Genomic DNA, 54,575 nt, shown 5'->3' on the forward strand with positions numbered 1-54,575 from the left:
CCGTCGGCGAGCGTCTTGAGGCCGTGGACGACGGGCAGCACGGCGGCCAGGGACAGGGCGACGCTGGTGAGGTCGAGGCGGCCGGGGTGGTCGGCGCGCTGTTCGGGCAGCAGCAGCGGCCCGCACACCAGGAGCAGCACCATCACGGGCACCCCGAGCAGGAACACCGACCCCCACCAGAACCAGTGCAGGAGCACCCCGCCGACCATGGGGCCGATGGCGGTGCCGCCCATGAAGCAGGCGCTCCAGACGGCGATGGCGGCGGCCCGGTGGCGCGGGTCGGGGAACATGCCGCCGATGAGGCCGAGGGTGGAGGGCATGAGGGTGGCCCCGGCGACGCCCATGAGGGCGCGGGTGGCGATGAGGACCTCGATGGTGGGCGCGAACGCGGCGACGGCGGAGGCCGCGCCGAAGGCGGCGGCGCCGACGAGCAGGAGCCGGCGGCGGCCGATGCGGTCTCCCAGGGTGCCCATCGTGACGAGGAACCCGGCGACCATGAAGCCGTAGGCGTCCACCGCCCACAGCAGCTGCGGCCCGGTGGGGGCCAGGTCGGCGGCCAGGTGGGGCAGCGCCAGGTACAGGACGCTCATGTCGATCGAGAGCAGCAGGGTGGGCAGGGCCAGCACGGCCAGGCCGAACAGGGCCCGCCGGTCGGGGCGGGCCGCGGGCGCGGGCGCGGCGGGTTCGGGTTCGGTCACGGGGTCCTCCGGTCCGGACGGGATCGTTCACACGTACGGACCCGGGAGGGCCGCGGAACTCATCGCGCCGCACCGGCGGATCTCCGCCCGCACCCGCGGGGGCCGGTCAGGCCGGGCGGTCCGCCCGGGCCCGGGCCTGGTGGCGGGCGGCCTTGGCGCGGTTGCCGCACCCCGCCATGGAGCACCAGCGGCGGGTGCCGTTCTTGGAGGTGTCGAAGAAGTACAGGACGCAGTCGGGGTGGCCGCAGCGGCGGATGCGGTCGGGGGCCCGGAGCAGGTCGAGGTAGTCGGCCGCCGCGGCCCAGGCGGGCCCCCAGGAGGGGTCGTCGAGGTCGACGGCGGTGTCGGGGCCCTGGCGGCCCAGGAGCCGGCGCACGCTGCCGTGGGCCAGGGCCTCGTTGAGCCCGGCGGCCGCCGCGGGGGATCCGGGTTCGGCCACGAGTTCGGCGAGGGCGTCCCGGACGCGCAGGAGGGGCGGCAGGAAGGCCTCGTCGGCGGGGAAGCGGTCGGTGAGGCCGTTGTCGGCGAGCCACCGCTCCAGGCCGCCGGGGACCCGGAGGAGGTCGTGGTCGACCCCGCCCGCGATCCACCGGGTGTTGAGCAGGTCCATGGCGAGCGGTTCGCCCCGGAGCGGTCGGTCGAACACCGGTCCCGCACCCCCTTCCTCCGTCGGCGGGCCCGTGGCTGGAGCCCGCGGTGGCCGGATGCTACCAGCCACCTGCGATAACCACCTAAATGGATTTTACCGGTTGACTCCGGCTGCGACTAACCCCTAAATTTCCTTTCAACGGTTAGACCGGCGAACCAAGGAGAACCGACATGGCACCGACCGCCCTCACCACCGGGCATGTGGGCCTGAACGTCACCGACCTCGGCCGCTCCCGCGACTTCTACGTGCGGGTCTTCGGCTTCGAGGTCCTGGGAGAGGGCGACGAGAAGGGGCGCGAGTTCGCCTTCCTCGGACGGGAGGGGAGGCTGCTCCTCACCCTGTGGCGGCAGGCGGACGGGCCCTTCGACCGCGCCTCCTCCGGCCTGCACCACCTGTCCTTCCAGGTGGAGGACATCGAGGAGGTCCGGGCCGCCGAGGGCGTGCTGCTGGACCTGGCCGTGGAGTTCGCCTACGACGGCGTGGTCCCCCACGGCGAGGGCGCCGCCTCCGGCGGGATCTTCTTCCACGACCCGGACGGGATCCGCCTGGAGATCTACGCCCCCTCCGGGGCCGGGACCGCCCCCGCCCCCGCCGGCGCAGCGCCCACCTGCGGCTTCTTCTAGAGGACACCCGACGGCGGGCGCCCCGTGCGCCCGCCGCACCGGCCGCGCCACGACCACTCGGACCACAGGAGGGACCATGGGAACCCGCTACCACCCCGGCGAGCGCGCCGTCCAGGAACGGGCGGGGCTGGCCGACCAGGCCGCCTTCTCCGACGGGGCGATCCGCACGGAGATCCCCGACGTCGCCGCCGCGTTCCTCGCCGAGCGGACCTGGCTGGCGGTCGGAGCCGTCGACGGCGGCGGTGACCCGTGGTGCTCCCTGCTCGGCGGACCGCCCGGCTTCCTGCGCGTCACCGGCCCGCGCACCCTGGAGGTGGACGCCCTGCCCGGGGCGGGCGACCCCCTGGACGGGCCGCTCGGGCGCTCCCCCGCCCGCATCGGGCTCCTGGCCGTCGATCCCGCGACCCGGCGGCGGATGCGGATCAACGGGGCCGCCCACCCGCGCCCGGGAGGGCTACGCGTCACGACCGACCAGGTCTACTCCAACTGCCCCAAGTACATCCAGAAGCGCGTCCCGCGCCCGGTGCCGGCCGGCCGGCGGGGCACGCCCGCCGCCGGGGACCGCCTGACCCCGGAGCAGCGGGACCTGGTGGGCTCCGCCGACACCTTCTTCATCGCCACCGCGGCCTCCGGGGGCGACGCCGACGCCAACCACCGCGGCGGCTCGCCGGGGTTCGTGCGGGTCCACTCCCCCGGCCGGCTCTCCTGGCCCGACTACGCGGGCAACGCCATGTTCAACACCCTGGGCAACCTGTGGGGGCGGCCGCGGGCGGGTCTGCTGTTCCCGGACTGGGAGACGGGCGCGGTCCTCCAGCTCACCGGCACCGCGCGCATCCACTGGGACGGCACCGACCGCACCGTCGAGTTCGGGGTCGAGCGCACCGTGTCCACTCCCGGCGCGGGCCTGCTGTCCCCCGGCTCCCCCCTGTACTCCAAGTTCAACCCGCCGGTCACCCCGGCCGCCCCGAACGGAGACCCCCGATGAGGATCCACGTCGACCGCGCCGCCTGCGACGACAACGGCCGCTGTGTCTTCGCCGCCCCCGACGTCTTCTCCTTCGACGACGACGAGAACCTCGTGTACGACCCCGCCCCTCCCCTCGGGCGGTCCGCCGCCGTCCTGCGGGCGGCCGCGGACTGCCCGCTCCGGGCCATCACGGTCGAGGGGGCCGGGGAGTGAGCGGCGGCCCCGGCCCGGTCGTGGTCGTCGGGGCCGGCCTGGCCGGGCTGCGGGCCGCGACCGCCCTGCGCGACCTGGGGTACGCGGGCGGCCTGACCCTCGTCGGCGACGAGCCCCATCCCCCCTACGACCGTCCGCCGCTGTCCAAGGAAGTGCTGACCGGGCGGCTGCCGGCGGCCGCCGCCGAACTCCCGCTCCCCTCCGGCCTGGACGCGCGCCTGGTCCTGGGGCGTGCCGCCGTCCGGCTGGACCGGGCCGCCCGCACCGTCGTGCTGGACGACGGGACCCCGCTGCGGTACGGCGGGCTGGTGGTCGCCACCGGCGCCTCGGCCGCCCCGTGGCCCGGCCCGGGCGTCCCCCCGGAGCGGGGCGTGCACCTGCTGCGCGGGCGCCGCGACGCGGTCGCGCTGCGCGGGGCCCTGCTCGCGGGAGGGCCCGTGCTGGTGGCCGGCGGGGGCTTCCTGGGCTGCGAGGTCGCCTCGGCGGCCCGGTCGATGGGGCTCCCGGTCACTCTGGTGGACCCGGCCGGGTCCCCCCTCGAAGCGGCTGTCGGCCCGGCGGCCGGGTCCTTCATGGCCGCCGTGCAGGCCGACGCGGGGGTCGACCTGCGTATGGGCGCCACCGTGGCGGAACTCCCGGACCACCGGGGGTCCGCCCTGCTGTCGGACGGGACCCGGGTGGCGGCCCGCACCGTCGTGCTCGCCCTGGGCGCCCGCCCCAACACGGCGTGGCTGCGCGGCTCCGGGCTCGGCCTGGACCCGGTCAGCGGAGCGCTGCTGTGCGACGGCCGCAGGAGGGCGCTGGACCACCGCGGCTCGCCCGTTCCGGGGATCGTGGCCCTCGGGGACGCGGCGGCGGCACCACACCCCTTCCCCGGCCCGGGGGCGCCCGCGCACCTCGCGCTCGGGCACTGGAGCGAGGCGGTCGACCACGCCGCCACGGCCGCGGCGGCCCTGCTGGGCGGGGCACCGCCGCGGGAGCCGGGGGTCCCGTCCTTCTGGTCCGACCAGTTCGGGCTGCGCATCCGGTCGGTGGGGGTGCCCCGGGCCGCGGACACGGCCGAGGTCCTCGAACACGACCTCCCGAACCGGCGCCTGGAGGTCGTCTACCGCCGGGGAGGCCGGACGGTCGGCGCGCTGACCGTCGGCCGGACCTCCCGGCTGGCCGCCCACCGCCGGCGGATCGCCCGGGGTCTCGCGGGTCAAGAAGTGTCGACCGATTCCGGGATCGCCGTTGACAGACAGGCGTGACCTGCGTTGATAGCGTCGAGCGGTCGGCCGGCCACCGGACGTGTCCAACGGTGCGCCCGGCCCCGCCGAACCGCCGACAGGCAGGAGAACACCCGATGCGAGCCGTGGTCTTCGAGAACTACGAGCAGTTCCCGTCGCTGACCGACGTCCCGAGGCCGAAGCCGGGCCCGGGCGAGGTGCTGCTGCGGGTGGCGGGCGCGGGCGCCTGCCACTCCGACGTGAGCGTCTACCGGCACTTCAAGGAGGGCTCCCCCGGCGCGCAGAAGCCGCCGTTCGTGCTGGGGCACGAGAACTCGGGCTGGGTGGAGGAGCTCGGCGAGGGCGTGAGCGACCGTGTCAGGACCGGCGACGCCTACCTCGTGTACGGGCCGATCGGCTGCGGCCACTGCCGCAAGTGCGCGCGCGGCCAGGACACCTACTGCGAGAACGCCGCGACCATGCCCTATCTGGCCACAGGCCTGGGCCGCGACGGCGGCATGGCCGAGTTCCTGACGGTCCCCGAGCACCACCTGGTGCCGCTGGGCGACGCCGACCCGGTGGACGCCGCCCCGCTGTCGGACGCCGGGCTCACGCCCTACCACGCGATCAAGCAGGCGCTGCCGCACCTGGCGGGCGGCGGCCGGCACGCCCTGGTGATCGGCCTGGGCGGGCTGGGGCAGATCGGCGTGCAGATCCTCAAGGCGCTGACCGGGGCGACGGTGATCGCCACCGACGTCAAGCCCCAGGCCCTGGCCCGGGCGGAGGAGAACGGCGCGGTGACCGTCGCGGGCGGCGACCGGCAGGTGGAGCAGATCCGCGAGATCACCGGCGGCCGGGGCGTGGACGCGGCGTTCGACTTCGTCGGCATCACCCCGACGATCGCGACGGCGACGGCGACCGTCGCCCAGGGCGGGCGGGTGACGGTGGTCGGCATCGCGGGCGGCACCCACGAGTTCTCGTTCTTCACCAACCCCTACGAGTCCTACGTCACCAACACCTACTGGGGGACGGTGGAGGACCTGTGGGAGGTCGTGGACATGTACCGGGCCGGGCAGATCCGCCCGGAGGTGGAGCGGTTCGGCATGGAGGACGCCCTGGAGGCGTACCGGCGGCTGGAGGCCGGGGAGATCTCCGGCCGCGCCGTGGTGGTGCCCCACGCGGGGTGACCCGCGCGCCGAACGCCCGGACCCGTGGGGGTCCGGGCGTTTTCGTACGCGCACCGGTCTCGGTAGAGTGCGCCCGACCGATACCGGGCCGGGAAGGCGGAACAGGTGGATCTGGGAATCGCGGGCAGGACCGCGCTGGTGACGGCGGCGAGTTCGGGGCTGGGGCGGGCGATCGCCGTGGCCCTGGCGGCCGAGGGTGTGAACGTGGCGGTGACCGGGCGCGACAAGGAGCGGCTGACCAGGACCGTGGAGGACTGCGACGCCCACGGGACGTCGGCCCTGTCGGTGGAGTGGGACCTGGCCGACCACGGCCGCGCCGAGGAGGTGGCCGCGTACGTGGGCGACCGGCTGGGGCCGGTGGACATCCTGGTCAACAACACCGGCGGCCCGCCGCCCACCCCGGCGCTGGGCCAGGAGCCCGGCCTGTGGGAGGACATGTACGGGGCGATGGTGCTGCCGGTGATCCGGCTGACGGACGCCGTGATCGGCGGGATGCGCGAACGCGGCTGGGGCCGGGTCATCACGAGCACCTCGGCCGGGCCGATCGCGCCCATCCCGAACCTGGGGGTGTCCAACACGCTGCGGGCGTCGCTGCACTCCTGGTCCAAGACGGTGTCGGGCGAGGTGGCCGCGGACGGGGTGACGGTGAACGTCATCGTCCCGGGCCGGATCACCACCGCCCGCACGGACTCCCTGGACCGGGCGCGCGCCGAGCGGGAGGGGCGCACCGTGGAGGAGGTCGAGCGCGAGGCCGCGGCGACGATCCCCGTGGGCCGGTACGGCCGGGCCGAGGAGTACGGAGCTGTGGCGGCGTTCCTGGCGAGCGCGCAGGCGGCCTACGTGACAGGGTCGGTCATCCGGGTGGACGGCGGGGCGATCCCCACCGTCTGACCCGGGCGCGGCCGCCCCGGCCCCGCCGGGGCGGCCGCGCACCGGTCTTCCCGTCACCGCCTCCGGGACCGGTGCCTCGCGGGGTCCGCGGGTCCGGGCGGTTCAGGGACAGCGGGGAGGGCGGGGAGGGCGGGGCACGAAGGCGCTGGTGCGGGCCTCGTACTCGGCCCAGCCGGGGCGCCCGCGCATGTGCTCGTCCAGCAGGCGCTGCCCCGAGCCGCGGGTGAGGAGGTAGGTCATCACCAGCGGGGCGGGCAGGGCGAGCAGGGTCCAGGGACCGCCCGAGGCCGCGACGAGGAACAGCCCCCACCACACGCAGGCGTCGCCGAAGTAGTTGGGGTGGCGGGTCCACGCCCACAGGCCCCGGTCCATGACCCGGCCCCGGTTGGCCGGGTCGCGGCGGAAGGCGGCCAACTGGGCGTCGCCCGCCGTCTCGAAGGCGAACCCGAGCAGCCACAGGGCGGCGCCCGCCGCCGCCCACCAGCCGAGCGGTCCCGGCGCGTGCGCGGCGAACTGGAGCGGAAGCGAGACCAGCCAGACCAGCGCGCCCTGGAGCAGGTACACGACGCGCAGCGCGTACAGGTCACGGTCCCCGGGGGCGCGGGAGAGCAGGCGCTCGTAGCGCGGATCCTCGCCCGAGCCCCGGGAGCGCAGGCCGATGTGGACGGCCAGCCGGGTGCCCCACACCGCCGTCAGGGCGAGCAGCAGCGCGGGGCGCAGCGGGTCCCCGGTGGCGGTGGCCAGGCAGACCGCCGCCACGAGGACGAACGCCGGTCCCCAGGCGACGTCGACGACGCTGTGCCGGCCCAGCCGCCGCCCGGCGGCGAAGGCCGCGAGCATGAGCAGGAGCACCGCCGCCGCGGACAGGGCCGAGGTCAGGGCCAGGGCGGCGGGGTTCACGCCGTCCCCTCTCCGGGACCGGGCCGGCGCGCGGAGATCTGGTGGACGCCCATCCGCCCCTCCTCGAACGCCAGAGCGCCGCCCGCCAGGTACAGCCGCCAGGTCCGCGCGGCCTCCTCCCCGGCCAGCGCCACCAGGTCGTCGTAGCGCCGCTCCAGCTCCGCCGACCACGCGCGGGCGGTGCGCACGTAGTGCTCGCGCATCGAGCGCACCCCGGTCACCTCCAGGCCGGCGTCCTCGATGAGGCCCACCGTCTCGCCCAGGGGGCGCATGTACATGTCGGGGGCGATGTAGCGCTCGATGAACGGGCCGCCGCCGGGGTGGTCGCCCCCGCGGGACATCTGCTGGACCAGCAGCCGGCCCCCCGGCCGCAGCAGGGACCGCAGCCGCCGGGCGAACGGCGCGTACTCGTCCCGGCCCACATGCTCGCCCATCTCGATGGCCGCCACGGCGTCGAACCCGCCCCGGTCGATGTCGCGGTAGTGGCGCAGCCCCACCTCGACCCGGTCGTGGAGGCCCTCGTCGCGGACCCGCGCGGCGACGTGGTCGCGCTGGGCCGCCGACAGGGTCACCGCGGTCACGTGCGCGCCGAAGCGGCGGGCGGCGTACAGGGTGAGCGAGCCCCACCCGCAGCCGACGTCGAGCAGGCGCGCACCCTCCCGCAGCCCCAGCTCCCGGCAGACCAGGTCGAGCTTGGCACGCTGGGCGTCGGCGAGGGTGGCGTGGGGGTCGTCGTCGGGCCAGTAGGCGCAGGAGTAGGCCATGGTCTCGTCCAGCAGCAGGGAGTAGACGGCGTTGCCCGCGTCGTAGTGGTGCGAGATGGCGGCCGCGTCGCGCTCGCGGGAGTGTGTGCGCCCCCGGAGCCGGGCCTCGCCGCGCGGGCGCGGCGGCGGGGCGCCGACGGCTCCCACGGCCAGCAGCGCACGGGCCGCCCCCGCCCACTCGCCGGGTCCGGGCGGGGAGGCGCGGTGGCGGCGGACCGCGGCGCCGACCCGGCGCAGCGCGTCGGTGAGGTCGCCCTCCACGTCCAGGGCGCCGCTGACGTAGGCGCGGGCCAGGCCGAGCTCGCCGGGGCGGGTCACCGCGTACCGCAGGGCGTCGCGGTCGCGCAGGACGGCGACGGGCGCGTCGGCCGGACCGGCCTCGCTGCCGTCCCAGGCGCGCAGGCGCACCGGCGGGTGGCCGTCGAAGAACGCGGCGAGCACCGGGGCGAGGAAGTGGGCGACGCCGCGCGGCCGGCCGCGGCGGGCGGCGGGGGCGCTCATCCGGCACGCTCCATGACGATCTGCTCCACGTCGATGATCCCGGAGCGGAACCCGGCCTCGCAGTAGGCGAGGTAGAAGTCCCACATGCGCTGGAAGACGGGGTCGAAGCCGAGCCCGGCCACCCGGTCCGCGGCGGCGTCGAAGGAGCGCCTCCACACCAGGAGGGTGTCGGCGTAGTCCGCGCCGAACGCGTGCCGGTCGACCACCCGCAGGGACGTGCGGTCGCGCACCTGCCGCTCGATGGCGGCCACGGAGGGGATGAGCCCGCCGGGGAAGACGTACTTGTGCATCCAGGTGTAGGAGTGCCGGGAGGCCCGCATCAGCCGGTGGTCCATGGTGATGGACTGGATGCCGACCCGGCCTCCGGGGCGTACCAGCCGGTTCAGGGCGGAGAAGTAGGCCGACCAGTAGTGCTCGCCGACGGCCTCGATCATCTCCACGCTGATCACGGCGTCGTACTCGCCGTCCACGTCGCGGTAGTCGAGCAGCAGGACGTCGGCGGCGCCGTCCGCCCCGGCCTCGGCCAGCCGCCGCACGGCCAGGTCCCGCTGCTCGGCGGAGAGGGTGACGGTGGTGACGCGGGCACCGCGCCGGGCCGCCCGCAGCGCCAGGGACCCCCACCCGGTGCCGATCTCCAGCAGGGTGGTGCCGGGACCGGCTCCCACGGCGTCCAGGAGGCGGTCGATCTTGCGTTCCTGGGCGGCCGCCAGGGTGTCCGGGTCGCGCGGGCCGGGTCCGTCGAACAGCGCCGCGGAGTACGTCATGGTGCGGTCCAGGAACAGCGCGAAGAGGTCGTTGGACAGGTCGTAGTGGTGGCCGATGTTGCGGCGGGCCGCCTCCCGGGTGTTGCGCTCGCCCCGGCCCCGGCGCGGCAGGGTGATGTGGCGCAGGGGTCGCAGGGGGCGCGGGACCAGGTCCGTGTAGTGCTCGGCCAGCCGGGTGAGCAGGGCCACCGGGTCCGGGGAGTCCCACTCGCCCGCCATGTAGGACTCGCCCAACCCGATGAGCCCGCCCGCGCCCAGTCTGCGGTGGAACGCCTCGGGGTCGCGCAGGCACAGGACGGGGGTGCCGGTGCCCGGGTCCCGGACGGCGGCGGGGTCCTCGGTGATCCGCACCCCCGCGCGGCGCGCGGCGTGGCGGGCCAGGGCGCGTGCGGCGGCGGCGCGCAGGCGGGACCGGGGCACCCGGGCGACGTCGGGCCAGCGGCGTGCGTCGACGGCGGCGGGCGGCGCCGGGGGCGGGGTCGTGGTGGTCATGGTCGTGCACCTGTCTTCTCGTGTGCGGTGGTGTCGTGGTGGTCCGGCCTCGGGTGGACCGGGACTCCGCGCAGGTAGAGGCCGATGCCCCGGGTGCGGATGCGGGCCGCGCCCACGAGGGGGGCGAGCGGGCGGCGCAGGGCCAGGCGGAGCAGGGAGGCGGGGGTGGCCGGGACGCGGCGGCCCCGCACCGAGGCGGCGAAGGGGGGAGCCCCGCCGGTGTGGAGCGTGACGGTGAGGGAGAGCCGCTCCCCCGGCTCGGGCAGGGCCAGGCGGTAGGTCCCGTCGACCCCGTGGAACGGGGAGACGTACATGGCCTTGGCGGTCTCCGCCCGCCCGCGCGCGTCCACGTCGAGGAGGTAGCGGTGGCGGTCGCCGTAGGTGTTGTGCACCTCGGCGACGACGCGGGCGAGGGTGCCGTCGCGGCGGTGGCACCAGTAGACGGTCAGCGGGTCGAAGGCGTACCCGAGGACCCGGGCGTGGCCGAGGACGAGGACCGGCCCTCCGTCCAGGGGGGCGCCCGCCCCGGCCAGGTACTCCTCCAGGTCTGCTCGGGAGGCCCGGTGGCCGAAGCCCGCCAGGGGGCGCAGCGGCCACGGGAGCCGCGGCGGGTGGTCGAGGTCGGTCAGCCAGTAGTAGGTCCGGTGCGCGAAGGCGGAGCGGACCGGGGCCGCGCGGACGTGCCGGACGACGGCCTCGTAGAGGGCGGGCGCCGCGGGGGCGCTCACCAGGTCACCCCCAGGCTCTCGGCGGCGCGGACCCCGGAGGCGCAGCCGTCCTCGTGGAAGCCCCAGCCGTGGTGGGCGCCGGCGAAGGCGACGGTCCCGTCGTTCAGGTCGGGCAGGCGGTGCTGCGCGGCCAGTGCCGCGGGTGTGTACACCGGGTGCTCGTAGTCCATCTCCGCCAGGACCAGGCGGGGGTCGACGCGCCCGTCGTCGTTGAGGGTGACCAGGTGGCGGCGCCGGCCGGGCAGGTGCTGGAGCCGGTTCATGTCGTAGCTGACGCGGACGGCCCCGGCGTCGGGGTCGCAGGAGGGCAGCCGGTGGTTCCAGCTCGCCCGGACCACGGGGTCGCGGGGCAGCACGGAGGTGTCGGTGTGCAGCAGGGTCCGGTTGCGGGAGTAGCGGAACGCGCCCAGCACCGCGCGCTCGTCGGGGGTGGGCCGCTCCAGCAGGGACAGCGCCCGGTCGGCGTGGACCGCGACGACGGCCGCGTCGAACTCCAGGACGTCGCCGCCCGCCCGCAGGCGGACCCCGCCCGGGCGGCGCTCCAGCGAACGGACGGGTGCCCCGGTGCGGACCACGTCGAGGTTCTTGGCGATCCGCTCCACGTAGGAGCGCGAGCCGCCGGCGACCGTCCGCCACCGGGGGGAGCCCCAGACGCCGAGCATCCCGTGGTTCGCCAGGAAGGCGAACAGGTACCGGGCGGGGTAGTCCAGTGCGGTGCCGGGAGGGCAGGACCACACCGCCGACACCAGGGGCACCAGGAAGTGCGCCACGGTGTGGCGGCTCAGGGAGCCGTCGGCGGCGAACTCCCCCAGCGTGGGTCCCGGGCCGTGGTCCGGGGCGGCCAGCAGGGCACGGGCGGCGCGGTGGAATCGGGGGATCTCGACGAGCATCCGCAGGTGGGCGGCGCCGGCGCGGGATCCGGTGGGCAGCAGGGCGCGGGCTCCGCGCGAACCCGCGTACTCCAGGCCGCAGCCGTCGCAGGACACCGAGAGGCTCATCTCGGCGGGCCGGGTCTCCACGCCCAGCTCGTCGAAGAGCCGGACCAGGTGGGGGTAGGTGCGGCGGTTGTGGACGATGAAGCCGCTGTCCACGGAGAGCTCGCCGCCGTCCTCCCCGGTGAGCCGGTGGGTGTGGGCGTGGCCGCCCAGGCGGTCGTCGGCCTCCAGCAGGGTGACCTCGGCCCGCTCGCGCAGGATGTGCGCGGCGGTCAGCCCGGAGACCCCGGAGCCGATCACGGCGATACGGCGGCGGTGGGTGTGCCTGTCCTGGACCACACGTGTCCCTTCGGTGGGGGCTGGTACCGGGTATTCGGGCCCGGCCCGGCCGCGGATGGGCGGCGGCACCGGAAAATACTGTGACCTGCGCCACAGGGCCGCGAGAGCACCGGAACAGGAGCGGTTCTGGACAGCGAGGGGGTCGCGGCGGCACCGTGGACGAATGCGCGCACTACGAGCGATCGACCGCCTGGACCGCAGGATCCACCGCTTCGTGACCGGCCTGGGGCCGCCCGCACTGGACCCCTACACCCCGAAGTTCGTGCAGGCCACGGACAACATGGCCCCGTGGTTCCTGGTGTCGGCGACGCTGGCTGCCACCGGCGGCCCCCGGCTGCGGCGCACCGCCCTGCGCGCCATGGCCGCGGCCGCGGCCGCCAACGCGCTCTCCGCCGGGGTCAAGCACCTGACCGACCGCGGCCGCCCGGACCTGGCGCGGGTGCCGCGGGCCCGGATCCCCTACCGCGACTACCGCAGCTCCTCCTTCCCGTCCGGGCACACGGCGGCGGCCGTCGGCTACGCGGCGGGGATCGGCGCCGACGCCCCGCGCCCGCTGACGGCGCTGGTGGCGGCGCTGGCCGGGCTGGTGGCGGTGTCCAGGGTGCACAGCGGGGTCCACTACCCCGGCGACGTGCTGGGCGGTGCGGCCATCGGGCTGGCCGCGGGGCTGGCGGCGCGCGCGGTGGTGCCGCCCCGGCCGGAGCTGGTCCACGGCGCCGAGACGCTGCCCGCGGGCGTGCACAGCGAGCCGGCCCCGGCCGAGGACGCCCTGTCCACCGGGACGCTGCCCGGGACCGGCGTGACGGTGGTGGTCAACCCCCGCTCGGCCGACCTGCTCCCGACTGCGGTCACCGAGGGGCTGCCCGGGCCGGCGACCGGCGGGACGCCCTCGAAGATCGCGCGGGCGCTGCCGGGCGCCACGATCGTCGCCCTTTCCGAGGACGACGACATCGCCATGGTCATGGACAAGGCGGCGGAGGCGGGCTCGGTGCTGGCGGTGGCGGGCGGCGACGGCACCGTCAACGCGGGGGCGCGCGCCGCGATGGACCACGACCGGCCGCTGCTGGTGATCCCCGACGGCACGCTCAACAACTTCGCCCGGACGCTGGGTCTGACCTCGGTGGACATCGCGCTGCGCGCCTACTCCGGCGGCCACCTCGCCCGGGTGGACGTGGGCGAGGTCGACGGACGCCTGTTCCTCAACACCGCGTCGTTCGGCTCCTACCCGCGCATGGTGGAGCGGCGCGACCGGTGGGCGCCGCGGATCGGCAAGTGGCCCGCGTTCGCCCTGGCCCTGTGGCACGACCTCCGCGAGGTCTCGCCCGTTCCGGCGGTGGTGGACGGGCGCGAGACGAAGGTGTGGTGGGCGTTCGTGGGCAACGGCCGCTACCGCACGCACGGCCGGGTCCCGGCACTGCGCGAGAGCCTGGTGGACGGCCGCCTGGACGTGCGGGTGCTGGGCGCCCGCTCCCCGTTCCCCCGCCTGCGGGCGGCCGTGGACGTGCTGCTGGGCCGCCACTGGCAGGGCGAGGGCTACCGGGAGGGGACCGTCCGGGCGCTGGAGCTGGTCCTGCCCGAGGAGCCGCGGCTGCTGGCCGTGGACGGGGAGGTCGTCGAGGGCTCCCGGACCGTGCGGTTCACCAAGCGGCCGGCGGCGCTGCGGGTGTTCGTCCCGGCCTCGGGAGCCTGAGGGCCGTCAGCGGCGGCGGTCGCCGCCGCAGTCGCCGATGAGCAGCGCCAGCCCGGCGCCGACCAGCCAGGAGTCCTTGGCGATGGGCGTGCCCTCCTGGGTGGGCAGCAGGGTGCCCGGGCGGCGCAGGCCCGGGGTGCGCAGGTACAGCCCGACCAGTCCGGCGCCGAAGGCGGCGAGCCCCGCCCCCGCGAGCCTGCTCGGCACCAGCGGCACCAGCAGGGCGGTGCCCAGGGCGATCTCCCCGGCGGACAGGGCCTTGACGAACGTGGTGGGGTCGACGTCCTTGAGGAAGGGGTAGGTGCCGGCGGCCATGCCGTGCATGCCCCGTGCGGTCTCCTCGTCGGCGCCGCGCTTGGACAGGCCGGAGTTGAGGATGAACGCGCCGGTGGCCAGGCGCAGGGGGATGTCGCTGATTCTCGTCGGAAGTCGCATGTCGTCTCCGTGGAACGGGCGCTGATGACGCGGGGCGATCAGAATGCTACCCAGCGCAGCGCCCGGGGGCGGGGAGACCCGCCGCCCGCCTCCCGACCCGGGGTCAGAGGCCGGTGACGATCTCCTCCAGCGCCTGCCACGCCAGGTCGGTGTCGCGGTCGCGCGCGTGCGGGCGGGAGAAGGCGTCGGCGAACTCGGCGATGTCCTGCAGAGTCCAGCGCAGCCGGTACAGGTCCAGGCGGTCGGGGTCCACGGGGTGGCCGGAGGCGTCGCTGTAGCGCTCCAGGTCGGCGGCGTCCTCCGCGACCAGCCACAGGTCGCGTTCGGGGGCGGCGGCCCCCACGGTGTCCCAGTCCACCAGCAGCGGCCGGGGGCCGCGCCAGACCACGTTGCCGGGATGGGGCTCGCCGTGGGTGACGACCAGCGGGGCGTCGGCGAGCCGGGCGGCCCGGCGGTCGTACTCCTCCAACCGCGTGCGCACCCGCTTGGTGTGCTCGGCCAGCAGCCGGGCGGCGGGGCCGGAGTAGGGGCCGTGCGCCCCGATCAGGGAGGGGTCCTCCAGGACGGCGTCCAGGTGGGCCCGGTGCCCGATCTCCGCGGGTGCGGCGGGCACCCCGCGCAGCGGGGCGACGCGGTGCAGCCGGGCCAGGGCGTCCAGCAGCAGTCCGCGCAGGTACGGGGTCAGGGGGCGGCCGAACTCGCCGGAGGCGCCCTCCACGTACGGGAAGAGGCTGAGCACCCGGTCGCGGCCCACCGCCCGGACGGTCCGCCCCTCGGGGGTGCGCAGCGGTGCCACGACGAACCCCAGGCCGGAGTCGTCGTGCAGCCGGGCCGCGGTGTCCATGGCCGCGGCCAGCCGCTCCCGGGCCTGCACCGGGGTCGGCCCCAGGTAGGCCTTGCGGGACAGGTCGGCGACGGTCGCGAACCAGCGCCGCCCCGAGGTGTCGGTGACCCGCCAGTGGTGGTCGGCGAAGCCGACGGGCAGGTGGGTGAGCGCGACCGGGCGGATGCCCCACGCGCCCAGGGCTTGTGCGATCCGGTCCTCGTGGAGGTCTGGCAACTCCCGCATGCCGCGAAGCTACCAGTGCTCTCCCCGCGGCGCAGGGGTTTTCCCGGGGTTGCCCGGACTCCGCCCGCCCGCGTCAGGCCACCAGTCCGTACAGCCGGACCGTGTCGGCGCCCCGGACCACGGTGACCAGCGCGCCGGGGACGGCCACCGCCCGGTGGTCGCCCGCGTCCGGGCCCGGCGGCTCCGGCCGGGCCCCGCCGGGCGGGTCCAGGACCAGGAGCCGGGGATCGCCGTCGAAGGGGACCGACCACAGCGCCGGGGCGCCGCTCCCCTCTCCCGCGCCGGCCCGGCCCCCGCCGGAGGGCACCGCGACCGCGCCGGGCAGCCCCACGGCCGGGCCCGGACCGTGCTCGGACACCTCGTCGCCGGGCAGGGCGGCGGTCTCGACGATCTCCCCGGCCGGGTCGACCCTGTGGAACAGCACACGGTCGGCGGCCGTCTCCGCGACGACCGCGCCGGAGGTGTCGGCGCCCACCAGCACGGACCGGCCGTCGGTCCAGGACTCGCCGGTGATCCGCACCGCGTGCGACCCGTCGCGCGGGTCCAGGGCCGCCGGGGCGCTCCCGCCCGCGAGGGGGCCGGCCACCACCGCGGGGCGCGCCTCGGGGTCCGCGGCCGGGCCTCCGGTGCGCAGCGCGGGGAAGTCCCCCAGCCCGGGCAGCTCGCGGGTCCAGCGCTCCCCGCCGTTCCGCGGGTCCAGGGCGGTGACCACTCCGGTCAGGTGCGTTGCGGGGGTGTCGGCGGGCCCGGTCGGGGAGGCGACGGACGGCGAATCGCGGGGGGCGCAGGCGTAGGCGACCAGGAACACGTCGGGGGTGCGCAGGGTGTTGTCGGCGTCCCACTCCCGCCGGGGCCCGCAGACGCGGCCGGGCCGCTCCGGGACGGTGAACGACCACTCCTCCCGGAAGCCGGAGGTGTCGCGGGCGCTGATCCGCGGCGGTCCGTCCCCCTCCTGCCAGGAGTACACCAGGGTGCCGGGGCCGGCGGCCAGGACCCGCGCGTCCGCGCCGTCCGGCGGGGGCGGGGTGGTGAACGCCTCCACCGTGGCTCCGCGGGCGGTGTCCAGCTCCACCCAGGCCAGGGCGCCGGTGCGCCCGGGGTCGTCGGGGTCGCCGTGGGCGACGTGCACGCGGGTGCCGCCGCCGTGGACGGAGGCGCGGGCGTCGGCGCCGCGCAGCCGGTAGCGCCACAGCTCCCCGCCGGTGGCCCCGTCCAGGGCGACCACCCCGTCGTCCAGGACGACGACCGGGCCCAGGGTGCCGGGCAGCACGTCCACCACGGCTCCGTCCCCGGGCGGCGTCCAGGACCAGGCGACCTCCGCCGCCCGCGCGGGGACCGGCGGGGCGGTCCCGGGGACGGTGGCGGCGACGGTGTGGTCGACCATCAGGGACAGGGTCAGGGCGCGCACCCCGAACCCGGCGACCAGGGCCAGCACCAGCCCGGCCGCGGCCGGGGGCAGGGAGCGCCGCCGCGGGCGCGCCCGCATCCGGCGCCGCCCGGCCGCCACCATCAGCAGTCCCGTCCCCGCCGCGGAGAGCGCGGCCCACCAGGGGACCTCGGGGGCGAACGCCAGCGCCGCCCCGCCCAGGCACAGCCCGGCGCCGCACCAGCCCAGCGGGCCGCGCGGGGAGGTGTCCTCGGTGTCCCGGCCGACCGTCGGGTCCTCGACCACGCACGCCTCCCCTCGCACCGGCGCACGCGCGCCGACCATACGACGCGCGGGTGGTGCGTTCGGTTTTCCGGCGGACGCCGCGCCCGCCGACCGCAACGGATGATCCCCCCGAATCCGGACGGTATTCCCGTGGCCGCCCCGCCGCGGCCCCGCCGTCGGTAGCCTGGCGGACCGCGCACCGGCGACGAGGAGGATCGGCAATGGCAGGGAACACCGCGACCGGGCCCGCGGCGGCCGCGCTCACGGAGGTCGCCGAGGGGGTGCACGCCTGGGTCCAGCCCGACGGCACCTGGTGGGTCAACAACGCCGGGGCGGTCGTCGGCCGGGACGGGGTGCTGGTCGTGGACACCTGCGCCACGCACGAGCGCACGCGCCGGTTCCTGGCCGCCCTGGACGCGGCCACCGGGGGCGCGCCCGTGCGCTGGGCGGTCAACACCCACCAGCACGGCGACCACGCCTACGGCAACTCACTGCTGCCCGACACCGCCGCGCTCATCGGCCAGGCCGCCATGCGCGAGGCGCTGCTGCACGACCCGATCTTCGAGGACTGCCCGCCCGTCTGGGAGCCGCGCCCCGACTGGGGCCCGGTCGCCCGCCGGCTCCCCTCCATCACCCTGGACCGGGAGCTGACCGTGCACGTGGGCGGGCGCCGGGTGGAGCTGCGCCACCCCGGGTACACCGCGCACACCCCCGGCGACGTGGTGGCCTGGCTGCCCGAGGAGGAGGTGCTGTTCACCGGTGACCTGATCTTCCACGGGCTGACCCCGCTGGTGTTCATGGGCTCGGTGCAGGGGGCGCTGCGGTCGCTGGCGTGGCTGCGCTCCTTCGAGCCCGCGCACGTGGTGCCCGGCCACGGGCCGGTGTTCGGCGCCGCCGACCTTGACGCGGTGCTGGCCGCCCACGAGCGGTACTACCGGTTCGTGCTGGCCGCGGCCAGGGAGGGGGCCGCCGCCGGGCTGAGCCCGCTGGAGAACGCGCGCGCCGTGGACCTGGGCGAGTTCGCCGGCTGGGGCGACGCCGAGCGCATCGTGCTCAACCTGCACCGCGCCCGGGCGGACCTGGCCGGGGAGCCGATGGACCTGCGCGCCGCGCTGGACGACGCCGTCGCCTGGAACGGCGGCCCGCTGCCCACCACTCTGTAGGCCGCGGGGCCGGGACGTGCGGAATGTCGGGAGCGTGCGGTTCACTGGGCCGCACACCCCCGTCACCCACCCCCGGAGCCCCGCGTGGACACCCTCGAACTCGACACCCGGGCGGTGCGCCGCCTGGCCGTGCGCCGCCAGCACCTGTCCGGGCCCCGCCTCCGCCCCGGCCCCGACGGCCTGCGCGAGGTGCTGCGCGACCTGCGCTGCCTCCAGATCGACCCGATCGGCGTGGTCGCCCGCAGTCACGAGCTGGTGCTGTGGAGCAGGCTGGGCGGGTACCGGCACGCCGACCTGGACGCGCTGCTGTGGGAGGAGCGCTGGCTGTTCGAGTACTGGGCGCACGCGGCGTCGATGGTGCTCACCGAGGACCTGCCGCTGCACCGGCGGCTGATGCGCCGCCACCCGGGCGAGGGCTCCCGTCTGGAGGCGTGGGCCGAGGCCAACGGGGAGCTGCGCGAGCACGTCCTGGACCGGCTGCGCGAGGCCGGGCCGCTGCCCACCGACGGGTTCGAGGACCGGGCGGCGGTGCCCTGGGAGTCCACCGGGTGGACGGCCGGGCGCAACGTGGAGCGGATGCTGGAGCTGCTGTGGTTCCAGGGGCGGATCATGGTGGCCGGGCGGCGCGGGCGCACCCGGCTGTGGGACCTGGCGGAGCGGTGCCTGCCCGCGTGGGCGGACCGGTCGGAGCGGACCGACGCCGAGATCGAGGAGCGGTCGGCCGAGCACGCGCTGCGGGCCCTGGGCGCCGGGCGGGCCCGGGACGTGCGCCGGCACTTCGTGCGCGAGCGGTACGGGGACACGGACCGGACGTTGGAGCGGCTGGTCGCCCAGGGGCGGGCGGTGCGGGCACGGGTGAAGGGGAGCGCCGAGCCGTGGTTCGTGCACGCCGACGTGCTGCCGCTGGTGGAGGAGGCCGCGGGCGTCGGGTGGGAGGGGCGGACGACGCTGCTCTCGCCGTTCGACAACCTGCTGTGCGACCGGGAGCGGACGTCCCTGCTGTGGGGGTTCGACTACGTCAACGAGATGTACACGCCCCGGGCGAAGCGGCGGTTCGGGTACTACGTGCTGCCGGTGCTGCACGGGGACCGGCTGGTGGGGCGGGTGGCGGCCCGCGCGGACCGGCGGCGCGGGGTGCTGGAGCTGGAGGGCGTGTACGCCGAGGCGTGGGTGGACGACGAGGAGGCGGCACCGGGGCTGGCGGAAGCGGTCGAGGGCCTGGCCGGGCTGGCCGCGGTGGGGTCGGTGGCCTGCACCGGCCCGGTGCCGCCGGTGTGGCGGTCGGCGCTGGCCGCCCTCTGCTAGAGGTCGAAGACCAGGCAGGTGGAGGAGGCGGTGGCCACGACCTTGCCCGACTCGTCGCGGACGTCGCCCTCGGCGAAGGCGACGCGGCGCCCCGGCTTGGGCACCCACCCGCGGGCGGTCAGGGTCGTCCCGGCCGTGACCGGGCGCAGGTAGTTGACCTTGATCTCGATCGAGGTGTACCCGGACCCGGCGGGCAGGGTGGTCTGGACGGCGCAGCCCGCCACCGTGTCGAGCAGGGTGCAGACGTAGCCGCCGTGGACGATGCCCAGGGGGTTGTAGACGGAGTCGTCGGGGGTGCCGGTGAAGACGATCTCGCCCTCCCCGACCGACACGAGGTCGAACCCCATGAGGGCGGCGATGGGCGGCGGGGGCAGCTCGCCGCCGGCCATGGCGCGCAGGTGCCCGGCACCGGTGAGGCCCTCGCGTCCGGCGGCGACGACCTTGGGGTCGTACCAGGTCACGGTCTTCTCGCGCGGCTCTCCCCAGGCGCCGGGGGCCGGTGTGCTGTCGGTCATGGACGCACCCTAACAGGTCGGTTTGTTTTTCCAACTCGGTGGGGTGTGCCATTCTGGAGGCATGGCGCAGACGGAGACGACGAAGCCCAACCCCACCGTCCCGGGCCGCCCCTGTCCGGCGGCCGGCGCGCTGAGCCTCGTCGGCGAGAAGTGGTCCCTGCTGGTCGTGCGCGAGCTCCTCCTCGGCGTGCACCGGTTCGACGCCATCGCCCGCAACACCGGCGCCCCGCGCGACCGTCTCACCGCCCGCCTGCGCGCCCTGGAGGAGGCGGGCGTCGTCGAGCGCCGCGCCTACAGCGAGCGCCCGCCGCGCCACGAGTACCACCTGACCGACGCCGGCCGCGACCTCGCCCCGGTCGTCACCGCCCTCGCCCACTGGGGCTCCACCTGGCTCTACGACGAGCCCCCGGTGGTCTTCCACCACCGCGACCACGTCGCCGTCCTGGACACCACCCCCACCTGCACCGCCTGCGGCTCCCCCGCCGACCACCTCACCCCCCACCCCCACCCCTGAGCCTCACCCCCCAGGCCGCCACCACGTCCCGGGCGACCACGAGGATCCGACCGCCGAGCAGGCCGACCTCGTGCGAGCAGCCCCGCTCGTGCGGCAGCACCTCGTCGAGGGTGACGTCGCCCAGCCCCGGGAGCGATCCGCCGCCGGTGCGCGCCCGCTCCCCGTCGGCCTCCACGGCGAAGGAGGAGACACCGGTGTACGCCAACGACAGGCCCGCGTCGTGCTTGAAGGGGTTGGGCTCGAAGGTCAGCGTCAGGTCGAACAGCCCCGCCCCGCCCGGCGCCATCGCGATCCCGGCCGGCCGCAGGTCCTTCACGCACCGGGGCCCGTAGAAGTCGTAGTGGCCGGGGTCGGCGGCGAAGGCCCGGGCACCGGGCGGCAGGCGGGCGGCGAGCCCGGGCAGCGCCTCCAGGTAGGCGTTCGGGTCCAGGAACCGCACGCGGCGGCCGCGCTCCTCGCGGTGAAGGGACACCAGGCGCATCGGCCTCTCCTGCTCTTCCGGTGACAGCGGCCAGGGGAAGTGTTTACACGGGGAGGCGGGGAGGCAGGGGGGCGGGGTGGGGAGATAAGGGGTCAGGGACGGCGGAGGGGGGCCGGATGCGGGCGCTGCGATTGCACGGGCCCCGGGACCTGCGGGTGGACGAGGTGCCCGAGCCCCGGGTCGTGCCCGGGACGGTGAAGATCCGGGTCGGGTGGAACGGCATCTGCGAGTTCGACGTGCGCAACTACCTCGACCCCGTGCTGCCCGACGAGTACCTCCACCCCGTGCTGCGCACCCACGGACCGCACGTGCAGGGCCACGAGTTCTCCGGGCGGGTCGTCGAGGCCGCCGCCGACGTGCGCGGAGCGCCCCAGGGCGCGGTGGTGGCGGTGGAGCCCCTGGTGTTCGACGGCAGCTGCGCCGCCTGCCGCCGGGGCGAGTACAACCTGTGCGAGAACTCCGGGTTCATCGGCCTCATGGGCGGGGGCGGCGGCATGTCCGAGTACGTGGTCGTGCCCGCCGACCGGGTGCACGTGATGCCCGAGGACGTCTCCCCCACGGTGGCCGCCCTGGTGGAGCCCCTCGCCGTGGCCTGGCACGCGGTGGGCCGCGCCTGCCTGTGCGAGGGCGACACCGTGCTGGTCGTCGGCGCCGGAGCGGTGGGCCTGGGGGTGCTGATGGCCGCGCGGGCGCGCGGCGCCGCGCACGTGACGGTGAGCGAGGCGTCCCCGCTGCGCCGCCGGGTCGCCGAGGAGCTCGGCGCCGACCTGGTGCTCGACCCCGCGGAGACGGACGTGGTCGCCGCCGTCCGCGGCTCCGCGCCCCTGGGGGCCGACGTCTCCTTCGAGACCTCCGGCACCGGGACGGAGGCGGTGGCGACGCTCATCGGCGCCCTGCGCAAGGGCGGCCGGGCGGTCACCGTGTCCGAGGGGCGGCCGGTGGTGCTGGACGCCGCGGTGCTGGCCTCCACCGAGATCGGCCTGGTGGGCAGCTTCGGCTACGGGCCCCTCGACTTCCCCGAGGTGATCGAGGCGGTCGGCCGCGGGGTCCTCCAGCCCAAGGAGCTGATCACCGGCCGGCTCTCGCTGGAGGAGGCGCGCGAGAAGGGCTACGAGGAGCTGATCGCGCACGGCGACGACCACGTGAAGATCCTCGTGCACCCCTGAGGCCCGGGGCCGCCCGCCGGGACGGGCGGCCGTCCGGTCAGTCGGGGCGGCGGGCCAGGAGAAGGGCGAGCGCGCACAGTGCGGCCGCCGCCACCAGGACCACCACCGTCTCCCCGGCCGCGACCGTCCACACGTCGGCCGCCGACGGCCCGTCCGGTCCGTTCTCCGCGAACAGGGGCCGGACGACCCCGAAGCCGACCTCGACCACGTAGGACAGGGCGGCCGAGAGCACCAGGGCCGGGACCGGGCTGCGCAGCAGCGCCGCGACCACCAGCCCGAGCGCGCCGTACAGGACCAGGTGGGCGGGCAGGACCGGCAGAGCCGCTCCGTACAGGTCCGAGCCCCACCAGAGCAGCCCCTCCGGGTGCGACACGGGGACCGGTCCGACCGTGGACCACCCCTCGACGCCCACCACGAACAGGGTTCGCAGTCCTCCCGCCAGGAGCCCGAACCCCGCCAGGCAGAGCACCATGATCCCGATGTCCGGCAGCGGCCAGTCGCGCCGCCCCTGGCTCAACATGAGGTCGCGCCGCCCGCGGCCGCCCAGGACGAGCGCGCCCCACACCGCGGCCGCCAGCAGGGGCAACGAAGGGTCGCCGCCGAAGGTGTGGCGTTCGATCGGCAGGACCAGGTCGGCCGCCCGGCGCAGCACCGGGAGGTCGAAGAACACACCGACCACCGCCAGCAGCAGGGCCACCGCGGCCACCGCCACCAGGATCCGCTGGTGTCTCCAGGCCGGCCACCAGCCGTGCTCCGTGCGCTGTGCGAAGTCCGTGCTCATCGTCGTTCCCCCTTGTTCCCGGCACCCGCCAGATAGGCGAGCGTGATCTCCTCCAGCGACGCCGGCTGTGCCGACCACCCCTGTGGCGGGGCGGGGCCGTCCGTCTTGACCAGCGCGCTCACCTGGCGCCCCGTCCGGCTGTCGGACACGACCGTGTGCCCGTCCAGGTGTCCGGGGTCGTCGTCGGCCACTCCGACCATGCGCAGGTGGTCCGCCTCGATGTCGGCCACCGCCCCGGCCAGCGCCACCCGACCCCGGGCCAGCAGGAGCAGGTGGTCGCAGAGCCCGGCGAGGTCGGCGAACACGTGGGTGGACACCAGCACCGTCAGATCCCCGTCGGCGACCTCGGCCATGAGCAGCCCGGACACGCGGTGCCGCACCAGCGGGTCGAGGTCGGCGAAGGGCTCGTCCAGCAGGGCGACCCCGGTACGGCGGCCCAGGGTGAGGGCGAGCGCGACCAGGCTGCGCTGGCCCCCGGACATGCGCCCCACCCGCACCCCTTCGGGCAGGTCCCCGGCGGCCAGCACCCGCCGGGCGGTCGCCTCGTCCCAGTCGGGGTTGAGCGCGCGGCCGGTGCGCAGGACCTCCTCCGCGGTGAGCCCGCCGGGCAGGGGCTTGTCCTGCCCCAGGTGGGCGGGTCCGGGGGTGCGGGCGAGCGGGGACTCCCCCCGCACCAGAACCCGCCCCTCGGTGGGCGCGGTCAGCCCGGCCAGGACGCGCAGCAGCGTGGTCTTGCCCGCGCCGTTGCGGCCGAGGACCCCGCACACCGCGCCCGCCGGGATCTCGAACGTGCACCCGTCCAGCACCCGCCGGCCCCGGCGGGTCTTGACCAGCCCTTCGGCGGCGACGGCCGCTTCCCCGGTCATCGGTCTCCTTCCTTCCGGTCCTCTCGGCCCCCGAACACGTCCTCGGTGACCGACGCGACGAGCGCGGCCACGTCCTCCGCCCCCAGCCCGGCCTCCCGGGCCCGCCGCATCCAGTCGGCCAGTGCCGAGCGCAGCGGCGAGTCGGGGGCGGCGGCGTCGCTGGCCAGCGACCGGGTCACGAAGGTGCCCAGGCCGCGCCGGGCCTCGACCAGGCCTTCGCGTTCCAGTTCGCGGTAGGCCTTGAGAACGGTGTTGGGGTTGATCGCGGTCTGTTCGACCACCTGCTTGGCCGTGGGCAGCCGGTCCCCCGGGCGCAGGACGCCCAGCCGGAGCGCCTGTCTGGTCTGCTGCACGATCTGCATGTACGACGCGACGCCCGACATCCGGTCGATGCGGTACTCGATCGCCTTCACCACCCTTTCACTAATTGATTAGTGAAAGGGTGGCACAAGACGACCCCTGGCGCAACGGGGCCGGAGGCGGCGCGCACCCTCGGCCCGACGGTGTCCGCGTCATGGCGGAAGGCGCCCCGGCGAGGACCTCGGCCTCGAAGAGAACCTCCGCGATTCCATGAAATCCCCGTCAAAATGTGCCAAGTTCCTACTTTCCCGGCAGTGCGTCCGGTCGCGGATGTTTCCCTTGTCCGGACAGATCATCACCATGAGTGACGAAAGGGGCGCCATGGCACAGCCGAGTGGTACGGCGCCGGGGACGAGCCGCAACCACTGGATCCCGCTGGGCGTCGCCACGGCCGTGGCGGTCCTCCTGGTGGTCGTCTGGTCGCTGCTCGACGCCCTGCTGCCGGGGGCCCAGCGGGTCCGCGCCGGGGACGAGATCACGCTCGGCCAGGGCGGCGGGTACCGGGCCGCGCTGACGCTGCCCCAGGACGGGTGGCACCTCGACGTCGGGGCCAGCCAGGCCGGCCAGACCTACCGCTTCCACCGGGGGCCCGTGGACCTGACCGTCACCTCGGTCACGCCCGTCGGCGACCCGCTGCCCGACGCGGAACGCCTGTGGGCGGGCATGGGCGACATCGTCCGCGCCGGGGACCCCACCGCGAGGCTGGGCGAGCCCGAGGCGATCACCACCGAGCAGGGCGTCGAGGGGCTGACCGGGGTCATGCGCAGCCGTTCCGAGGAGGGGGCCGCCGTGCTGTACCCCTCGCCCGACGGGGAGTTCGCCGTGGAGATGACCCTGGGCGGGGAGGACGCCACCACCGCCGACCTGAAGGCGGTCGCCGACGTCGCCCGCGCCGTCACGTTCACCGAGGAGGGCGGACGATGAGCCAGGCGCCCAACGACCCCCGGACCCCCGACACCGCGGCCGGGACGGTGCCCGCCCAGCGCCGGCGGCGCAGGAACGGGCCCGGGCCGCAGCGGGTCCCGGCGCCCCGCGCCCCCGAGCAGACCGTGGCGGGGTACCGCCTGCCCGCCTTCGTCTCCATGGTCGTCATCGGCGTGCTGTGCCTGCTCGGGCTGGTCACGCTGGCGGTCCGGCTGGGCGGGACGGTGCGGGTGTTCTTCGCCGAGGCGGCGCTGGGGCTGGTCTTCGCCGCCGCGACGCTGCTGTTCGGGTTCTGGCTGTTCCGGCGCATCCGGCCGGTACGCGCCCCCGACCCCGCCGCCTCGCTGGTGGCGGTGGCGTGGGGGCTGACCGCGGCGACCGGCGGCGCCCTGCTCGCCAACAGCGCGCTCACCGGGGTGTGGTCCAAGACCCTGGGGCTGGAGTTCTCGGCCGTCTGGGGCGCGGCCATGACGGCGCCGTTCAACGAGGAGCTGTTCAAGCTCGCCGGGATCGTCCTGGTGGCCGTGGCCTTCCCCCGCGCCGTGCGCGGGCCGGTCGACGGGTTCGTGATCGGCGCCCTGGTGGGCCTGGGCTTCGAGGTGACCGAGAACCTCATCTACGGGCTCAACACGGTGGTCCAGGCGGGCGGGGTGAACGGCGGCCTGGCCGTGGCGCAGACGGCCGTCCTGCGGGTGCTCCTCACCGGCCTGGGCTCGCACTGGGCGATGTCCGCGGTGGCGGGGGCCGGCGTCGGCCTGCTGGCGGCCGCCGGGTGGCTGCCGGGCGGCCGCCGGGTCCTCGGGGCGTCGGTCCTGGTCCTGACCGCGATGGCGATGCACTGGCTGTTCGACTCGCCGCTGCTGGACGGTTTCGCGGGCATCGTCTTCAAGGTGCTGCTGAACTTCGGGATCGCCATGGCGGTGTACTTCGCCGCCCGCCACGCCCACCGGCGCCGGGTCCGCAGGGCCCTGGCGCTGGAGGCCGAGGAGGCGGGGCTGCGCCGCTCCGCGGCCGTCGCCCTGGCCCGGCGCCGCGCCCGCCGCAGGGCGCTGCACGAGGTGCCCGAGGCGGAACGCGCCGAGGCCCGGCGCGTCCAGGCCCTGATGGTGGAGTCCGCCGAGGACCGCGCCTTCGCGCACACCGTCTGACCGCATGGACCCGCCGGGGAGGGGCCGGGGCCCTCCCCGGCCCCTCCCGTGCGCCTCAGCCGCTCGCGGCCAGCAGCTCCCGGGCCAGTTCCCGGAAGTGGGCGACCACGGCCCGCTCCCGTCCGGGGGCGGGCACGACGCCGGCCCGGCGGTCCGCGTCCCACTCGTAGGCCAGGTCGAGGAAGGACCTGTAGTCGTGGTCGCCCTCCCCGTGGGCGGCGGCCAGGCACAGGTGGTGGTACACGTCCTCGGCCGCCGCGGCCGCGCGGGCTGCGTCCGGCTCGCCCCCGAGGAGCCGGGCGCAGAGGTGCCGGGCCGCGTAGAGGTGGGCCTGCCCCGGGGTGGGCCAGGACAGGCCCAGTTCCGCCAGCGCCTCGGTGAAGAGCTCCTCCGCCGGGTCCGTGCGCCCCAGCCCGGCCACTTCCCGCAGCGCGGGCGAGTCCAGCCCGCGGGCCAGGGCCTGGGCGGCGACCATGGGCAGGTCGGCGGGCGGGGCGCCCAGGACCGCCTGGACCAGTTGTCCGCGCAGCACGTCCATCGGTGCTCCTAGGGGGTGGGCCGGACGAAGCGGTGCAGCAGGGTCCCCTCGGACTCCAGGATGAGGCGGGGGCGCAGCTCCAGGTCCGACGGGACGCCGAAGGCGATCCGGCGGGCCTCGCCGCCCGCCAGCAGCGGCACCGTGGTCAGGCACAGCTCGTCCAGCAGGCCCTGGGCGGCCACGTCGGCCAGCAGTGAGGGGCCGCCCTCGCACAGCACCCGGGACAGCCCGCGGCCGGCCAGGTCGGCCAGGGCCGCGCCCAGGTCCACCTCGATGCCGCCGTGTACCAGGACCCGGTCGGCGCCCAGCTGGGCGCGGGCGCGCTCCAGCGCGTCCTCCCCCGCGGCGGCCCGGGTGACCATCCACGCCCCGCCGCGGCCCCGGGCCGGGGCGGCCAGGCCCGGGGGCACCAGCGCGGAGCGGCTCACCACGGCGACGTCCGGGTGCGGCGTGCGGCCGGGCCGCATCCGCGGCCCCGGGCGGCGGTAGCCCTCGGCGCGGGCGGTCCCGGCGCCCACCAGGATCACGTCGGCCAGGTCCCGCAGCAGCCGGTAGACCTCGTTGTCGGGCGGGGTGTTGATGGACCCGGTCAGCCCGTCCCCGCCGGTGGACGCCCCGTCCAGGGTGGCGACCATGTTCGCGCGCGTCCACCGCTCCGGGTGGGCGTACAGCACCGCCAGCGCCTCCCCGGAGACCTCGTCCCCCGGGGCCGCCGTGCGCGGGGCGATCTCGTTGAGCAGGACCCTCATCGCCGGTCCCCGGGCCAGACGGCCACCAGGTACAGCACCCCGAAGGGGTCGTCGGCGTAGAGCAGGCGGGGCCCGGCGACCGGCGCCCCGGAACGGGCGTGCGCCATGGCCTGGAGGGCGGAGCGGCCGTTGATCATCAGGTCCGCGCACAGCGCGGGGTCCAGGTCCAGCAGCGCCGAGGCGTCCCCCTCTGCCAGGGCGGTGCGGATCGCCCCGTCCACCGGGAAGGTCCGCTCGTCCAGGTGGCCGGGGGCGCGCAGGCCGCGGCGGGCGCCCGCGTCGGCCATGACCAGCAGCCCGACCCGCTCGGGGCGGTCGGCGACCGCCCGGCCCCGCCGGGCCGTCTCCGCGGGGTCGGCGTCGGCGGCGATGGTGCCCATCTCCACGGGCACCCGGACACCCGTGTCGTCCAGCAGGCGGCGGGCCACGGCCAGGGAGGTCGGCAGCGCCTCGGCCGTGGGGACACGCTCCCCCGGTCCGCCGAAGGCCGACACGGGGATGCGGCCCCGGACCCGCTCCGCCGAGCGCGCGTCGGCGCCCAGCACCACGATCACGTCCGGTGCGGCGGCGACCAGCGCGCCGACCGCCTCCTCGCACGCCTTGCGCAGGTCGGCGGCCACGTCCCGGCCGCCGGTCAGCTCCCGCAGGAGCAGAGGCGGCGACGGGCACACGGCGGTGGCGACGATCAACGGTTCCCCCTTCCGGAGCGGCGGCCCCTCACGCCAGCCCCCGCACGGTCCGCGCGGGGGGCCGCACCCCGCGGATCGAGGCGACCATGTCCAGGACCTGCCGGGTCTCGGCCACTTCGTGCACCCGGTACACCCGGGCCCCGTGCCAGGCGCACACCGCGGTGGCGGCCAGCGTCCCGGTCAGGCGCTCCCCCACGGGCAGGTCCAGGGTCTCACCGACGAAGTCCTTGTTGGACAGCGACACGAGGACCGGCCACCCGGTGGCGGTCATCTCGTCCAGGCGGCGGGTCAGCTCCAGGGAGTGCCAGGTGTTCTTGGCGAAGTCGTGGGCCGGGTCGATGAGCACCGACGCCGGGTCCACCCCCAGCGCCACCGCGCGCTCGGCGAGGGCGACGGTGGAGGACACCGCGTCGGCGACCACGTCCTCGTAGCGCACCCGGTGCGGCCGGGTGCGCGGGGTGACCCCGGCGGTGTGGGTGCACACCAGGGCGGCCCCGAACTCGGCGGCGACCTCCGCCAGCCCGGGGTCGTAGCCGCCCCAGGCGTCGTTGAGCAGGTCGGCCCCGGCCTCGCAGACCGCGCGGCCCACCGAGGCCCGCCAGGTGTCGACGCTGATGACGAGGTCGGGGAACTCGGCGCGGACGGCGGCGACGAAGTCGACGACGCGGCGCTTCTCCTCGTCCGCGCCGATCTCCTCACCGGGCGCGGCCTTGATCCCCCCGATGTCCACGATGTCGGCGCCCTCGGCGACGACCTTGCGCACCCGCTCGAAGGCGGGCCCGTCGTCCCAGGTGGCGCCCTTGTCGTAGAAGGAGTCGGGGGTCCGGTTGACGATCGCCATCACCAGCGACTCGTGCCCGCCGTACTCCCGGCCCCGCAGCCTCATCACCGACCGACAGCTCCTCCCAGCACCCGGGAGCGCTCCGGCCCGACCCCGGCGGCCGGCGGGCGCTCCACGGTACTGACCGTACCCGTGCGCGGGCGCCCGTGTCCGTCGGAGGTGTCGAACCAGCGGATCGCGACGTCGCCGCCGTGCTCGATCCCGCACCGCCGGTCGGCGATGGCGAGCAGCTCGGTGGCCATGGCGCCCAGGCCGCGCAGCGACTGGTGGCGGTGGGCGCGCCGCCCCAGGTCCACCTGGGCCACCGCGCGCACCCCGCACCGCAGGTGGGTGTCGATGAGCACGGCCAGCTCGACGCCGTACCCGGTGGGCACCGACAGCTGCCCGAACAGGTCCCGGCGGATCGCCCACTCGCCCGACAGCGGCTGGACCACGCCGGACAGCGCGGGCCAGCGCAGCGCCAGGGTGGGGCGGGCGACCAGCTCGGTGACGCGGCCGCCCTCGTGGCTGACCCGGGCGCCGCCGGGCAGGTCGAGCAGCCGGTCGTAGAACCCCTTGACCAGCCCCACCCCGGGTTCGGTGAGCAGCGGCCCCAGCAGGGCCGAGACGAAGTGGGTGTCCCATTCCACGAGGTCGGCGTCGAGGAAGACGATGATGTCGCCCGAGGTGACGAACTGCGACTTCCACATCGCCTCGCCCTTGCCGCGCCGGTGCCCCAGGTCGGGGCGGACGTCGACGGTCCGGTGGACGGTCGCCCCGGCCCGGGCCGCCGCCCGGCCGGTGCCGTCGGTGGAGTCGGAGTCCATGACGACGACCTCGTCGAGCAGGGGCGTGCGCTCCACCAGGGCGGCCCGCACCCGGGAGACGATGCCCCCGACGGTGGCCTCCTCGTTCCGGGCCGGGACGACCAGGCTGACGGTCAGTCCCCGCTGTCGTTTGAGGTCCAGGAGCCGCTCCGGCGTCCAGTCGGTGTGCCGGTAGGTGCGGTCCTCGAACCAGGTGTCGCTCACGAACTCTCCCCCAAGCCCTTCCACAAGCCCTCCCAGCGGCCAAGGTTACGACCCGCGGCGCACGGCGGGCCCACGCGCGGGGCGGACCGCCGCGCGCGTGACCCACTGTGCACGGCGCAGGCCGGGTCCGTGTTCCGCGCATCCTGAATCCCGGTGAAAACCCCGTTACCACCGGTCACGGGGACGGACGCCCCGGGAGGATCCGGGAATCCCGAGCAAGCCCTAGGCTGAACCGCAGAGGCGGAACGCTCGTCCCAGAGCACCGACCAGTCCCCGCCCCGACGCCAGAAGGACCTCTGCCCGTGCAGCCCCTGGATCCGACAGACCCCGAACGCATCGGCCGCTACCGGCTGACCCACCGCCTGGGAGCGGGCGGCATGGGCCGGGTGTACCTGGGGCGCACCGCCGCGGGCCGCAAGGTCGTGGTGAAGGTGATCCTGCCCCAGTACGCGGGCGACGCCGAGTTCCGCGGCCGGTTCGCCCGGGAGGCGGCGGCCGCCGCGCGGGTGGGCGGGTTCCACACCGCGCCGGTGGTGGACGCCGACCCCGACGGGGACCCGCCCTGGATCGTCAGCGCGTTCATCCCCGGCCCGTCCCTGCACGAGGTGCTGGTCGGGCGGGGGCCACTGCCGCACCCGACGCTTCGGGTGCTGGCGGTGGGCCTGGCCGAGGGGCTGGAGGCGATCCACGGCGCCGGGCTGACCCACCGCGACCTCAAGCCCGCGAACGTGCTCATGGCCTCCGACGGGCCGCGCATCATCGACTTCGGCATCGCCCGCCCCAGCGGGGACTCCTCCGGGCTGACCCGGACCGGGGCCACCCTGGGCACCCCGCTGTACATGTCGCCCGAGCAGGTGGACGCGCTGGAGGTCGGACCGGCCTCGGACATGTTCTCGCTGGGCACGGTGCTGGCGCACGCGGCGGTGGGGCGCAACCCGTTCGACGCCCCCACCCTGGCCGGGATCGTGCGCAACCTCATCGGTCCCCCGCCGGAGCTCCCGGAGGACGTCCCGGCGGACCTGCGGGACGTCATCACCCGCTGCTGGCGGCACGCCCCGGAGCAGCGGCCCACCCCGCAGGAGGTCGCCGAGACGGTCGGGGACGTCGATCCGGAGCTGGACTGGCCGGACTTCGGGGGCGGCCCGGCGGGCGGCCCCGCGACGGGGTCGGCCACGCCCCCGCCGACGGACCGCCCGGCGCACGGCGGCGGTCCGGCGTGGACGGGCTCCGGCGGCTCCCCGTCGGAGCACGGCGGCGGACGGGCGGCGACCCCCTCGGGCGGCATCCCGGCCTACGGCACCGGCGCGCCGGCGTACGGGGTGCCGACGGGCGCCCCGCGAACGGCCGTCCCCGCGGGGACGGCCTCCCGGGTGCCCGAGTCCGAGGAGTCCCTGCGCTCGGAGTCGGCGGTCTTCGACCGGCTGCGCGAGGGCGGCGACCACGCCGCGGCGCTGGCCGGCTACGAGCGCCTGCTGCCCCGGCTGCGGGAGTCCCTGGGGCCCGCCCACCCGCGGACCGTCAAGCTGCGGTCGCGGATCGCGGCCTGCAAGGAGGGCCTGGGCGACCACCGGGCCGCCCTGGAGGAGTACCGCTCCCTGCTGCCCGACCAGGCGGCGCTGCTGGGCGCCGACCACATCGACACCCTGGGCACCCGGTTCCAGATCGCCTACCAGCTGGGCGAGCTGAACGACCACGAGGCCGCGCTGGCCGCCTACCGCGCCGTCCTGCCGGACCTGGTCCGGGTGCTGGGCCCCGACCACGGCCACACCCTCACCGTCCGCGAGAACATCACCGACCACCTGTCGGCGGTGGGCGACCACCGGGCCGCCCTGGACGAGCACCAGCGCCTGCTGGGCGACCGCGTCCGGACCCTGGGCCCCGACCACCCCGACACCCTCGCGAGCCGCCAGGCCGTCGCCAACACCCTGGGGGACCTGGGGGACGACGCGGCCTCGCTGGCCGAGCACCGCAGGCTGCTGCCCGACCGGACCCGGGTGCTGGGGCCGGACCACCCGGACACGCTCACCACCCGGTTCGAGATCGCCTACCGGCTGGGCGAGCTGGGCGACCACGGGGCGGCGCTGTGGGAGGCGCTGATGCTCCTGCCGGACCTGACCCGGGTCATGGGCGCCGACGACCCCCGCACGCTGGCGTTCCGCCTGGAGATCGCCCGGCTGCACCGGCTCCAGGGGAACCCGTCCGCCGCGGGCGCCACCCTGCGCTCGCTGGCGGCGGACCTGGACCGGCTGCCGCAGGGCCGGGGCACGGACTCGCTGCGGACCCGGGTGCGGGTGGAGTCGGAGGTCCTGCGGGAGTGGACGCTGCCGCGCGCCCCGCAGAGCGGCCCCCCGCCCTACACCGGCTGACCGTCCCGCTCGGCCCGGCCGCCGTCCGGCGCTCCGGGCCACCCGTCCGCCGCGGCGGCGGCCAGGCGGTCCAGGCCGGCGGAGTCGACGAACGCGGTGTGGGTCCCGGCGGTGGTGCAGGTGAAGGCGCCCGCCACCGCCCCGGCCAGCACGCACTCCGCTACCGGGGCGCCGCCGAGGTACCGGTGCAGGAACCCGGAGATGAAGGCGTCGCCCGCCCCGTTGGCGTCCACGACCGGGCGCTCGGGGACCACCGCGGGGAAGTGCCGCGGCCGGTCCCGGCCGCGCTCCAGCACCCGGCAGCCCGCGGCCCCGTCGGTGGCCACGGCCAGCACGGCCCGGCCGCGCTCCAGTATCCCGGCCAGGACCTCGTCGACCCGGCCGCGCACGGCGGCGGCGCTCATGAAGACCAGGTCCGAGTTCAGGGCGTAGTCGAGGTGGTGCGGGTTCTCGCCGTCCCAGTCGTGCAGGTCGGTGGAGACGGTGGCGTCCAGTCCGGCCAGGTCCCGGTACAGGTCGCGGTTGTGGTTGATGATCGACATGTGCACGTGGCGGGCGCGCTCCAGGAACGGCAGCGCGAACTCCCGGGGCAGGCGCAGGTCGACGGGGTGGCGGCCGTCGTAGAAGGAGAACCGCCGCCCCTGGTCGTCGACGAGGTTGACGCCGCGGGGCGTGCCGTGCGGGGACACCAGGTGGGAGAAGGCCAGCCCCTCCTTCTCGTACCGCTCCAGGATCATGCGGCCCTGGAGGTCCTCGCCGAGGAAGTCGATGAACTCCACGGCCCGGCCCAGGTGGTGCAGGCCCAGGGCGACGCCGTTGCCGGTGTGCCCGACGTGGTCCAGCACCGGGGGCACCGACGCGGAGTCGCCCGCGGGAACGGCCAGGTCGGGGACGCGGACGATGGTGTCCACGCCGGTCCCGCCGACGACGAGGACATCGGTCCGGGGGTGGGTCACGTGCAGTCTCCTTCGGGGGTGGCGCCCTCGGGGGCGTCGAGCACGCCCGTGGTCACGGGCGGCGGGCGGCCGGGCAGCTGCGCGCCCTGGTAGACGATCTCATGGACGCCGCCGACCTCCAGCCCGTCGAACTGCTCGCGGGCCGTGCTCTCGGGGGTGTCGCCCAGGACGAACTCGCCGGCCCCGGTGACCAGGATCAGGTCCTCGCCGTCCTCGCGCTTGTCGCACACCTCCGTGGTGACGGAGCCCGTGATGTTCTCCCGGCCCAGGATGTCGAACAGGTAGGGGGCGAACATCCCCAGGCCGAGGAATCCGACGAGGAGCAGGACGAGGCAGCCGACGGCGAGCAGGCAGCCGCGCCCGCAGCCGCCCCGCTGCGCGGGCGGCGGCCCGGGGGGCCGGCCCTGCCCGGCCCGTATGTGCTGTTCGCGCTCCTGTTCCTCGCGCACCCGACGGACGTACTCGTCCATCTCCTGTTGGCGCCGCGCGCGGCGCGCCTCCGCTTCGGGTCCGAACTCGTCGTAGGCCATCCGCGCCCCTTCCAGGATGCGTGAACGCACGGAAGAAGCGTAGGTCGGGGTCGCGCGGCCCGGGAAGGCGCTGCGGGCGCCGTGGAGCGAACGAGACACAACCGTGCCGGAGCGCACCGCACCGGGTCGGCCACCTTCGGTCAGACGGGCTGCTCCGGGGCGGGCGGCGGCCCGGGCGGGAGGCCCAGGGCGGTGTAGGCGGCGGCCAGGGCGGCGGCGCGCAGCTCGGCCGCGGGGCGGTCGCCCAGCAGGACCACGCAGTCGCCCAGGCCGCCCAGCACCAGGGTGACGCGGGCCAGCTCGGCCAGTTCCGCGCCGGGGCCGGCGAGCATCGCGGTGATGCGGCGGCGCCAGTCCAGGACCCGGCCGCCCAGGTCGAGCTCGGCCAGGGTGGCGGCGTCGCGGAACACCACCCGGTTGACCTCCCGGTGGCGCATGCTCACGTCGAAGTACCGGGCCAGCAGGACGCGCGGGTCGACGGCGCCCCCGGCCGCCTCGTCGGCGGCCACGGCGGCCTCGTAGTCGTCCAGCATCGGGCGGACCAGGGAGCGCAGCAGGTCCTCGCGCGAGGCGAAGTGGTAGTAGAGCGCGGGTTTGGTGATGCCGACCCGGTCCGCGATGTCGCGCATGCTGGTCTGCTGGACGCCCCGCTCCCGGAACAGCTCCAGGGACGCGGCCCGGATCCGGTCCTTGGTCCGGGTCGATCGCGCTCGGGGCACCCCTCACCTCACCTCTCGGCCACCGTGGTGTCACCAGTCTGGACCATGGGGGGCCTTGCCATCGCCGGTGTTTTTTGTTTACCTTCCGGTAAGTCTACAAAAGGAGGCCGCCATGGCGACCGTGCTCGTCTCCGGCGCGGGGATCGCCGGCCCCGTCCTGGCCCACCGCCTCGTCCGGCTGGGGCACCGGCCCGTGCTCGTGGAGCGCGCGCCCGCGGGCGGCGGGGGCTTCGGGGTGGACCTGTTCGAGCCCGCCGTGGAGATCGCGACGCGCATGGGCCTCATCGACCGGATCCGCGAGGCCTCCACCGGCAACACCCGCATCCGCCTGGAGCGCCCCGGGCGCCGCCCGGTCGACGTCGACATGGGCGCCCTGGCGGAGGTCGCCACCGACGACCGGCACGTGGAGGTGCTGCGCGGCGACCTGGCCCGCATCCTGCACGAGGCCGTCCGCGACGACGTCGAGTACCTGTCCGGGGACTCCGTCGCCTCCCTGCACGACGACGGGGACGGGGTCGACGCGGCCTTCGAGCGCGCCGCCCCGCGCCGGTTCGACCTGGTGGTGGGCGCCGACGGGCTGCACTCGGCCGTCCGGCGCCTGGCCTTCGGCTCCGAGGAGCGGTACCGCAGGTTCCTGGGCGGGCACATCGCCGTGTTCGACCTGCCCGAACCGCGGGAGGCCGACGGCCGGGTGGTGCTCTACCAGTCCGTGGACCGGACGGCCGCGGTCTTCCCGGTGCCGGGCACCGGCCGGGCCCGCGGCGCGCTGCTGTCGCGGGACGCGCGGGAGTACGACGGGCACCACCGGGACCTGGACGCCCAGCGGCGGTTCCTGCGGGAGGCGTTCGCCGGGGAGGGCTGGCGGGTGCCCGAGCTGCTGGAGGCCGCCGACCGGGACGAGGGCCTGTACTTCGACTCCATCAGCCGGATCGCCATGGACTCCTGGACGCGCGGCCGGGTGGCGCTGGTCGGCGACGCCGGGTACTGCCCGGGCGCCGCGGTCGGCGGCGGCACCACCCTGGCGGTGGTGGGCGCCTACACGCTCGCCCACCACCTCGGGGAGGACCCGCGGACCGGCCCCGCCGCCTACGAGTCGGCCCTGGCCTCCTACGTGCGGCGGGTGGGCGGGGTGGGGGCGGCGTCGATGGACACGCTCATCCCGCGCTCCCGGCTCGGGGTGACGCTGCGGTCGGCGGCGCTGCGGGCCCTGCCGCGGCTGCCCCGGCCGCTGCTGCGCCGCGCGGTGAACTCGGACTCGCGGGCCGCCCGGGTGCTGTCGTCGGTCGCGCTGCCACCCGCCGCCTGAGCCGGCGGACGGGCCGGCGCCCATCGCCGGCCCAGGCGCCGGCCCGGACGGCACACAGCTACTCTTTCTCCTCATTCTCCTCAGTGGTCACTCCGTCACCGACCCCCTTGTCTGATACTCGATTACGGGTTACCTTTATCTTGATGTCAGATACCGAACACCCCAAGATTCCGGACGATCTGGTGGGCGCGGCGATCCGCGCCGCGGAGCGGACGGGAAAGGACGTGGCCGACGTGCCTCTCATCGAGATAGCCCAGGAGGCGGGGGTCTCCCGCAGCACCCTCCTGCGCCGCCTCGGGGGCAGGCGCGGGGCCCTGGACACGGCGGTCCGCGAGGCGGGCGTCGACCCCGGCGGGCGCCCTCCCGTCCGGGAGCGGGCCGTCGAGGCGGGGGCGCGCCTCCTGGGCGAGACGGGCCTGGCGGCCACCACCCTGGAGGCCGTCGCGGCCGCCGCCGACTGCTCGGTGCACAGCGTGTACGCCGCCTTCGGGTCGCGCGACGCCCTGCTGGCCGCGGTCTTCGAGCGGTACGGCCCGCTGACCGAGCTGGAACGGCACCTCGCCGACCCGGGCGAGGACCTGGCGGCCGCCGTCCTGGGCGTCCACCGGGCGCTGGCCCGGGCGTTCACCGACGAGCCCCGGGTGATGCCCGCGCTGCTGGCCGACGTGTTCGCCCGGCCCGGCGGCCCCGCCCGGAACCTCCTGACAAGCCGGTTCTTCCCGCGCATGCTGGCCGCCCTGGGCGGCTGGCTGCGCCGGGAGATCGACGCCGGGCGGCTGCGGGACCTCCCCGTGCCCCTGCTGGCCCAGCAGCTCGTCGGCCCCGCCGTCATCCACTTCGCCCTGCGCCCCGCCCTGGCCGGGGTGCCCGGCATCGACTTCCCCGACGTGGAGGAGACCTGCGCCGTCCTCGGCGACGCCTTCCTCCGAGCGGCGGCGACCCACCCGCCGCGCTGAACCAGGGGCGACGGAGCCCCGGAACAGGAGTCCCCGATGACCGAGAAGACGACCTGCCTGATCGCCGGCGGCGGCCCCGCCGGGATGGTGCTCGGCCTGCTGCTCGCCCGCGCGGGCGTGGCGGTGACCGTGCTGGAGAAGCACGACGACTTCCTGCGCGACTTCCGGGGCGACACCGTCCACCCCTCGACCGTGCGCCTGCTCGACGAGCTCGGCCTGGGCGAGGAGTTCGCCGCCCTGCCGCAGAGCCCGCTGGACCGGGTCGCCTTCCCCCTCGGCGGGGACAGGATCGTGACCATCGCGGACTTCCGCCGCCTGCCCCACCCCTACCGGAGCGTCGCCATGGTGCCCCAGTGGGACCTGTTGAACCTGCTGGCCGGGGCCGCGAACGAGGAGCCCTCCTTCACCCTGCGGATGGGCACCGAGGCCACCGGGCTGGTCCGCGAGGGCGGCCGCGTGGTCGGCGCCCGGTACCGGGGCCCCGGCGGCGAGGGGGAGATCCGCGCCGACCTCACCGTGGGCTGCGACGGCCGCTGGTCGCTGGTCCGCCGCGAGGCGGGGCTGGTCCCCGCGGAGTTCCCGGTGGGCATCGACGCCTGGTGGTTCCGGCTGCCCGGCTCGCCGGAGGACGCCATGGCGCTCACCCCCCGGGCCGGTCGGGGCCGGTTCCTCATCGTCATCCCCCGCGAGGGGTACCTCCAGGTCGCCTACATCGGCCGCAAGGGCAACGACCCCGACCTGCGCGCCCGGGGCGTGGAGGCGTTCCGCGCCGACGTCGCCGAACTGCTCCCGGAGCTGGCCGACCGAGTGGACTCCATCGGGTCCATGGACGACGTCAAGCACCTGGACATCCGGCTGAACCGGCTGCACCGCTGGCACGCCGAGGGCGTGCTGTGCATCGGCGACGCCGCGCACGCCATGTCCCCGCTGGGCGGGGTCGGCATCAACCTCGCCGTGCAGGACGCGGTGGCCGCGGCGACCCTGCTGGCCGAACCGCTCCGGAGGGGGACCGCCGACGGGCGCGCCCTGGCGCGGGTGCGCGCGCGCAGGCTGGCGCCGACCGCCGTCGTCCAGCGCCTCCAGCGGACCATGGAGAAGATCCTGGTCGAGCCGATCCTCCAGGGCCGCAGGATGGGGCCGCCCGCACCGGTGCTCTGGGTGCTGGAGCACCTGCCGTTCATGACCGCGGTGCCCGCCCGCCTCATCGGTCTGGGGCTGCGCTCGGAACACGCCCCGGAGTTCGCCCGCCGCTGACGCCCTCCTCCGGCCCGTTCCCCCGCTCCTCCCCCGGGTCCCGGCCCCCGGCCCGGGAGCGCCCGCCGCCCAGGGCGGTGAGCGCGACCCCGCCCACCAGCAGCACCGCGGCCAGCAGGTTGAGCGGTGTGAGCTCCTCCCCCAGGAACACCCACGCCGAGAGCATCCCGAACACCGGCACGAGCAGCGTGAACGGGGCGACCGCCGAGGCGTCGTGCTCGCGCAGCAGGAACCCCCACACGCCGAACCCGAACACGGTCGCCACCCAGGCGATGAACAGCAGTGCGCCGATCCCGGTGAGGTCGAGGCCGCGCAGCGCGGCCAGGCCCGCCTCCGGCCCCTCCACGAGCAGGGACAGCGCGAACAGCGGCAGCGGAGGGACCAGGCTCACCCACACCATCCAGGACAGGGTGTCGGGCGGAGCCGCCTTGCGGGTCGCCACGTTGGCCAGGCCCCAGAACGCGGCCGCCGCGATGATCATCGAGAACGCCGCCAGCGGCCCCGATCCGCCCTGGGCCCAGGCCGCGACACCGATCCCGCCCAGCGCCACGGCCATGCCCGCATAGCGCAGCGGGCGCAGCCGCTCGCCCAGGAACACCACCGCGAAGCCCGCAGTGAACACCGCCTGGACCTGGAGCACCAGCGACGTGAGCCCGGCGGGCATGCCCAGGTGCATGCCGGTGAAGACCAGGCCGAACTTGGCCACCCCCAGGGTCAGCCCGACCACGAGGATCCACCCCAGGGCGACCCGGGGCCGCTTGACGAGGAAGACCGCGGGCACGGCCGCGACGAGGAAGCGCAGGGCGGTGAAGAGCAGGGGCGGGAAGTGGTCGAGGCCGACCTCGATCACGACGAAGTTGACACCCCAGACGGCCGCGACGAGCACGGCCAGGAACAGGTGGAAGGGACGCATGGGTCCGATCATGGCCGCCCGGCGGATTAAGCACCAGCGAAGATTCCTACACCGTCGGATTCACGCCTGCTACATAATGGTGGTGTCCTCCCGAAAGGAGCGCCCCGTGCTCGACCTCTCCCGGCTGCGCGCCCTGCACGCCGTCCACGTCCACGGATCGGTGGCGGCCGCCGCCAAGGCCCTGGGCTACACCCCCTCGGCGGTCTCCCAGCAGGTCGGCAAGCTCGAACGCGAGACCGGCACCCCGCTGCTGGAGCGGCGCGGGCGCGGCGTGGTGCTCACCGACGCCGCCGCGATGCTCGTGGGCACCGCCGGGCGGGTGCTGGCGCTGGTCGAGGAGGCCGAGGTGTCCCTGGAGGAGCGGCGCGGCCGCCCGCACGGGCGGCTGACCGTCGCGTCCTTCGCCACGGCCGCGCGAGGACTGCTGCCGGGGGTGCTCGCCGAGCTGGCCGCCGCCCACCCCGCGCTGGACGTGCGGCTGTTCGAGGAGGACCCGCACGCCACCCCGCACATGGTCGCCCAGGGCACCGTGGACCTGGCCGTGGTGCACGACTGGGACATCGCCCCGATGAGCGTCCCCGAGGGGGTGGCGCGGGAGCGCATCGGCGAGGACCGCTGCGACGTCCTGCTGCCGCCCGACCACCCCCTCACCGCCCGGGACTCCCTGACCCGCGCCGACGTGGCCGGGGAGCGGTGGATCTGCCAGCCCCCGGGGACGGTGTGCCACGACTGGCTGACCCGCACGGTGCGCTCCACCGGCACCGAGCCCGACATCGCCCACTACGTGGCCGAGTACCAGACGCAGCTGGCGCTGGTGGCCGCCGGCCTGGGCGTCGCCGTGGTCCCGCGCCTGGGCCGGGGGCCGCTGCCCGCCGACGTGGCGGTGCGGCCGGTGGACCCGGCACCGGTGCGGGGCCTGGCGGTGCTGTGGCGCGAGGGCGCGTCCCGCCGGCCGGCGATCACCGAGGCCGTGCGGGTGCTACGCGAGCACGCCGCCCGTCTCTAGATCGTTGATGGGGAAATGTGTCCTGGTCAGTGGTCGTAGGCGATCAACGACCGCTTGACCGGGGCACCCACCAGCCAGTTGTGCCAGATCGCGGCGTTGAGCGCGCAGATGCGCTGGCACACCCGCGCCCACAGCCCCTCACTGGTGCGAGCCTGGTGGCGCTCCAGGCCGAGCTGGTTCTTCAACGTCCAGATGACGGCCTCGATCCTCTGACGCAACCAGCCCGGGAACCGGCCCTCGACGGATTCGCCCTTGAGCGCCGGACGCACCAGGGCAAACCCCAACCCGGCGGCCGCCGTCTCGATACCGACCCCGGCGAAGCCCTTGTCGCACACGATCACCGCCGGCCCCGGAGCGCACGGTCGGACGTGCAGCAGATGCAGTGCCTGTTTGCGTTCGTCCAACTCCTTGGGGTGGGCCAGGGAGAACGCGCACACCGACCCCTCCGCGGTAGTGATGAGCACGAGCTTGGCACCCCAGTAGAAGGCGTGGTGGGACACGTCCCGCCCGTACCCGGCCACCTCGCCCGGGCCGGAGCGGTCCACCGTCACGCGAGAGGCCCCGCACCGCACCGGGGTGCCGTCCATCAACCGCACACCCTCCCACCAGGTCGGGACGGAGCGGGCCGGCCACATCGCGGCCTTGAGCAGGACCGGGGCCGCATCGCGCAGGTGGCGGTTGTACTCGGACTGGCCGGGCAGGCGGGGGAACAGGTGCCCGATCCGGGCCGGTGCCGCCCGCATCCAGTGGCGTTCGGAGTCACACCTGAGCAGGACCTGGGCCAGGGCGACACAGACGAGTTCGGCGTCGGTGAGCTTTCGGGGGCGGCCCGGGCCGCGGCGCTGGTTCGCCGAAGGGAGCACATGGTCGTCGAGATGGACGTAGAGTGCTGTCAGAAGGGCGTCAAGGTCATTGGTCACACTCTGATCCTCGACGCCCTTCGCCATGCGCGCAGCGGGTTCAGGGATTTCCCATCAACGATCTAGGCCGTGTCCTCGCGGACCCCGCCGCGCTTCGGCCCGCCCGACGGGTGGCGGAAGGTCCCCGGCGGGCGGCCGACGGCCGCGGCGCCGCCGCCCTGCGCGGTGCCCTCGGGGGACGGGGGCCTTCGGCCCCGACGGCGCCTCGCGGCCCCGCCGGCGGCACGGCGGGTGCTCGGGGCGGCGCTCAGTCGGCGATGGCGGGGACGCGTTCGCCCTCCGGGACCGGGCCGGGCGCGGTGCCCTCCCCGAACGGCGACCCGCCCAGCGCCTCGCGCCCGTGCGGGGCGAGCCACCCCCGCGGGTCGGGCCCGGCGGCGACGACCCGCGTCGGGTTGATGCCGGTGTGCACCCAGTAGTAGTGGACCCGGATGTGGTCGAAGTGGGTGGTGTCGCCGAACCCCGGGGTCTGGAACAGGTCGCGGGCGTACGCCCACAGCGCCGGGTACTCGATGAGCTTGGCGATGTTGCACTTGAAGTGCCCGTGGTACACGGCGTCGAAGCGCACCAGGGTGGTGAACAGCCGGATGTCGGCCATCGTCAGGGTCTCCCCCACCAGGTAGCGGCGGGAGGACAGGCGCGCCTCCAGGTCGTCCAGGCGGGCGAACACCCCGGCCACGGCGCGGTCGTAGTGCTCCTGGTCGGGGGCGAACCCGGCCCGGTACACCCCGTTGTTGAGGTCGCGGTAGACCTCCGCGCCGACCGCCTCGATCTCCTCGCGCAGCGGTTCCGGGTACAGGTCGGGGGCGCCCTCGCGGGTGAGCGGCCCCCATTCGGTGGCCATGTCCAGGCAGAGCCGGTCGTAGTCGTTGGTGGCCAGGTGGCCGGTGGCGGTGTCGACCAGGCCGGGCACGCTCACCCCGCCGGTGTAGCCGGGGTCGCGGGCCAGGTAGGCCTCGCGCAGGGCGTGGATGCCCAGCACCGGGTCCACGCCGCCCGGGCTGCCGGTCTCCTCGGTGAACACCCAGTGCGGGTCGCCGTCGATGACCTCCTGCCTGGGGTCGGTGACGGCGAGGGAGACCGCGCCCTCCAGGCCCATGAGGCGGCGGACGATGACGGTCCGGTGCGCCCACGGGCAGGCCCGGTTGACCACCAGCCGGTAGCGCCCGGGCTCGGCGGCGCGACCGAACCGGCCGTCCGCGGTGACCCGGTCGGCGAAGGCCGCCGGATCGCGTGTGATCTCCTCCGTGGGGACTTCGTTGGCCCGCATCCCGCTTCTCCTCCCGGCGACGGCACTGCCGGTCGCATCGTATCCCCGCGGCGGCGGCGCGCCCGGTACCGGGCGGAGGGCCTGGGCTACCGTGGTCCTCCCATGGACGACACGACCCCGGAACCGGTCGGGCCCCTGGCGGGCGCCCGGGGCGGCAGGCTGCGCTACGGGCGCGGCGCCCCGGGGATCGAGCGGCTGGCGGTGTCGTTCTCCTCCGGGGGCTTCGCCCCGCACCGGCACGACGTGTACGCGGTCGGCGTCACCCTGGCCGGGGTCCAGGGGTTCGGCTACCGCGGCGGGCGCCACCACTGCCTGCCCGGGCAGGCCCACGTGCTGCACCCGGACGAGGAGCACGACGGGGCGGCCGGGACCGAGGAGGGGTTCGGCTACCGGATCGTCCACATCGACCCCGCGCTGGTCCAGCGGGCGCTGGGCGGGGTGCCGCTGCCGTTCGTGGCCGACCCCGTGGTGCCCACCGAGCGGGTGCCCCGCGCCCTGCTGCGGTGGCTGGGCACCATGGACGACCCTTTGGACGGCCTGGCCGGGGCGGAGCTGGCCGCGTCCCTGGCCGACCTGCTCCTGGCCTGGTCGGGGCGGTCCGCCCCGGCCCGGCCCCGGGGCGGGCCCCTGCCGCTGGCGGAGCTGGAGCGGGCGCGCGGGCTCATCGCCGACGACCCGGCCGCCGCGCACTCCGCCGAGGAGCTGGAGCGGGCCTGCGGGCTGGACCGGTGGACGGTCGCGCGCCGGTTCCGCGAGGCGTTCGGCACCAGCCCCACCCGGTTCCGCGCCATGCGGCGGCTGGACCGGGCCCGGCGGCTGATCGCCTCGGGCGTCCCCCTGGCCGCGGCGGCGGTGGAGGCCGGGTTCGCCGACCAGAGCCACCTCACCCGCGTCTTCAAGGGCGCCTACGGGCTCACCCCCGGCCGCTGGGCGGCGGCGCTGGAGCGGGTGCCCGCTCCGGAGCGGGGCCGGGGTCGGCCGCCCGCAGCGCCTCGATGACGGCGGCCATGTCCCGGCCGCCGTGGCCGGAGCGGTCGGCGTCGGCGAACGCGCGCAGGCACGCCTCCATCAGCGGCGCCGCCGCGCCCGCCGCACGGGCGGCCTCCACGACCAGGCGGCTGTTCTTGAACACGTCGGCGACCGCCGCCTGCGGCGCGAAGTCCCCGGAGACGAGCTTGTCCGCCTTGGCCCGGGAAACGGCGCTGGCCATGGGCCCGGCGTCCAGGACACGGGCCAGCAGGCCCGGGTCCAGTCCCTGGCGCTCGGCGAAGTGGAACGCCTCGGCCAGCCCGGTGACCAGGGTGATGAGGAAGGTGTTCACCGCGAGCTTGAGGGTCAGGGCGGCGGGCACCGGCCCGCACACGACCTGGTCCGTGCACAGCGGCGCGATGATCCGGGCGGCCTCCGCCACCGGCTCCGGGTCGCCCGCGAGCATCGCCACCAGGCTCCCCTCCTCGGCCGGTCCGCGCGAGCCCGAGACCGGGGCCTCCACGTAGCGGCCGCCCGCGGCCTCGATGTCCGCCCCCAGGGCCCGGGAGGCCGCCGGGGCGATCGTGCCCATGTGGACGACCGTGCGCCCGGCGACGCCGACGGCCACCTCCCCCTCCGCCGTGCGGCCCAGCACGGCGTCGGCGGCCGCCTCGTCGGAGAGCATGAGGATCACCGCGGAACAGGAGTCGAACACCTCGGCCGGATCCGCGGCGATCCGCGCGCCCGCGCGTTCCAGGGGGCCGCACCGGTGCGGGGACCGGTTCCACACCACGAGGTCGGTGCCCGCGCGCAGCAGCCGCAGCGCCATGGGGGTCCCCATGATGCCCAGTCCGACGAAACCGATCGCCATGTCCTCGTCTCCTCCCGGGAGGGTGCCGTCCGGGCGCCGCCCGGCGCCCCGCACGTATCGGAGCACCGCGGGGCCGGCCGCGTCTTGAACGATCGTGCGGCGGCGAAAACGGCGTGCGGCCGCCGGTCCGCGGACCGTAGTGTGACGCCCGTGGAAGGGCTGAACGGCTTGGGCACCGCGATCCTCGTCGAGGGCGAGAGCGATCGCGCCGCCCTGCTGGCCCTGGCCCCGGGGCGCGGGCTGGACCCGCGGGTCCTGGGCGCGGCGATCGTGCCCATGGGCGGGGCCACCAACGTCGGCCGCTTCGTGGCCCGGCTGGGGCCGCGGGGCGCCGGGCTGCGCCTGGTGGGGCTGTGCGACGCCGCCGAGGAGCGGCACTTCGCGCGGGCGTTCGCCGGGGCGGGCCTGGGCCGGGACTTCCACGTGTGCGTGGACGACCTGGAGGACGAGCTGATCCGCGCGCTGGGCGTGGCCGGGGTGGAACAGGTGATCGCCGGCCAGGGCCGGGAGCGGTCCCTGCGGATCTACCGCAGGCAGCCCGCGCACCGGGGCCGCCCCGCCGACCGGCAGCTGCACGGGTTCATGAGCAACAACAAGGAGCAGTACGCCCGGGCGATGGCGCAGGCCCTGGCCCCCGAGCGGGTGCCGGGACCGCTGGCGGCGGTCCTGGCCGCGCTGGAGGTGGCGGCCGGGGAGGCCTCCGCCTGAGCGGGGCGGCGCCGGTCGGCTCAGGCGGCGGCCGGTGCGCCGCGCAGGTACTCCACCACCTGGCGGGCGACGGTCCGCCCGGCCCGGTTGGCGCCGATGGTGCTGGCCTGCGGCCCGTACCCGGCCAGGAACACGCGCGGGTCGCGCACCGAGCGGCCCTGCTCCACCCTCACCCCTCCCCCGGGTTCGCGCAGCCCCAGGGGGGCCAGGTGGGTGAGCTCGGCGCGGAAGCCCGTGGCCCAGATGATCGCGTCCACGGGCTCGAAGGCCCCGTCGGCCCAGCGCAGCCCGTCGGGCTCCACGGCGGCGAACATGGGGCGGGCGACCAGGAGCCCGCGTTCGACGGCGGCCAGGTTGCGCGGGGTGGCGGGCAGGCCCGTGCCGCTGGAGATGCTGGGCAGCGGCCGCCCCGCGCGGGCGGCCTCGTCCGCCCGGCGCACCGCCTCGACCCCGGCCCCGGGGTCGTCGGTGAACCGCACCGGGCGCCGGGTGACCCAGACCGTCGAGGCGGCCACCCCCTCCAGTTCGTGCAGGAAGCCGGTGGCGGAGGTGCCCCCGCCCACCACGGCCACGCGCAGGCCCGCGAAGTCCCGCGCGGACCGGTACTGCGGCGTGGACACCTGCACGCCCCGGAAGTCCGCGGCGCCCGCGAAGTACGGGCGGAAGGGCCGGGCCCAGGTGCCGCTGGCGTTGACCAGCGCCCGGGTGAGCAGGGCCCCCCGGTCGGTCTCCACCCGCAGGCGGCCGTCGCCGGCCTCGCGGACCGCCGTGACCTCGACCGGGCGGCGCACCCGCAGGTCGAAGGCCCGCTCGTAGCGGTCGTAGTACTCGCGGACGACGTCGCGGGCCGGGCGGTCGCCGTCGGCGGTGGCGAAGCTCAGCCCGATCTCCCGCATGCCCGGCAGGTCGTCGACCTTGTGGGCGTCGTCCAGGCGCAGCGCCTCCCAGCGGAACTGCCAGGCCCCGCCGGGGGCGGGCCCTCGGTCCAGGACCACCGCGTCGGTGCCCGGCACCAGGCCCAGGCGGCGCAGGTGCCAGGCCGCCGACAGGCCGGCCTGGCCCGCGCCCACCACGACCACCTCCGCCTCCTGCGGTCCTCCCGGTGCTCCGCCCGTCATGGCGTCCCCCTTCGCGTCGTCGCCGTCCATGGGCAACAACGCGCGGCGGGGTTTCTTCCCGGTGCGGCGCCGGGGCTCAGACGGCCGCGGCGGAGGCCTCCCTGACCAGGCTCCGGGTCGCCACCGTGCGCAGGAAACCGGTGTCCGGCACCCACCCCGCCCCCGGCCGCGTCGGCACCCGCACGGTTCCGCCGGTGCACACCACCGGTTCGGTGGTGATGTCGCGCGCGTAGTACTTGTCCGAGCCGGACACGTCCGAGGGCAGGGTGAACCCGGGCAGGGAGCTGAGCGCGACGTTGGCCGCGCGGCCCACGCCGAACTCGTGCATGCCGCCGCACCAGACCGGGACGCCGTGGTCGCGGGCGATGTCGTGCGCGCGCACGGCCTGGGTCAGACCGCCCATCCGGGACACCTTGATGTTGAGGACGCGCCCGGCCCCCAGGGCCAGCGCGGTGTTCAGGTCCTCGGGGTCCTCCACCGACTCGTCGAGGCAGACCGGGGTCTCCATGGTCCGCTGGAGCCGGGCGTGGGCCAGCAGGGCCGACGGGGCGAAGGGCTGCTCGACCATGAGCAGCCCCCACCCGTCCAGTTCCCGCAGGACCGCATGGTGCTCCTCGGTGTCCTCGTAGACGCCGTTGGCGTCGACGTGGACGGGCACGCCGGGGAAGGCGGCGCGGACGGCCCGCACCGGCTCGACGTCCCAGCCCGGCGCGATCTTGAGCTTGACGCGGCGGTAGCCCTCGGCGACGCGGAGCCCGACCTGTTCCAGGAGGGCGTCGATCCCCGGTTCGATCCCCAGGGAGACGCCCGCCTCCACGGTGTCGCGCCCGCCGCCCAGCGCGCGGGCCAGGGGCACGCCCCGGCGCAGCGACCACAGCGCCCAGGCCGCCGTGTCGAAGCCGGCGCGGGCGAAGCGGTTGCCGCGCACCCGGGCCATGGCGCGGGCCAGCTCCCCGGGGTGCTCCCAGTCGGCGCCCAGGACGATCGGCACCAGGTGGTCGACCGCGACCGACCAGCAGGTCTCGACCGTCTCGGCCGAGTAGAAGGGGCCGCTGGGCGAGGCGATCTCGCCCCACCCCTCCGCCCCCTCGCCGTCGGTGAGCCGGACCAGGATGTGCTCCAGTTCCGTCTTGGCGTGGGAGCTGGTCTGGAAGCGGTGGACCAGGGGCAGCCGCACCCGGTGGAGTTCGATGCGGTCGATGCGGGTCATTCTTCCTCCGTGTAGAGGCCGAGTTCGGCGGAGAGGGCGTCCCGTTCGCGCAGGCGGCGCCCGGCCCCCTTGGAACTGGCGATGGTCAGGGTCGCCAACAGGTGCAGGGAGAGCGCGACCGAGGTGGGCGAGTTGGTGTAGGAGGCGCTGGAGAGGTCCAGGACGACCGCGGCCGCGGCGTAGCGGACGAGCGGGGCGTCCTCCGCGTCCGTGATGAGGACGAGGGTTCCGCCGCGCTCGGCGTAGGTGCGGGCGACCTCGACGGTCTCGCGCCGGTACCGGGACAGGGAGACCGCCACCAGCAGGTCCCCGGCGCGGATGTCGCTGAGCACGTCGAGTGCGCGCAGCGCGGAGCCGTCGACGAAGTGGACGCCGGACAGGCCCGCCGTGAGGTCGGAGGCGAGCATGCAGGCGTAGCCCAGGGACTTGCCCGATCCCAGGAGGTAGCGGCGCCGGGCGGAGACGATCAGGGCGGCGGCCCGCTCGATGGCGTCCTCCTCCGCGGCCCAGGCCAGGGCGGTGTCGAACTCGGCGCGCTGCTGTTCGAGGACGCGCTGCTTGAGCACCTGGGCGGAGCGGCGCTGGACGTTGCGGTCGAAGCGCTCGGACGGGGTGGTTCCGCGCTGGGGGGTCATGTCTCTCCTCGACTGAAGGTGTAGACCACGGTGTCGGGAGCATTCTCCGGCCTGGCGACCGAGACGAGCCGCAGGCCTTCCGCGAAGCGGGCCCGCAGTTCCGCCGAGAGGCGGGCCCGGTCTCCGGGGTCCTCCGCCGCGGTCCGGGGCCCGGCGGGCGCGGTGACCGTGGTGCGGTGGCCGGGCCCCTCGGCCCGAGGCCGGCCGGCCTCGGTTCCCAGGCCCCAGCTGACGATGACGCGGTCGGAGCCCCCGTCGTCGTAGAAGTCGGGGAGGAAGCGGATGCCGACCGCTCCGAGGACTTCGAGGTTGAAGTGCGCGTTGCGCAGCGAGTAGGGGTCGAAGGCCCAGCGCATGGTGTCCACGCCGGTCCTGCGCGCCGCCTCGGCCTGCCCCCGCTTCAGGGCCCGGCCGACGCCGCGCCCCTGGACGGTCGGGGCCACGACGGCGGTCTGCGAGTAGTGGTAGGGCGCTCCGCCGTCGACGGCGTGGACGCCGTAGCAGAAGCCGACCAGCGAACCGTTCTCGTCGAAGGCCCCGAGCACGCTGCCCCCGTTCTCGCGCAGGGCGGCGAGGAGGCGAGGGCTGACCGCGTGCTCGGGTCCCTCGTAGCCGAAGACGGAGCGGTAGAGGCCGGAGGCCGCGGACCACTCCGCGGCGGTGGTGAGGTCCCGGACGGTGATCCCGTCCGAGGCCGGGCGTCCGGGGGAGGAGTGCTGGACACGCATCGTCACGCTTCGCCTCCGGAGAAAGATAGCGAACGTATCATTCGACCTTCAGGTGCTTTTTCCCTATTGACAGGATTTTTGTGGCAACCATAGCATCCGTATATGAAACGGATCACCACTGCTCCCCCGGTCTCCGACGACCCCCTCGGCACCCTCCGCGCGCTCACCCTGCTGGAGTCGCCGAGCGGGGACACGGCGGCCCTGGCCGCCCTGGCGGGGGTACTGGAGCCGCTGGCGCGCCGGGCGGGAATGGACACCGCCCGCCGGGCCGGGACGGCGGGTGACCACCTCCTGTGGTCGTTGCCGGCACGCGGGGTCGACGGCCCGCCGCTGCTCTTCCTCAGCCACTACGACACCGTCTGGCCGACCGGCACCCTGGACTCCATGCCCTGGAGCGTGGAGGGGGACGTGGTCCGCGGGCCCGGGGTGTACGACACCAAGGCCGGGATCGTGGCCCTGCTCGCCGCCGTCGAACGGGTCGTCGCCTCAGGGGAGCCCCACCCCGAAGTGCGGGCGGTCGTCGTGGCCGACGAGGAGGTCGGATCGCCGACCGCGGGCGACCTGGTCCGCTCCGAGGCCGGGTCGGCCCGGGCGGTGCTGGGCCTGGAGCCGCCCCACCCCGGCGGGGACCTGAAGACCGGCCGCAGGGGCAGCACCCGGGCCCGCATCGAGGTCACCGGTGTGGAGTCGCACGCCGCCCTGGACCCCGACGCCGGCACCAACGCCATCGATGAGCTCATCGACCAGCTCCTGGGGGTGCGCGAGGTCGCCTCCCGGCTCCCGGTCCTGCTCAACACCGGCACCGTGCGGGGCGGCGGCCGGACGAACGTCGTCGCCGGCCGCGCCCACGCCGACCTGGGCCTGCGCTTCGCCGACCCGGAGAACGAGCGGACCGTCCTGGGCGCCCTCGAAGGGCTCACCCCGGTGCGTCCGCACGCCCGGGTCGCCTCCCGGCTGCTCTCCCACCGGCCCACCTGGCGGGAGGACGACGCCTCCCGGGGCCTGGCCGCGTCCGTCGCGGAGATCGCCGCGGGCATCGGCCAGAGCCTGGGCGGGCGCCCCGCCGACGGGGCCGCCGACACCAACACCACCGGGGCCCTGGGCGTCCCCACGGTCGACGGGCTGGCACCGCACGGCGGCGGCGCCCACGCCCGGGACGAGTGGGTGTCCGCGTCCGGCCTCACCGAGCGGATCGACCTGCTCGCCGCCCTCGTCACCGGCCTGCACCGCACCGTCTGAGACGGCGCCCGGCCGCCCGGGGCCGGCCCCTTCCGGGGCCGCCCTCCCCCTCCCCTCCCACGATCCCGAGGAAGACCATGACCGCCTCTCCCCCCGAACGGACCGCCGACGGCGCGGCCGCGACGGCGAACACCTCCCGCGGCGCACGCGTCGTCCGCGTCCTGAACCCGGTGCTGTCGGCCGTCGGCCTGGTGGCCTGCCTCGTCTGCGGACTGCTCTACGAGCCGCCCACGCTCTGGGGCCTGCTGCCCATCCTGCTGTTCGCCGCCCTGGTCGTCCTGGGCATGAACATGCTGCCCGCCTCCGTGGTCAGCACGGTCGGCGGCCTGCTCATCCTCATGCCGGGCCCCGGCGCCATGGCCGACATCGCGGTGGCGTCGCTCGGCAACCAGGTGACGCTCATCGGCGTGATCATCATGTTCGGGGCCGCGGTGGGCGAGGTCATGCGCCGGACCCGGGTGGCCGACGTGATCGTCGGCGGGATCGTCGGCCTGGTCGGCGGGCGCGGCCCCCTGGTGACCGCGTTCGCCGTCATGGTGGCCTGCCTGGCGCTCGTGGCCTCCCTGGGGACCCTGGCCGGGGCCCTGGCCATCGCGGCGCCCCTGGTCATCCCGGTCGCGGCCCGCCTGGGCTACACGCGCAGCGCGACCGCGGCGATGATGTTCATCGGCGGCTGCGCCGGCCTGGCCCTGGCCCCCTTCGCCGGGTCGAACGTCGCCATCATGACGGCGGCGGACGCCGGCTACCTCGAGTACCTCCTCTACGGCGCGCTGCCCCTGACGGCGGTCTCGCTGGTGGTGGGCCTGCCCGTGGTGCGGTGGATGCAGCGCCGCACCGAGGGCACCGGGGACGAGTACGGCGAGGCCGACATGGTCCAGGGACTGGACCGCCCCGACCGGCGCGCCCGCACCGCGACCGCGCTCTTCTCCGTCGTCCTGGCGGGGTCGGTGGTGTGGGCCGTGGCCTCCGGCGTCGGCATCCTCTTCCCCCTGGTCGCGCTGCCCGTCCTGGGGCTGCTCACCGGTCTCGTCGGCGGGCTGGGCCCGGTCGGGACCCTGCGGGCACTGGGCACGGGGGCCCGGAGCATGATCGGCATGCTGGTGCTGTTCGTCCTGCTGGCGGTGCTGTTCGTGGTGCTCGACTCCCTCCAGCCCTTCGACGTGATCCTGGAGCTGTACGGCGAGCGGCTGGAGGGCCTGGGCCCCTTCCTGTTCGCGATCGCCATCGCCCTGCTCGGCTGGGTCGGGGTCCCCGGCGCCACCGCGGCCCAGGTGGTGCTGATCGACGAGCTGTTCGGCGGCCTGGCCTCGAGCATCGGCATCGGCGTGGCCACGTGGATCATCGTCCTGCTCTTCGCGTCCAAGGCCGACACGTACGGCCCCTTCCCCAACGCGAACATGGTCGGCGCCATGGGCATGGCACGGTCGACGAACCTGAAGAACGTCCTGATCACCGGATGGGCGGTGCTGATCCCCGTCTGTGCGGTCTACACCCTCATCATGTTCATCGAGACCCGCTGAGGAGAACGCGTGCACGACATCGTCATCACCGGAGGGACCGTCGTCGACGGTACGGGGGCGCCCGGCCGCCGTGCGGACGTGGCCGTCGACGGGGACCGGATCACCGCGGTCGGAACCGGGCCACTGCGGGGGCGCAGGACCATCGACGCCACGGACCGGATCGTGTCACCGGGGTTCGTGGACCTGCACTCGCACGCGGACTTCACCCTGCCCGCCTCGCCGGGGGCCGTCACCCAGCTCGCCCAGGGCGTGACCACCCTGGTCACCGGCAACTGCGGTCACTCGCCGTTCCCGCTGACCGAGCGGAACAGGGACGCCGGGGGCTTCGCGGGCTTCGACCCGGCCGCCCTGGACTGGTCCTGGACGGACGCGGAGGGGTACGCCGCCATGCTGGACGCGCGGCGCCCCGGCGTGAACGTGGGGCTCCAGATCGGGCACAACATGATCCGCTCGGCGGTCCTGGGCGGCGAGGACCGCGCCCCCGGCGACGCCGAACTGGAGGAGATGCGGGGCCACGTGTCCCGGGCGGCGGAACAGGGCGTGCTGGGCTTCTCCACCGGGCTCATCTACCCGCCCGGCCTGTTCGCCGCCACGGACGAGGTGGTCGCGCTGGTGCGGCGGGCCGCCGAGCACGGCATGCTGTACTCCACCCACGTCCGCAACGAGACCGACCGGGTCCTGGAGGCCGTCGCCGAGGCCCTGGAGACGGCCCGGTCCGCGGGGGCGCGGCTCCAGGTGTCGCACCTGAAGAGCATGGGCCCGGGCAACCACGGGCTGGCCCTAAAGGCGCTGGACCTCATCCTGCGCGAGCGGGAGCGGGGGCTGGACGTGACCTGCGACGTCTACCCCTACACCGCGTCCAGCACCTCGCTGGCCTCGCGGCTGCCGGCCTGGGCCCTGGACGGCGGCGCGGCCGCCGTCGCGGCGCGGCTCGCGGACACGGCCGAGCGCGCCCGGATCGTCGAGGGCCTGCACGAGCGCTTCGGCCGGGACATCGACCCGGCGGGCATCGTCCTGGCCGAGCCGGGCCCGGGGCCCTTCGCGGACCGGGCCGGGTGGTCGGTCACGGAGATCGCCGCCGAGCGCGGTATGGACCCGGCCGAGGTGGTGCTGGCCGTGCTGGCCGGGCACGGCGACGTGGCCATCGTCAACCACGCGATGTCCGAGGACGACGTGCGGGGCGTGCTCGCCTCCCCGATCAGCGCCGTGGCCAGCGACGGATGGGTCCTGGACGCCTCCGGCCCGGGGCGGCCGCACCCGCGCAGCTTCGGGACGTTCGCCCGGGTGCTGGGCCGCTACGTGCGCGACGAGGGGGTCCTGGGCCTGGAGGAGGCGGTGCGCAGGATGACGTCCCTGCCCGCGGCGAGGGCGGGGCTGGCCGACCGCGGGGTGCTGGCGCCCGGGTCCGCGGCGGACGTGGCGGTGTTCGACCCGGAGCGGGTCGCGGACCGGTCCACCTACGAGGACCCGTGGCGGCTCTCCGTCGGCACCGAGGCGGTACTGGTCAACGGGGTCCCCGCCGTCGAGGGGGGCGAGGCCACCGGCGAGCGGCCCGGGCGGGTCCTGCGCCGGGCCGCCTGAGGCGCCGGCCCCGGAGGGCGGGTCACAGTTCGTCCTTGAACTCCTGGATCATGGTGTCGGAGGCGTGCACGCACATGATGCGCAGGCGTCCGGTGCCGGAGTTGACGAACCCGTGCCACACGTGGGGGCCGACCACCGCGGTGTCCCCGGCCCGGGCCACCAGGCGCTCCTCGCCGATGGTGATGGTGGCCTCGCCCTCCAGGACGGTCCAGGTCTCGCTGTAGGGGTGGCGGTGCAGGCCGGGGCCCTGGCCGGGCTCGTTGTCGACGAGGAAGAAGCTGATCCCGGAGCCGTACCTGCGGCCCTCGAAGAGCAGGGTGCGGCGGGCCTCGCCGATGACGATCTCGTCGAACGGGATGGCGCGGGGGGCCGTGGTGTTCGCGGTGGCGTCCATGGTGTCCTCTTCTCCTGTGGGGCCTGCGAGCGGTTTCCGTCCCCGCCGTCCGGCCGATGCCCCCACTCTGGCGGGCGGCCCCGGGAGGCTCTACTGTTTCGACATGGATCGAAAGAGTGCCCGGTTCCACATCGGCGCCGACGACGTGTCGGCCATCCGGTTCGGGGTGTCCCCGGGCCACGAGCTGGCGCACGCCGTGCGCATCCTGCTGAACCCGCAGCGGCACCCGCTCCAGTGGGGGTGGCTGCGGTCGGTGCGGGCGTCGGTGCCGGCCGCGGCCCTGGACCGGCTGACCGCCGTGATCCGCCGGGAGGGGTACTTCCCGGACTTCCTCACCGCGGCGCCGAGCTGGGACATGACCCCCGAGGAGGAGATCGAGCGGCTGCGCGCGGTGCCGATGGACGCGGTCCGCTTCGACCTGGGCAAGGTGCTGGTGCGCTCGGAGGGGCGCGCCAAGGACCTGGTGGCGGGCATGATCGAGCACCCGCGGCGGACCCGGGACATGATCGCCGACGCCTGGGAGCAGGTGTGGGAGGCGACGATGGCCCCGCACTGGCCGCAGATCCGCCGGCTGATGGGCGCGGACATCGACCTGCGGATGCGGCGGATGGGCGCCGGCGGGGTGGGCGCGATGGTGGCGACCCTGCACGAGACGGTGCGCTGGCACCGCAACACCATCGAGGTGGCGCTGCGCATGCACGACGAGGACGTGCGGTGCGAGGGCAGCGGGGTGGTGCTCGCCCCGTCGGTGATGGGCACCGCCCGGTGCGCGGTGCTCACCGAGCCGCCGGTCCAGCCCTCCCTGTTCTACCCGGTGGACGGGCTGGCCGAGACCTGGATCCACGGCGCCGCCGCCGAGGAGGCGCTGACGGAGCTGCTGGGCGCGGGCCGGGCCCGGGTGCTGGCCTGCCTGGACGGGCCCCGGACCACCTCGGAGGTGGGCGACGCCTGCGGGATGGCGGTCTCCACGGCCTCCCACCACCTGGGGGTGCTGCGCCGCTCCCGGCTGGTCCACGCCCGCCGGGAGGGGAACCGGGTGCTGCACACCCGCACCCCGATGGGCGAGACCCTCCTGGGCCGCGGCTGACCGGAGCGCGCCGCCGCCCCGGCCGCCCCCACAGAACACGATAAAAAACCAGAATTCGTATATATGAATTCACTTGACCATTGCTTTACCCCCGCTTTCCCCCGGCTTTAGACCCGTGGAATTTATGATCATCTCGATCCGGATGAGCGCGATCGCGCACCCGCCCCATCGGGTTCCTTTCCGGTCACCCTTTACGGGACAAAAGAAGAGGTGGTTCGTGAAGTTCGCCAAGACGCTCGCCGTCGCCGCCATGACGACCGTCGTCACCCTCGGTCTCGCCTCCCCCGCCGCGGCGGTCGAACCGACCCCGCAGTGCGAGCACAACGGCAACGTTCCTCCCTGCTGGGAGTACTACTCCTGGTACTGGACCTACTCCGCCTGCCACGAAGAGGGGCGCAAGCAGGTGCAGAGCAGCCGCTACTCGGACTACCTCTGCGACGGCGGAGCCACCGTCTACCTGTGGCTGCGCCGCGTCTGATCCCGGCCCGAACGAGAAAGGGCCCCGCCGGAATTCCGGCGGGGCCCCCGCATATCCGGACAACACGGGGTTCGAAAAACAGCATCCG

General features: G+C 75.7%; 57 protein-coding genes (1 of these 57 only partly in view). 25 read left to right on the forward strand and 32 right to left on the reverse strand.

The window, feature by feature from the left end:
* Together K1J57_RS31480 and K1J57_RS31485 are read right to left on the reverse strand one after the other, a co-directional pair.
* Positions 1-698 carry the 5' end (the start) of an MFS transporter gene (locus K1J57_RS31480; RefSeq protein WP_370634560.1) on the reverse strand. 871 nt of this gene lie to the left of the window's left edge, so only the first 698 of its 1,569 coding nucleotides appear in the window; the start codon lies at positions 696-698; its stop codon lies off the left edge, out of view.
* Between the two features lie 106 nt (positions 699-804).
* Positions 805-1,344 (reverse strand): CGNR zinc finger domain-containing protein, encoded by a 540-nt coding sequence (locus tag K1J57_RS31485; protein WP_338151185.1) that lies wholly within the window; start codon positions 1,342-1,344, stop codon positions 805-807.
* Between the two features lie 173 nt (positions 1,345-1,517).
* On the opposite strand from K1J57_RS31485, the gene K1J57_RS31490 reads away from it, so the two are divergent.
* The 6 genes from K1J57_RS31490 to K1J57_RS31515 all read left to right on the forward strand — a co-directional run bounded on the left by K1J57_RS31490 (position 1,518) and on the right by K1J57_RS31515 (position 6,435).
* Entirely contained in the window at positions 1,518-1,970 is a 453-nt protein-coding gene (locus K1J57_RS31490) for a VOC family protein (RefSeq protein ID WP_220562318.1), read from the forward strand.
* 76 nt (positions 1,971-2,046) lie between these two features.
* The gene (locus tag K1J57_RS31495) at positions 2,047-2,955 is read left to right on the forward strand and encodes a pyridoxamine 5'-phosphate oxidase family protein (RefSeq protein WP_220562319.1); all 909 of its coding nucleotides are present in this window, start codon (positions 2,047-2,049) and stop codon (positions 2,953-2,955) included.
* Complete coding sequence (locus K1J57_RS31500; RefSeq protein WP_220562320.1) at positions 2,952-3,149, forward strand: ferredoxin; 198 nt, start codon at positions 2,952-2,954, stop codon at positions 3,147-3,149. Before K1J57_RS31495 ends, K1J57_RS31500 begins: the two co-directional genes overlap by 4 nt.
* Positions 3,146-4,399, forward strand: a complete 1,254-nt coding sequence (locus K1J57_RS31505) for an NAD(P)/FAD-dependent oxidoreductase (protein ID WP_220562321.1) — start codon at positions 3,146-3,148, stop codon at positions 4,397-4,399. Before K1J57_RS31500 ends, K1J57_RS31505 begins: the two co-directional genes overlap by 4 nt.
* Positions 4,400-4,494: 95 nt before the next feature.
* On the forward strand, positions 4,495-5,544 hold the full coding sequence (locus K1J57_RS31510; RefSeq protein WP_220562322.1) for an NAD(P)-dependent alcohol dehydrogenase: 1,050 nt from the start codon (positions 4,495-4,497) through the stop codon (positions 5,542-5,544).
* A 105-nt stretch (positions 5,545-5,649) separates the two neighbouring features.
* The gene (locus K1J57_RS31515; RefSeq protein ID WP_220562323.1) at positions 5,650-6,435 is read left to right on the forward strand and encodes an SDR family oxidoreductase; all 786 of its coding nucleotides are present in this window, start codon (positions 5,650-5,652) and stop codon (positions 6,433-6,435) included.
* Positions 6,436-6,537: 102 nt separating this feature from the next.
* Here K1J57_RS31515 and K1J57_RS31520 read toward each other — a convergent pair whose 3' ends face one another.
* The 5 genes from K1J57_RS31520 to K1J57_RS31540 are packed head-to-tail and all read right to left on the reverse strand — an operon-like array spanning position 6,538 to position 11,858.
* Positions 6,538-7,275, reverse strand: coding sequence for a DUF1295 domain-containing protein (locus K1J57_RS31520; RefSeq protein ID WP_220565924.1), 738 nt, complete (start codon positions 7,273-7,275; stop codon positions 6,538-6,540).
* A 56-nt stretch (positions 7,276-7,331) separates the two neighbouring features.
* Positions 7,332-8,600, reverse strand: coding sequence for a cyclopropane-fatty-acyl-phospholipid synthase family protein (locus K1J57_RS31525; protein WP_220562324.1), 1,269 nt, complete (start codon positions 8,598-8,600; stop codon positions 7,332-7,334).
* The gene (locus K1J57_RS31530; RefSeq protein ID WP_220562325.1) at positions 8,597-9,856 is read right to left on the reverse strand and encodes a cyclopropane-fatty-acyl-phospholipid synthase family protein; all 1,260 of its coding nucleotides are present in this window, start codon (positions 9,854-9,856) and stop codon (positions 8,597-8,599) included. Before K1J57_RS31530 ends, K1J57_RS31525 begins: the two co-directional genes overlap by 4 nt.
* Positions 9,853-10,584 carry a DUF1365 domain-containing protein gene (locus K1J57_RS31535; protein ID WP_220562327.1) on the reverse strand — a complete coding sequence of 244 codons (732 nt, stop codon included), beginning with the start codon at positions 10,582-10,584 and terminating at the stop codon, positions 9,853-9,855. Before K1J57_RS31535 ends, K1J57_RS31530 begins: the two co-directional genes overlap by 4 nt.
* Complete coding sequence (locus K1J57_RS31540; protein ID WP_220562328.1) at positions 10,581-11,858, reverse strand: NAD(P)/FAD-dependent oxidoreductase; 1,278 nt, start codon at positions 11,856-11,858, stop codon at positions 10,581-10,583. Before K1J57_RS31540 ends, K1J57_RS31535 begins: the two co-directional genes overlap by 4 nt.
* A gap of 163 nt (positions 11,859-12,021) precedes the next feature.
* Here K1J57_RS31540 and K1J57_RS31545 point away from each other — a divergent pair, with 163 nt between their 5' ends.
* Entirely contained in the window at positions 12,022-13,548 is a 1,527-nt protein-coding gene (locus K1J57_RS31545) for a bifunctional phosphatase PAP2/diacylglycerol kinase family protein (protein ID WP_220562329.1), read from the forward strand.
* A 6-nt stretch (positions 13,549-13,554) separates the two neighbouring features.
* Here K1J57_RS31545 and K1J57_RS31550 read toward each other — a convergent pair whose 3' ends face one another.
* The 3 genes from K1J57_RS31550 to K1J57_RS31560 all read right to left on the reverse strand — a co-directional run bounded on the left by K1J57_RS31550 (position 13,555) and on the right by K1J57_RS31560 (position 16,724).
* The gene (locus K1J57_RS31550) at positions 13,555-13,983 is read right to left on the reverse strand and encodes a hypothetical protein (RefSeq protein ID WP_220562330.1); all 429 of its coding nucleotides are present in this window, start codon (positions 13,981-13,983) and stop codon (positions 13,555-13,557) included.
* 103 nt (positions 13,984-14,086) lie between these two features.
* Positions 14,087-15,052 (reverse strand): phosphotransferase enzyme family protein, encoded by a 966-nt coding sequence (locus K1J57_RS31555; RefSeq protein WP_220562331.1) that lies wholly within the window; start codon positions 15,050-15,052, stop codon positions 14,087-14,089.
* A 73-nt stretch (positions 15,053-15,125) separates the two neighbouring features.
* Positions 15,126-16,724, reverse strand: a complete 1,599-nt coding sequence (locus K1J57_RS31560; protein WP_220562332.1) for a PQQ-like beta-propeller repeat protein — start codon at positions 16,722-16,724, stop codon at positions 15,126-15,128.
* Positions 16,725-16,924: 200 nt separating this feature from the next.
* Between K1J57_RS31560 and K1J57_RS31565 the strand changes: the two genes are divergently transcribed.
* Positions 16,925-17,866 carry an MBL fold metallo-hydrolase gene (locus tag K1J57_RS31565; protein ID WP_220562333.1) on the forward strand — a complete coding sequence of 314 codons (942 nt, stop codon included), beginning with the start codon at positions 16,925-16,927 and terminating at the stop codon, positions 17,864-17,866.
* Positions 17,867-17,950: 84 nt separating this feature from the next.
* A complete protein-coding gene (locus tag K1J57_RS31570; RefSeq protein WP_220562334.1) occupies positions 17,951-19,171 on the forward strand; it encodes a winged helix-turn-helix domain-containing protein in 1,221 nt (406 codons plus the stop codon).
* On the opposite strand, the gene K1J57_RS31575 is transcribed toward K1J57_RS31570, so the two are convergent.
* A complete protein-coding gene (locus K1J57_RS31575; RefSeq protein WP_220562336.1) occupies positions 19,168-19,686 on the reverse strand; it encodes a PaaI family thioesterase in 519 nt (172 codons plus the stop codon). The genes K1J57_RS31570 and K1J57_RS31575 overlap by 4 nt on opposite strands.
* Before the next feature lie 61 nt (positions 19,687-19,747).
* Here K1J57_RS31575 and K1J57_RS31580 point away from each other — a divergent pair, with 61 nt between their 5' ends.
* Positions 19,748-20,200, forward strand: coding sequence for a helix-turn-helix domain-containing protein (locus K1J57_RS31580; RefSeq protein ID WP_220562337.1), 453 nt, complete (start codon positions 19,748-19,750; stop codon positions 20,198-20,200).
* Here the strand turns inward: K1J57_RS31580 and K1J57_RS31585 are convergent.
* Positions 20,178-20,681, reverse strand: coding sequence for a hypothetical protein (locus tag K1J57_RS31585; RefSeq protein ID WP_220562338.1), 504 nt, complete (start codon positions 20,679-20,681; stop codon positions 20,178-20,180). The genes K1J57_RS31580 and K1J57_RS31585 overlap by 23 nt on opposite strands.
* A gap of 116 nt (positions 20,682-20,797) precedes the next feature.
* Between K1J57_RS31585 and K1J57_RS31590 the strand changes: the two genes are divergently transcribed.
* Entirely contained in the window at positions 20,798-21,847 is a 1,050-nt protein-coding gene (locus K1J57_RS31590; RefSeq protein WP_220562339.1) for an alcohol dehydrogenase catalytic domain-containing protein, read from the forward strand.
* 37 nt (positions 21,848-21,884) lie between these two features.
* On the opposite strand, the gene K1J57_RS31595 is transcribed toward K1J57_RS31590, so the two are convergent.
* From K1J57_RS31595 to K1J57_RS31605, 3 genes are read right to left on the reverse strand one after another with little or no spacing between them, the layout of a single operon-like run.
* Positions 21,885-22,628 (reverse strand): hypothetical protein, encoded by a 744-nt coding sequence (locus tag K1J57_RS31595; RefSeq protein WP_220562341.1) that lies wholly within the window; start codon positions 22,626-22,628, stop codon positions 21,885-21,887.
* Positions 22,625-23,494, reverse strand: a complete 870-nt coding sequence (locus K1J57_RS31600) for an ATP-binding cassette domain-containing protein (RefSeq protein WP_220562342.1) — start codon at positions 23,492-23,494, stop codon at positions 22,625-22,627. Before K1J57_RS31600 ends, K1J57_RS31595 begins: the two co-directional genes overlap by 4 nt.
* Positions 23,491-23,907 (reverse strand): GntR family transcriptional regulator, encoded by a 417-nt coding sequence (locus K1J57_RS31605; protein WP_255646743.1) that lies wholly within the window; start codon positions 23,905-23,907, stop codon positions 23,491-23,493. The genes K1J57_RS31600 and K1J57_RS31605 overlap by 4 nt, the downstream gene beginning before the upstream one ends.
* Before the next feature lie 247 nt (positions 23,908-24,154).
* On the opposite strand from K1J57_RS31605, the gene K1J57_RS31610 reads away from it, so the two are divergent.
* Together K1J57_RS31610 and K1J57_RS31615 are read left to right on the forward strand one after the other, a co-directional pair.
* On the forward strand, positions 24,155-24,778 hold the full coding sequence (locus tag K1J57_RS31610) for a hypothetical protein (RefSeq protein WP_255646744.1): 624 nt from the start codon (positions 24,155-24,157) through the stop codon (positions 24,776-24,778).
* Positions 24,775-25,926 (forward strand): PrsW family intramembrane metalloprotease, encoded by a 1,152-nt coding sequence (locus K1J57_RS31615; protein WP_220562343.1) that lies wholly within the window; start codon positions 24,775-24,777, stop codon positions 25,924-25,926. Before K1J57_RS31610 ends, K1J57_RS31615 begins: the two co-directional genes overlap by 4 nt.
* 55 nt (positions 25,927-25,981) lie before the next feature.
* Here the strand turns inward: K1J57_RS31615 and K1J57_RS31620 are convergent, their stop codons facing one another.
* The 5 genes from K1J57_RS31620 to K1J57_RS31640 are packed head-to-tail and all read right to left on the reverse strand — an operon-like array spanning position 25,982 to position 29,753.
* Positions 25,982-26,464, reverse strand: coding sequence for a hypothetical protein (locus K1J57_RS31620; RefSeq protein WP_220562344.1), 483 nt, complete (start codon positions 26,462-26,464; stop codon positions 25,982-25,984).
* Between the two features lie 8 nt (positions 26,465-26,472).
* Positions 26,473-27,213 carry a dihydrofolate reductase family protein gene (locus tag K1J57_RS31625; protein ID WP_220562345.1) on the reverse strand — a complete coding sequence of 247 codons (741 nt, stop codon included), beginning with the start codon at positions 27,211-27,213 and terminating at the stop codon, positions 26,473-26,475.
* The gene (locus K1J57_RS31630; RefSeq protein ID WP_220562346.1) at positions 27,210-27,902 is read right to left on the reverse strand and encodes a hypothetical protein; all 693 of its coding nucleotides are present in this window, start codon (positions 27,900-27,902) and stop codon (positions 27,210-27,212) included. Before K1J57_RS31630 ends, K1J57_RS31625 begins: the two co-directional genes overlap by 4 nt.
* Positions 27,903-27,930: 28 nt before the next feature.
* Complete coding sequence (folP, locus tag K1J57_RS31635; RefSeq protein ID WP_220562347.1) at positions 27,931-28,791, reverse strand: dihydropteroate synthase; 861 nt, start codon at positions 28,789-28,791, stop codon at positions 27,931-27,933.
* Positions 28,788-29,753, reverse strand: a complete 966-nt coding sequence (locus tag K1J57_RS31640; protein ID WP_220562348.1) for a glucosyl-3-phosphoglycerate synthase — start codon at positions 29,751-29,753, stop codon at positions 28,788-28,790. Before K1J57_RS31640 ends, folP begins: the two co-directional genes overlap by 4 nt.
* Positions 29,754-30,055: 302 nt before the next feature.
* On the opposite strand from K1J57_RS31640, the gene K1J57_RS31645 reads away from it, so the two are divergent.
* Positions 30,056-32,119, forward strand: a complete 2,064-nt coding sequence (locus K1J57_RS31645; RefSeq protein ID WP_220562349.1) for a serine/threonine-protein kinase — start codon at positions 30,056-30,058, stop codon at positions 32,117-32,119.
* On the opposite strand, the gene K1J57_RS31650 is transcribed toward K1J57_RS31645, so the two are convergent.
* The 3 genes from K1J57_RS31650 to K1J57_RS31660 all read right to left on the reverse strand — a co-directional run bounded on the left by K1J57_RS31650 (position 32,107) and on the right by K1J57_RS31660 (position 34,324).
* The gene (locus K1J57_RS31650) at positions 32,107-33,075 is read right to left on the reverse strand and encodes a carbohydrate kinase family protein (protein ID WP_220562350.1); all 969 of its coding nucleotides are present in this window, start codon (positions 33,073-33,075) and stop codon (positions 32,107-32,109) included. The two genes, K1J57_RS31645 and K1J57_RS31650, sit on opposite strands and share 13 nt — an antisense overlap.
* Positions 33,072-33,635, reverse strand: a complete 564-nt coding sequence (locus tag K1J57_RS31655) for a hypothetical protein (protein WP_220562351.1) — start codon at positions 33,633-33,635, stop codon at positions 33,072-33,074. The genes K1J57_RS31650 and K1J57_RS31655 overlap by 4 nt, the downstream gene beginning before the upstream one ends.
* A gap of 110 nt (positions 33,636-33,745) precedes the next feature.
* On the reverse strand, positions 33,746-34,324 hold the full coding sequence (locus K1J57_RS31660; protein WP_220562353.1) for a TetR/AcrR family transcriptional regulator: 579 nt from the start codon (positions 34,322-34,324) through the stop codon (positions 33,746-33,748).
* Between the two features lie 112 nt (positions 34,325-34,436).
* Between K1J57_RS31660 and K1J57_RS31665 the strand changes: the two genes are divergently transcribed.
* From K1J57_RS31665 to K1J57_RS31675, 3 genes are all read left to right on the forward strand, one after another.
* Positions 34,437-35,630 (forward strand): FAD-dependent monooxygenase, encoded by a 1,194-nt coding sequence (locus K1J57_RS31665; RefSeq protein WP_220562354.1) that lies wholly within the window; start codon positions 34,437-34,439, stop codon positions 35,628-35,630.
* 143 nt (positions 35,631-35,773) lie between these two features.
* Entirely contained in the window at positions 35,774-36,586 is an 813-nt protein-coding gene (locus K1J57_RS31670) for a TetR/AcrR family transcriptional regulator (RefSeq protein ID WP_220562356.1), read from the forward strand.
* Positions 36,587-36,622: 36 nt separating this feature from the next.
* On the forward strand, positions 36,623-37,840 hold the full coding sequence (locus K1J57_RS31675) for an FAD-dependent oxidoreductase (RefSeq protein WP_220562357.1): 1,218 nt from the start codon (positions 36,623-36,625) through the stop codon (positions 37,838-37,840).
* Here K1J57_RS31675 and K1J57_RS31680 read toward each other — a convergent pair.
* Positions 37,788-38,753, reverse strand: coding sequence for an EamA family transporter (locus K1J57_RS31680; RefSeq protein ID WP_220562358.1), 966 nt, complete (start codon positions 38,751-38,753; stop codon positions 37,788-37,790). The genes K1J57_RS31675 and K1J57_RS31680 overlap by 53 nt on opposite strands.
* Positions 38,754-38,859: 106 nt before the next feature.
* Between K1J57_RS31680 and K1J57_RS31685 the strand changes: the two genes are divergently transcribed.
* Positions 38,860-39,759 (forward strand): LysR family transcriptional regulator, encoded by a 900-nt coding sequence (locus tag K1J57_RS31685; protein ID WP_220562359.1) that lies wholly within the window; start codon positions 38,860-38,862, stop codon positions 39,757-39,759.
* 26 nt (positions 39,760-39,785) lie between these two features.
* Here K1J57_RS31685 and K1J57_RS31690 read toward each other — a convergent pair whose 3' ends face one another.
* Positions 39,786-40,679 carry a transposase gene (locus K1J57_RS31690; RefSeq protein WP_220562360.1) on the reverse strand — a complete coding sequence of 298 codons (894 nt, stop codon included), beginning with the start codon at positions 40,677-40,679 and terminating at the stop codon, positions 39,786-39,788.
* Positions 40,680-40,926: 247 nt separating this feature from the next.
* The gene (locus tag K1J57_RS31695) at positions 40,927-41,949 is read right to left on the reverse strand and encodes a glutathione S-transferase family protein (RefSeq protein WP_220562361.1); all 1,023 of its coding nucleotides are present in this window, start codon (positions 41,947-41,949) and stop codon (positions 40,927-40,929) included.
* 102 nt (positions 41,950-42,051) lie between these two features.
* On the opposite strand from K1J57_RS31695, the gene K1J57_RS31700 reads away from it, so the two are divergent.
* Positions 42,052-42,948: an AraC family transcriptional regulator gene (locus K1J57_RS31700; RefSeq protein WP_220562362.1), complete on the forward strand. Its 897-nt coding sequence runs from the start codon at positions 42,052-42,054 to the stop codon at positions 42,946-42,948.
* Here the strand turns inward: K1J57_RS31700 and K1J57_RS31705 are convergent.
* Entirely contained in the window at positions 42,863-43,789 is a 927-nt protein-coding gene (locus tag K1J57_RS31705) for an NAD(P)-dependent oxidoreductase (RefSeq protein ID WP_220562363.1), read from the reverse strand. The genes K1J57_RS31700 and K1J57_RS31705 overlap by 86 nt on opposite strands.
* A gap of 150 nt (positions 43,790-43,939) precedes the next feature.
* Between K1J57_RS31705 and K1J57_RS31710 the strand changes: the two genes are divergently transcribed.
* Positions 43,940-44,497 (forward strand): TOPRIM nucleotidyl transferase/hydrolase domain-containing protein, encoded by a 558-nt coding sequence (locus K1J57_RS31710; RefSeq protein WP_255646745.1) that lies wholly within the window; start codon positions 43,940-43,942, stop codon positions 44,495-44,497.
* A gap of 20 nt (positions 44,498-44,517) precedes the next feature.
* On the opposite strand, the gene K1J57_RS31715 is transcribed toward K1J57_RS31710, so the two are convergent.
* The 4 genes from K1J57_RS31715 to K1J57_RS31730 form a co-directional block, all read right to left on the reverse strand.
* Positions 44,518-45,615, reverse strand: coding sequence for an NAD(P)-binding domain-containing protein (locus K1J57_RS31715; RefSeq protein WP_220562364.1), 1,098 nt, complete (start codon positions 45,613-45,615; stop codon positions 44,518-44,520).
* A 76-nt stretch (positions 45,616-45,691) separates the two neighbouring features.
* Positions 45,692-46,825: an o-succinylbenzoate synthase gene (gene menC, locus K1J57_RS31720; RefSeq protein WP_220562365.1), complete on the reverse strand. Its 1,134-nt coding sequence runs from the start codon at positions 46,823-46,825 to the stop codon at positions 45,692-45,694.
* Positions 46,822-47,460, reverse strand: a complete 639-nt coding sequence (locus K1J57_RS31725) for a MurR/RpiR family transcriptional regulator (RefSeq protein WP_220562366.1) — start codon at positions 47,458-47,460, stop codon at positions 46,822-46,824. Before K1J57_RS31725 ends, menC begins: the two co-directional genes overlap by 4 nt.
* Complete coding sequence (locus K1J57_RS31730; protein WP_255647273.1) at positions 47,457-48,188, reverse strand: GNAT family N-acetyltransferase; 732 nt, start codon at positions 48,186-48,188, stop codon at positions 47,457-47,459. The genes K1J57_RS31725 and K1J57_RS31730 overlap by 4 nt, the downstream gene beginning before the upstream one ends.
* Positions 48,189-48,290: 102 nt before the next feature.
* Between K1J57_RS31730 and K1J57_RS31735 the strand changes: the two genes are divergently transcribed.
* The 3 genes from K1J57_RS31735 (at position 48,291) to K1J57_RS31745 (ending at position 52,528) form a co-directional block, all read left to right on the forward strand.
* Complete coding sequence (locus K1J57_RS31735; protein WP_220562368.1) at positions 48,291-49,427, forward strand: M20/M25/M40 family metallo-hydrolase; 1,137 nt, start codon at positions 48,291-48,293, stop codon at positions 49,425-49,427.
* 77 nt (positions 49,428-49,504) lie between these two features.
* Positions 49,505-50,947: an SLC13 family permease gene (locus K1J57_RS31740; protein WP_220562369.1), complete on the forward strand. Its 1,443-nt coding sequence runs from the start codon at positions 49,505-49,507 to the stop codon at positions 50,945-50,947.
* Between the two features lie 9 nt (positions 50,948-50,956).
* Positions 50,957-52,528, forward strand: coding sequence for an amidohydrolase family protein (locus K1J57_RS31745; RefSeq protein WP_220562370.1), 1,572 nt, complete (start codon positions 50,957-50,959; stop codon positions 52,526-52,528).
* Between the two features lie 22 nt (positions 52,529-52,550).
* Here the strand turns inward: K1J57_RS31745 and K1J57_RS31750 are convergent, their stop codons facing one another.
* Positions 52,551-52,922 carry a cupin domain-containing protein gene (locus tag K1J57_RS31750; RefSeq protein ID WP_220562371.1) on the reverse strand — a complete coding sequence of 124 codons (372 nt, stop codon included), beginning with the start codon at positions 52,920-52,922 and terminating at the stop codon, positions 52,551-52,553.
* Positions 52,923-53,025: 103 nt separating this feature from the next.
* Between K1J57_RS31750 and K1J57_RS31755 the strand changes: the two genes are divergently transcribed.
* Together K1J57_RS31755 and K1J57_RS31760 are read left to right on the forward strand one after the other, a co-directional pair.
* Complete coding sequence (locus tag K1J57_RS31755) at positions 53,026-54,009, forward strand: DUF5937 family protein (protein WP_220562372.1); 984 nt, start codon at positions 53,026-53,028, stop codon at positions 54,007-54,009.
* 217 nt (positions 54,010-54,226) lie between these two features.
* Complete coding sequence (locus K1J57_RS31760) at positions 54,227-54,487, forward strand: hypothetical protein (RefSeq protein WP_220562373.1); 261 nt, start codon at positions 54,227-54,229, stop codon at positions 54,485-54,487.
* Positions 54,488-54,575: the final 88 nt, after the last annotated feature.

Origin of the sequence: Nocardiopsis sp. MT53, assembly GCF_019598965.1 — a bacterium.
In the GTDB taxonomy this organism is placed as follows: domain Bacteria; phylum Actinomycetota; class Actinomycetes; order Streptosporangiales; family Streptosporangiaceae; genus Nocardiopsis; species Nocardiopsis changdeensis.

Bases quoted from the DNA above. Each gene is read 5' to 3' on its own strand.
- K1J57_RS31585 (WP_220562338.1), bottom strand. From the start codon at position 20,681: ATGCGCCTGGTGTCCCTTCACCGCGAGGAGCGCGGCCGCCGCGTGCGG.
- K1J57_RS31610 (WP_255646744.1), top strand. From the start codon at position 24,155: ATGAGTGACGAAAGGGGCGCCATGGCACAGCCGAGTGGTACGGCGCCG.
- K1J57_RS31725 (WP_220562366.1), bottom strand. From the start codon at position 47,460: ATGACCCCCCAGCGCGGAACCACCCCGTCCGAGCGCTTCGACCGCAAC.
- K1J57_RS31575 (WP_220562336.1), bottom strand. From the start codon at position 19,686: ATGACCGACAGCACACCGGCCCCCGGCGCCTGGGGAGAGCCGCGCGAG.
- K1J57_RS31750 (WP_220562371.1), bottom strand. From the start codon at position 52,922: ATGGACGCCACCGCGAACACCACGGCCCCCCGCGCCATCCCGTTCGAC.
- K1J57_RS31695 (WP_220562361.1), bottom strand. From the start codon at position 41,949: ATGCGGGCCAACGAAGTCCCCACGGAGGAGATCACACGCGATCCGGCG.
- K1J57_RS31580 (WP_220562337.1), top strand. From the start codon at position 19,748: ATGGCGCAGACGGAGACGACGAAGCCCAACCCCACCGTCCCGGGCCGC.
- K1J57_RS31680 (WP_220562358.1), bottom strand. From the start codon at position 38,753: ATGCGTCCCTTCCACCTGTTCCTGGCCGTGCTCGTCGCGGCCGTCTGG.
- K1J57_RS31530 (WP_220562325.1), bottom strand. From the start codon at position 9,856: ATGACCACCACGACCCCGCCCCCGGCGCCGCCCGCCGCCGTCGACGCA.
- menC (WP_220562365.1), bottom strand. From the start codon at position 46,825: ATGACCCGCATCGACCGCATCGAACTCCACCGGGTGCGGCTGCCCCTG.
- K1J57_RS31705 (WP_220562363.1), bottom strand. From the start codon at position 43,789: ATGGCGATCGGTTTCGTCGGACTGGGCATCATGGGGACCCCCATGGCG.
- K1J57_RS31595 (WP_220562341.1), bottom strand. From the start codon at position 22,628: ATGAGCACGGACTTCGCACAGCGCACGGAGCACGGCTGGTGGCCGGCC.
- K1J57_RS31520 (WP_220565924.1), bottom strand. From the start codon at position 7,275: ATGCTCGCGGCCTTCGCCGCCGGGCGGCGGCTGGGCCGGCACAGCGTC.
- K1J57_RS31615 (WP_220562343.1), top strand. From the start codon at position 24,775: ATGAGCCAGGCGCCCAACGACCCCCGGACCCCCGACACCGCGGCCGGG.
- K1J57_RS31755 (WP_220562372.1), top strand. From the start codon at position 53,026: ATGGATCGAAAGAGTGCCCGGTTCCACATCGGCGCCGACGACGTGTCG.
- K1J57_RS31500 (WP_220562320.1), top strand. From the start codon at position 2,952: ATGAGGATCCACGTCGACCGCGCCGCCTGCGACGACAACGGCCGCTGT.
- K1J57_RS31665 (WP_220562354.1), top strand. From the start codon at position 34,437: ATGGCGACCGTGCTCGTCTCCGGCGCGGGGATCGCCGGCCCCGTCCTG.
- K1J57_RS31490 (WP_220562318.1), top strand. From the start codon at position 1,518: ATGGCACCGACCGCCCTCACCACCGGGCATGTGGGCCTGAACGTCACC.
- K1J57_RS31670 (WP_220562356.1), top strand. From the start codon at position 35,774: ATGTCAGATACCGAACACCCCAAGATTCCGGACGATCTGGTGGGCGCG.
- K1J57_RS31525 (WP_220562324.1), bottom strand. From the start codon at position 8,600: ATGAGCGCCCCCGCCGCCCGCCGCGGCCGGCCGCGCGGCGTCGCCCAC.
- K1J57_RS31495 (WP_220562319.1), top strand. From the start codon at position 2,047: ATGGGAACCCGCTACCACCCCGGCGAGCGCGCCGTCCAGGAACGGGCG.
- K1J57_RS31510 (WP_220562322.1), top strand. From the start codon at position 4,495: ATGCGAGCCGTGGTCTTCGAGAACTACGAGCAGTTCCCGTCGCTGACC.
- K1J57_RS31675 (WP_220562357.1), top strand. From the start codon at position 36,623: ATGACCGAGAAGACGACCTGCCTGATCGCCGGCGGCGGCCCCGCCGGG.
- K1J57_RS31735 (WP_220562368.1), top strand. From the start codon at position 48,291: ATGAAACGGATCACCACTGCTCCCCCGGTCTCCGACGACCCCCTCGGC.
- K1J57_RS31740 (WP_220562369.1), top strand. From the start codon at position 49,505: ATGACCGCCTCTCCCCCCGAACGGACCGCCGACGGCGCGGCCGCGACG.
- K1J57_RS31715 (WP_220562364.1), bottom strand. From the start codon at position 45,615: ATGACGGGCGGAGCACCGGGAGGACCGCAGGAGGCGGAGGTGGTCGTG.
- K1J57_RS31620 (WP_220562344.1), bottom strand. From the start codon at position 26,464: ATGGACGTGCTGCGCGGACAACTGGTCCAGGCGGTCCTGGGCGCCCCG.
- K1J57_RS31565 (WP_220562333.1), top strand. From the start codon at position 16,925: ATGGCAGGGAACACCGCGACCGGGCCCGCGGCGGCCGCGCTCACGGAG.
- K1J57_RS31555 (WP_220562331.1), bottom strand. From the start codon at position 15,052: ATGCGGGAGTTGCCAGACCTCCACGAGGACCGGATCGCACAAGCCCTG.
- K1J57_RS31545 (WP_220562329.1), top strand. From the start codon at position 12,022: ATGCGCGCACTACGAGCGATCGACCGCCTGGACCGCAGGATCCACCGC.
- K1J57_RS31550 (WP_220562330.1), bottom strand. From the start codon at position 13,983: ATGCGACTTCCGACGAGAATCAGCGACATCCCCCTGCGCCTGGCCACC.
- K1J57_RS31600 (WP_220562342.1), bottom strand. From the start codon at position 23,494: ATGACCGGGGAAGCGGCCGTCGCCGCCGAAGGGCTGGTCAAGACCCGC.
- K1J57_RS31590 (WP_220562339.1), top strand. From the start codon at position 20,798: ATGCGGGCGCTGCGATTGCACGGGCCCCGGGACCTGCGGGTGGACGAG.
- K1J57_RS31700 (WP_220562362.1), top strand. From the start codon at position 42,052: ATGGACGACACGACCCCGGAACCGGTCGGGCCCCTGGCGGGCGCCCGG.
- K1J57_RS31730 (WP_255647273.1), bottom strand. From the start codon at position 48,188: ATGCGTGTCCAGCACTCCTCCCCCGGACGCCCGGCCTCGGACGGGATC.
- K1J57_RS31625 (WP_220562345.1), bottom strand. From the start codon at position 27,213: ATGAGGGTCCTGCTCAACGAGATCGCCCCGCGCACGGCGGCCCCGGGG.